Source organism: Streptomyces sp. NPDC001270 (assembly GCF_042896695.1).
Taxonomy (GTDB): Bacteria; Actinomycetota; Actinomycetes; order Streptomycetales; family Streptomycetaceae; genus Streptomyces.
Genome location: NZ_JBIAXM010000005.1, coordinates 288358 through 344891, shown reverse-complemented (window position 1 = coordinate 344891; position 56534 = coordinate 288358). Strand labels below are relative to the sequence as shown.

The 56534-nt window shown below is 72.5% G+C and carries 49 protein-coding genes and 1 pseudogene (1 of these 50 running past the window's edge); 28 read left to right on the top strand and 22 right to left on the bottom strand.

Going from position 1 to position 56534, the window contains the following annotated elements; all coding sequences use genetic code 11:
• Window positions 1-758, top strand: partial view of a class I SAM-dependent RNA methyltransferase gene (locus ACFY2B_RS11455; RefSeq protein WP_390762919.1) — the 3' portion only. The gene continues 583 nt to the left of window position 1, outside the view; the window shows 758 of its 1341 coding nt (coding positions 584-1341); its start codon lies beyond the left edge, outside the window; it ends in the stop codon at window positions 756-758.
• Window positions 759-1796: 1038 nt separating this feature from the next.
• Window positions 1797-2570, top strand: a complete 774-nt coding sequence (locus tag ACFY2B_RS11450; RefSeq protein ID WP_390762918.1) for an IS3 family transposase — start codon at window positions 1797-1799, stop codon at window positions 2568-2570.
• Window positions 2571-3045: 475 nt separating this feature from the next.
• On the opposite strand, the gene ACFY2B_RS11445 is transcribed toward ACFY2B_RS11450, so the two are convergent.
• Genes ACFY2B_RS11445 through ACFY2B_RS11425 form a run of 5 tightly spaced genes read right to left on the bottom strand, consistent with a single transcriptional unit; the run spans window position 3046 to window position 10565 of the window.
• The gene (locus tag ACFY2B_RS11445) at window positions 3046-4305 is read right to left on the bottom strand and encodes a cytochrome P450 (protein WP_390762917.1); all 1260 of its coding nucleotides are present in this window, start codon (window positions 4303-4305) and stop codon (window positions 3046-3048) included.
• The gene (locus ACFY2B_RS11440) at window positions 4302-6992 is read right to left on the bottom strand and encodes an SDR family NAD(P)-dependent oxidoreductase (protein ID WP_390762916.1); all 2691 of its coding nucleotides are present in this window, start codon (window positions 6990-6992) and stop codon (window positions 4302-4304) included. The genes ACFY2B_RS11445 and ACFY2B_RS11440 overlap by 4 nt, the downstream gene beginning before the upstream one ends.
• Before the next feature lie 16 nt (window positions 6993-7008).
• Window positions 7009-9282 (bottom strand): beta-ketoacyl synthase N-terminal-like domain-containing protein, encoded by a 2274-nt coding sequence (locus ACFY2B_RS11435; RefSeq protein ID WP_390762915.1) that lies wholly within the window; start codon window positions 9280-9282, stop codon window positions 7009-7011.
• Between the two features lie 6 nt (window positions 9283-9288).
• Window positions 9289-9633, bottom strand: coding sequence for an acyl carrier protein (locus ACFY2B_RS11430; RefSeq protein WP_376523433.1), 345 nt, complete (start codon window positions 9631-9633; stop codon window positions 9289-9291).
• A gap of 2 nt (window positions 9634-9635) precedes the next feature.
• Window positions 9636-10565 (bottom strand): ACP S-malonyltransferase, encoded by a 930-nt coding sequence (locus tag ACFY2B_RS11425; RefSeq protein ID WP_390762914.1) that lies wholly within the window; start codon window positions 10563-10565, stop codon window positions 9636-9638.
• A 390-nt stretch (window positions 10566-10955) separates the two neighbouring features.
• Between ACFY2B_RS11425 and ACFY2B_RS11420 the strand changes: the two genes are divergently transcribed.
• A complete protein-coding gene (locus ACFY2B_RS11420) occupies window positions 10956-11348 on the top strand; it encodes a hypothetical protein (protein ID WP_376523429.1) in 393 nt (130 codons plus the stop codon).
• Between the two features lie 216 nt (window positions 11349-11564).
• Here the strand turns inward: ACFY2B_RS11420 and ACFY2B_RS11415 are convergent, their stop codons facing one another.
• Both ACFY2B_RS11415 and ACFY2B_RS11410 read right to left on the bottom strand, forming a co-directional pair.
• On the bottom strand, window positions 11565-11993 hold the full coding sequence (locus ACFY2B_RS11415; RefSeq protein ID WP_390762913.1) for a hypothetical protein: 429 nt from the start codon (window positions 11991-11993) through the stop codon (window positions 11565-11567).
• Between the two features lie 846 nt (window positions 11994-12839).
• The gene (locus ACFY2B_RS11410; protein ID WP_390762912.1) at window positions 12840-14060 is read right to left on the bottom strand and encodes a metallophosphoesterase; all 1221 of its coding nucleotides are present in this window, start codon (window positions 14058-14060) and stop codon (window positions 12840-12842) included.
• A gap of 158 nt (window positions 14061-14218) precedes the next feature.
• Between ACFY2B_RS11410 and ACFY2B_RS11405 the strand changes: the two genes are divergently transcribed.
• The 3 genes from ACFY2B_RS11405 (at window position 14219) to ACFY2B_RS11395 (ending at window position 17979) form a co-directional block, all read left to right on the top strand.
• On the top strand, window positions 14219-14485 hold the full coding sequence (locus ACFY2B_RS11405) for a DUF2399 domain-containing protein (RefSeq protein ID WP_390762973.1): 267 nt from the start codon (window positions 14219-14221) through the stop codon (window positions 14483-14485).
• A gap of 459 nt (window positions 14486-14944) precedes the next feature.
• Window positions 14945-16597 (top strand): SDR family oxidoreductase, encoded by a 1653-nt coding sequence (locus ACFY2B_RS11400; protein ID WP_390762972.1) that lies wholly within the window; start codon window positions 14945-14947, stop codon window positions 16595-16597.
• 5 nt (window positions 16598-16602) lie between these two features.
• On the top strand, window positions 16603-17979 hold the full coding sequence (locus ACFY2B_RS11395; protein ID WP_390762911.1) for a cryptochrome/photolyase family protein: 1377 nt from the start codon (window positions 16603-16605) through the stop codon (window positions 17977-17979).
• 136 nt (window positions 17980-18115) lie between these two features.
• Here ACFY2B_RS11395 and ACFY2B_RS11390 read toward each other — a convergent pair whose 3' ends face one another.
• Window positions 18116-19222 carry a MerR family DNA-binding transcriptional regulator gene (locus ACFY2B_RS11390; RefSeq protein WP_390762910.1) on the bottom strand — a complete coding sequence of 369 codons (1107 nt, stop codon included), beginning with the start codon at window positions 19220-19222 and terminating at the stop codon, window positions 18116-18118.
• A 237-nt stretch (window positions 19223-19459) separates the two neighbouring features.
• On the opposite strand from ACFY2B_RS11390, the gene ACFY2B_RS11385 reads away from it, so the two are divergent.
• Entirely contained in the window at window positions 19460-20089 is a 630-nt protein-coding gene (locus ACFY2B_RS11385; protein ID WP_390762909.1) for an RNA polymerase sigma factor, read from the top strand.
• A 432-nt stretch (window positions 20090-20521) separates the two neighbouring features.
• Entirely contained in the window at window positions 20522-21781 is a 1260-nt protein-coding gene (locus tag ACFY2B_RS11380; RefSeq protein ID WP_390762908.1) for an FAD-dependent monooxygenase, read from the top strand.
• A gap of 54 nt (window positions 21782-21835) precedes the next feature.
• On the opposite strand, the gene ACFY2B_RS11375 is transcribed toward ACFY2B_RS11380, so the two are convergent.
• On the bottom strand, window positions 21836-23182 hold the full coding sequence (locus tag ACFY2B_RS11375) for a carboxypeptidase regulatory-like domain-containing protein (protein WP_390762907.1): 1347 nt from the start codon (window positions 23180-23182) through the stop codon (window positions 21836-21838).
• 118 nt (window positions 23183-23300) lie between these two features.
• Here ACFY2B_RS11375 and ACFY2B_RS11370 point away from each other — a divergent pair, with 118 nt between their 5' ends.
• The 3 genes from ACFY2B_RS11370 (at window position 23301) to ACFY2B_RS11360 (ending at window position 25620) form a co-directional block, all read left to right on the top strand.
• A complete protein-coding gene (locus tag ACFY2B_RS11370) occupies window positions 23301-23963 on the top strand; it encodes a TetR/AcrR family transcriptional regulator (protein ID WP_390762906.1) in 663 nt (220 codons plus the stop codon).
• Between the two features lie 65 nt (window positions 23964-24028).
• Complete coding sequence (locus ACFY2B_RS11365) at window positions 24029-24436, top strand: YciI family protein (protein ID WP_390762905.1); 408 nt, start codon at window positions 24029-24031, stop codon at window positions 24434-24436.
• A gap of 8 nt (window positions 24437-24444) precedes the next feature.
• Window positions 24445-25620 (top strand): RNA polymerase sigma factor, encoded by a 1176-nt coding sequence (locus ACFY2B_RS11360; RefSeq protein WP_390762971.1) that lies wholly within the window; start codon window positions 24445-24447, stop codon window positions 25618-25620.
• A 147-nt stretch (window positions 25621-25767) separates the two neighbouring features.
• Here the strand turns inward: ACFY2B_RS11360 and ACFY2B_RS11355 are convergent, their stop codons facing one another.
• Window positions 25768-26709 (bottom strand): alpha/beta hydrolase family protein, encoded by a 942-nt coding sequence (locus ACFY2B_RS11355; protein ID WP_390762904.1) that lies wholly within the window; start codon window positions 26707-26709, stop codon window positions 25768-25770.
• A gap of 320 nt (window positions 26710-27029) precedes the next feature.
• Between ACFY2B_RS11355 and ACFY2B_RS11350 the strand changes: the two genes are divergently transcribed.
• Window positions 27030-27410 (top strand): YciI family protein, encoded by a 381-nt coding sequence (locus ACFY2B_RS11350; RefSeq protein WP_390762903.1) that lies wholly within the window; start codon window positions 27030-27032, stop codon window positions 27408-27410.
• A 111-nt stretch (window positions 27411-27521) separates the two neighbouring features.
• Here ACFY2B_RS11350 and ACFY2B_RS11345 read toward each other — a convergent pair whose 3' ends face one another.
• On the bottom strand, window positions 27522-27872 hold the full coding sequence (locus tag ACFY2B_RS11345; RefSeq protein ID WP_390762902.1) for an antibiotic biosynthesis monooxygenase family protein: 351 nt from the start codon (window positions 27870-27872) through the stop codon (window positions 27522-27524).
• Window positions 27873-28283: 411 nt separating this feature from the next.
• Between ACFY2B_RS11345 and ACFY2B_RS11340 the strand changes: the two genes are divergently transcribed.
• Together ACFY2B_RS11340 and ACFY2B_RS11335 are read left to right on the top strand one after the other, a co-directional pair.
• Window positions 28284-28748 (top strand): DoxX family protein, encoded by a 465-nt coding sequence (locus tag ACFY2B_RS11340; RefSeq protein WP_390762970.1) that lies wholly within the window; start codon window positions 28284-28286, stop codon window positions 28746-28748.
• A 389-nt stretch (window positions 28749-29137) separates the two neighbouring features.
• A complete protein-coding gene (locus tag ACFY2B_RS11335) occupies window positions 29138-29863 on the top strand; it encodes an FAD binding domain-containing protein (protein WP_390762901.1) in 726 nt (241 codons plus the stop codon).
• Between the two features lie 22 nt (window positions 29864-29885).
• On the opposite strand, the gene ACFY2B_RS11330 is transcribed toward ACFY2B_RS11335, so the two are convergent.
• Genes ACFY2B_RS11330 through ACFY2B_RS11320 form a run of 3 tightly spaced genes read right to left on the bottom strand, consistent with a single transcriptional unit; the run spans window position 29886 to window position 31101 of the window.
• Window positions 29886-30071, bottom strand: a complete 186-nt coding sequence (locus ACFY2B_RS11330) for a DUF397 domain-containing protein (RefSeq protein ID WP_390762900.1) — start codon at window positions 30069-30071, stop codon at window positions 29886-29888.
• Window positions 30071-30277 (bottom strand): DUF397 domain-containing protein, encoded by a 207-nt coding sequence (locus ACFY2B_RS11325; RefSeq protein ID WP_390762899.1) that lies wholly within the window; start codon window positions 30275-30277, stop codon window positions 30071-30073. Before ACFY2B_RS11325 ends, ACFY2B_RS11330 begins: the two co-directional genes overlap by 1 nt.
• Window positions 30259-31101 (bottom strand): helix-turn-helix domain-containing protein, encoded by an 843-nt coding sequence (locus ACFY2B_RS11320; protein WP_390762898.1) that lies wholly within the window; start codon window positions 31099-31101, stop codon window positions 30259-30261. Before ACFY2B_RS11320 ends, ACFY2B_RS11325 begins: the two co-directional genes overlap by 19 nt.
• 195 nt (window positions 31102-31296) lie before the next feature.
• On the opposite strand from ACFY2B_RS11320, the gene ACFY2B_RS11315 reads away from it, so the two are divergent.
• Together ACFY2B_RS11315 and ACFY2B_RS11310 are read left to right on the top strand one after the other, a co-directional pair.
• Window positions 31297-31590: a hypothetical protein gene (locus ACFY2B_RS11315; RefSeq protein ID WP_390762897.1), complete on the top strand. Its 294-nt coding sequence runs from the start codon at window positions 31297-31299 to the stop codon at window positions 31588-31590.
• The gene (locus ACFY2B_RS11310; protein ID WP_390762896.1) at window positions 31587-31811 is read left to right on the top strand and encodes a hypothetical protein; all 225 of its coding nucleotides are present in this window, start codon (window positions 31587-31589) and stop codon (window positions 31809-31811) included. Before ACFY2B_RS11315 ends, ACFY2B_RS11310 begins: the two co-directional genes overlap by 4 nt.
• Window positions 31812-31835: 24 nt before the next feature.
• Here the strand turns inward: ACFY2B_RS11310 and ACFY2B_RS11305 are convergent, their stop codons facing one another.
• On the bottom strand, window positions 31836-32957 hold the full coding sequence (locus ACFY2B_RS11305; RefSeq protein ID WP_390762895.1) for a fatty acid desaturase family protein: 1122 nt from the start codon (window positions 32955-32957) through the stop codon (window positions 31836-31838).
• Window positions 32958-33350: 393 nt separating this feature from the next.
• Between ACFY2B_RS11305 and ACFY2B_RS11300 the strand changes: the two are divergent.
• From ACFY2B_RS11300 to ACFY2B_RS11285, 4 genes and pseudogenes are all read left to right on the top strand, one after another.
• Window positions 33351-33581 (top strand): annotated as a pseudogene (locus ACFY2B_RS11300) (cation:proton antiporter); the annotation flags it as partial.
• Between the two features lie 180 nt (window positions 33582-33761).
• Window positions 33762-34064, top strand: coding sequence for a DUF3040 domain-containing protein (locus ACFY2B_RS11295; RefSeq protein WP_390762894.1), 303 nt, complete (start codon window positions 33762-33764; stop codon window positions 34062-34064).
• A 752-nt stretch (window positions 34065-34816) separates the two neighbouring features.
• Window positions 34817-36031, top strand: a complete 1215-nt coding sequence (locus tag ACFY2B_RS11290; RefSeq protein ID WP_390762893.1) for a cation:proton antiporter — start codon at window positions 34817-34819, stop codon at window positions 36029-36031.
• A gap of 460 nt (window positions 36032-36491) precedes the next feature.
• Window positions 36492-37523, top strand: a complete 1032-nt coding sequence (locus ACFY2B_RS11285) for a PucR family transcriptional regulator (protein ID WP_390762969.1) — start codon at window positions 36492-36494, stop codon at window positions 37521-37523.
• Window positions 37524-37551: 28 nt separating this feature from the next.
• Here ACFY2B_RS11285 and ACFY2B_RS11280 read toward each other — a convergent pair whose 3' ends face one another.
• Entirely contained in the window at window positions 37552-38859 is a 1308-nt protein-coding gene (locus ACFY2B_RS11280) for a cation:proton antiporter (RefSeq protein ID WP_390762892.1), read from the bottom strand.
• 6 nt (window positions 38860-38865) lie between these two features.
• Complete coding sequence (locus ACFY2B_RS11275) at window positions 38866-39336, bottom strand: cation:proton antiporter regulatory subunit (protein ID WP_390762891.1); 471 nt, start codon at window positions 39334-39336, stop codon at window positions 38866-38868.
• Window positions 39337-39482: 146 nt separating this feature from the next.
• Between ACFY2B_RS11275 and ACFY2B_RS11270 the strand changes: the two genes are divergently transcribed.
• Window positions 39483-39938: a hypothetical protein gene (locus ACFY2B_RS11270; RefSeq protein WP_390762890.1), complete on the top strand. Its 456-nt coding sequence runs from the start codon at window positions 39483-39485 to the stop codon at window positions 39936-39938.
• 331 nt (window positions 39939-40269) lie between these two features.
• On the opposite strand, the gene meaB is transcribed toward ACFY2B_RS11270, so the two are convergent.
• The 4 genes from meaB to ACFY2B_RS11250 all read right to left on the bottom strand — a co-directional run bounded on the left by meaB (window position 40270) and on the right by ACFY2B_RS11250 (window position 47413).
• Window positions 40270-41259 (bottom strand): methylmalonyl Co-A mutase-associated GTPase MeaB, encoded by a 990-nt coding sequence (gene meaB, locus ACFY2B_RS11265; protein ID WP_390762889.1) that lies wholly within the window; start codon window positions 41257-41259, stop codon window positions 40270-40272.
• Between the two features lie 6 nt (window positions 41260-41265).
• A complete protein-coding gene (scpA, locus tag ACFY2B_RS11260) occupies window positions 41266-43449 on the bottom strand; it encodes a methylmalonyl-CoA mutase (protein ID WP_390762888.1) in 2184 nt (727 codons plus the stop codon).
• Window positions 43449-45257, bottom strand: a complete 1809-nt coding sequence (locus ACFY2B_RS11255) for a methylmalonyl-CoA mutase subunit beta (protein WP_390762887.1) — start codon at window positions 45255-45257, stop codon at window positions 43449-43451. The genes scpA and ACFY2B_RS11255 overlap by 1 nt, the downstream gene beginning before the upstream one ends.
• A 428-nt stretch (window positions 45258-45685) precedes the next feature.
• Window positions 45686-47413, bottom strand: coding sequence for a hypothetical protein (locus ACFY2B_RS11250; protein WP_390762968.1), 1728 nt, complete (start codon window positions 47411-47413; stop codon window positions 45686-45688).
• Window positions 47414-47632: 219 nt separating this feature from the next.
• On the opposite strand from ACFY2B_RS11250, the gene ACFY2B_RS11245 reads away from it, so the two are divergent.
• The 4 genes from ACFY2B_RS11245 to ACFY2B_RS11230 all read left to right on the top strand — a co-directional run bounded on the left by ACFY2B_RS11245 (window position 47633) and on the right by ACFY2B_RS11230 (window position 50788).
• Window positions 47633-48052, top strand: a complete 420-nt coding sequence (locus ACFY2B_RS11245; protein WP_390762886.1) for a cell division protein SepF — start codon at window positions 47633-47635, stop codon at window positions 48050-48052.
• A gap of 75 nt (window positions 48053-48127) precedes the next feature.
• Complete coding sequence (locus ACFY2B_RS11240) at window positions 48128-49480, top strand: ATP-binding protein (RefSeq protein ID WP_390762885.1); 1353 nt, start codon at window positions 48128-48130, stop codon at window positions 49478-49480.
• Window positions 49477-49845 (top strand): nucleotide pyrophosphohydrolase, encoded by a 369-nt coding sequence (locus tag ACFY2B_RS11235; protein ID WP_390762884.1) that lies wholly within the window; start codon window positions 49477-49479, stop codon window positions 49843-49845. Before ACFY2B_RS11240 ends, ACFY2B_RS11235 begins: the two co-directional genes overlap by 4 nt.
• 385 nt (window positions 49846-50230) lie before the next feature.
• Entirely contained in the window at window positions 50231-50788 is a 558-nt protein-coding gene (locus ACFY2B_RS11230) for a DUF6099 family protein (RefSeq protein WP_390762883.1), read from the top strand.
• Here the strand turns inward: ACFY2B_RS11230 and ACFY2B_RS11225 are convergent.
• Window positions 50734-50913, bottom strand: coding sequence for a hypothetical protein (locus tag ACFY2B_RS11225; protein ID WP_390762882.1), 180 nt, complete (start codon window positions 50911-50913; stop codon window positions 50734-50736). The genes ACFY2B_RS11230 and ACFY2B_RS11225 overlap by 55 nt on opposite strands.
• Window positions 50914-51094: 181 nt before the next feature.
• On the opposite strand from ACFY2B_RS11225, the gene ACFY2B_RS11220 reads away from it, so the two are divergent.
• The 3 genes from ACFY2B_RS11220 to ACFY2B_RS11210 all read left to right on the top strand — a co-directional run bounded on the left by ACFY2B_RS11220 (window position 51095) and on the right by ACFY2B_RS11210 (window position 56430).
• On the top strand, window positions 51095-52018 hold the full coding sequence (locus tag ACFY2B_RS11220; protein WP_390762881.1) for an LLM class F420-dependent oxidoreductase: 924 nt from the start codon (window positions 51095-51097) through the stop codon (window positions 52016-52018).
• Between the two features lie 225 nt (window positions 52019-52243).
• Window positions 52244-53842, top strand: coding sequence for a 3' terminal RNA ribose 2'-O-methyltransferase Hen1 (locus ACFY2B_RS11215; RefSeq protein WP_390762880.1), 1599 nt, complete (start codon window positions 52244-52246; stop codon window positions 53840-53842).
• Window positions 53839-56430, top strand: coding sequence for a polynucleotide kinase-phosphatase (locus ACFY2B_RS11210; RefSeq protein WP_390762879.1), 2592 nt, complete (start codon window positions 53839-53841; stop codon window positions 56428-56430). Before ACFY2B_RS11215 ends, ACFY2B_RS11210 begins: the two co-directional genes overlap by 4 nt.
• Window positions 56431-56534: the final 104 nt, after the last annotated feature.

Genomic DNA, 56534 nt, shown 5'->3' with positions numbered 1-56534 from the left:
AGCGCGAGTGGTCCGGCATGGACTCGGTCGAGGCCATCGCGGCGACGGGTTCGGGGGACCGGCAGGTGATCCTCACTCCGCGTCCCGGCGCCCGGCTGCCGCTGGTGGAGCTGGACAAGCCGGTCTCGGTCCTCAGGGTCGACGAGACGTCCGGCGGTGTGCACCGCGTGCACGGCCGCCCCTTCGTCCGCGAGCGCGCCGACGGCCGCACCCACCGGGTGGGGGCCGGCGGCTTCTGGCAGGTCCACCCGAAGGCGGCCGACACCCTGGTGACCGCGGTCATGCAGGGCCTGCTGCCGCGCAAGGGCGAGACGGCCCTCGACCTGTACTGCGGCGTCGGCCTCTTCGCCGGCGCCCTCGCCGACCGCCTCGGCGAGAAGGGCGCGGTGCTCGGCATCGAGTCCGGCAAGCAGGCGGTGGCGGACGCCCGCCACAACCTCGCCGAATTCCCGCGCGTGCGCATCGAACAGGGCAAGGTCGAGTCGGTCCTCCCGCGCACCGGGATCACCGAGGCCGACCTCATCGTCCTGGACCCGCCCCGCGCGGGCGCCGGCCGCCGAACGGTATCCCACCTGGCCTCACTCGGCCCCCGCAGGATCGCCTACGTCGCCTGCGATCCCGCTGCGCTGGCAAGGGACTTGGGGTATTTCCGCGAGGAGGGTTACCGGGTGCGGACGCTGCGGGCGTTCGATCTGTTTCCTATGACGCATCATGTGGAGTGCGTGGCGATTCTGGAGCCTGCGGCAAAGGGTGCCTGACCTGCAGGTTCGGGTGGTGTGCGTTATGTGCGGTGTGGGCGTTACGGGCGATATCTTGACGCTGAAATGACGCTCGCAGGGGTATCTTGACGCTCGTTTGACGCTCGTTCTGATGGGGTGTCAGGCACCTTTTTGGGCAGCTCAGGCCCTCTCAATATGGCGAGTGCCATGGGGGAGTCGAGGACTGGTGACGCTCTCGGTGGCACGGCCGGAAGCCCAGGGGGATGACGACAGCAAAAAGCCGCTCTTTCGGGTCTATACAGGGCGTGACTGTGCGGTGTGGGCCGGAGGCCGTGAAACGACGGCCCGCTCCGAACGAACGCCAGCGCGCGCGCTCCTTGAACGGATCGCGGCTGGCGAGGAACCGGGAGCCTGGGCGCCGGGGGATTGGCGCTCGGCGTATGCCCTGCGTGATCGTGGGCTTTTGATGGTGGACAAGGGCGGTGGTGCTGCCCGTGCGGAGGTCACTGGGGCCGGCCGGTTCTACCTCTGTCATGGCCGCCATCCTGACGATGCGGAGCCTGTCGACGGTGGCGAGCCGTCGGTGTCCGCCGAGTCTTGGCCGCCGTACAGTGAGCGACCTGTCGCCCGTGCGTGGCGGGCGAAAGCTTGCGAGTTGGTCCAACGGCTCCTCGTCGAAGGACACGTTCGGTTCGACCATGCCGATGATGAGGAGATGGCGGAGTGGCGGCGCGTCGTCAACTACGCGAAGCGGCACGGCATGGAGCCGGTGGGCAAGCGTATCGAGAGAGTGCCGTACGGTCGGCTCGGGCTGGAGTTCTTCCTCGCGGAGGGCCCGCATCCCAATGCCCGGAGCCAGCGACCGACCAGGGGCGCGTCGAGGGTCCGGGTTCCCACGCGGCTGGTGTCCCTTCATCCGGTTGTGGCTGCGCTCAAGGACGACACGAGGCAGTTGGTGATGCCGCCTGCGCTGCGCCGCAGGTCGCTTCTGATGCTGCAGGGGCTGGCTGCCGAGGCAGCGCGGCGAGGGCACGAGTCCGGAAGGTCGGGTCGTCCTACTTTCCGCGTGAGGGCGGGATGGACGTCGTTGTCGGCGGCTTCGGGTATCCGGTCACCATCAGGCAGGAGTTTCCCGAGTCCACGGATCCGGAGCGGTCCGCTCGTCTCGTTGTGGAGGTCTCCCACGGGCTGACCAAGCGCGTCGCCCGCCTGATGCGCGAGGCCGGGCTGACGGGTGTGCACCGTCGCACCGGCCGGACCTCGCTCACCCGCCAGGACCGGCAGGCCACGGCCGCCCCCGACCTGATGGGCCGCGACTTCACCGCGAGCGCACCGAACCTGCGCTGGACCGCGGACATCACCTACGTCCCCACCGGCGAGGGCTGGCTCTACCTCGCCGTCGTCATGGACCTGTTCTCCCGCCGCATCGTCGGCTGGGCGGTGGCCGACCACGTGCGAACCGAGCTGGTCACCGACGCGCTCGCCATGGCGGTCACGGCCCGCAGACCCCGCCCCGGCCTTGTGCATCACAGTGGCAAGGGATCTCAGTACACCAGTCTGACGTTCGGTCAGCGATGCGAAGAGGCAGGGATCCGGCCTTCTACCGGTCGCACCGGCTCGTGCTACGACAACGCCGTCACCGAGAGCTTCTTCGCCTCCCTGGAGACCGAACTCATCGACCGAACCGCCTTCCTCACCCGTCACCACGCCGAGCAAGCCCTCTTCGGCTACATCGAAGGCTTCTATAACCCCTGCCGCCGCCATTCGGCGAACGGGCAGCTCAGGCCGGCCGAGTACGAACGTCGCCACACTGCGAAGACACCACATAGCGTGGTCCACGCAGCTGCATAACTCGCAAGCCCATCGGTGTCTGTCAGACCGGGGCAACTCCACCCACTTCCTGCCCCGCGCCGGTGCACGGGGCAGCGCCGCCATCGACGCGATCTTCGCGTAGCCGCGGCCGGTCGGCAGGGTCCGTGGGGCGTGGCTCGTAGCCCGCCGCAGGCCCAAAGGCCCAGAGAAGTCCCACGGATGCCGCCTCGCCCCTCCCTGACCAGGAAGAGGCCGGCCGGCTCTGTGAGCTGCGATGCGAAACAGCTGCACCTTGTTCAAGCTCTTCGAGCAGGGGGGACCCTCAAGGGGGTGCCCCCACGCCCGTTCAGGGCAGTGGGGGACACGCTCCCCCAAGCTTTCGGCTGCGCTCAAGCAGGGGGCACCCCCATACGCCGCTCCTTCACGGGCAAACGTCACCTGCCGGGGCACTGGAAGCAGCGGCAGGACCTCCAAGGGCCGTCACGGCCGTTGCTGGGGCCACCCGCCCTTGACGTCAGAGGAGTTGACCGTCTTCGTCTTCCTTCCGTCTCGGGCACGCGTCGGACAGTTGAACCTCAAGTCTTCTGAACTTCCGCACCACCATGCGGTTCTGCCGCTGCGGCGGGCCGGCCAGGGCCAGCGTGTCGATTCGCTGGGCGAGTTGGCGGAAGGCTATCTCCGCGGTGACCAGGGCCAGTTCGGCGCCCGCGCAGCGGTGGGTTCCGAGGCCGAAGGACAGCACGTCCCTGGGGTTGGCGGCCGGTGCGGTGAATCGGTCCGCTACGAAGGTGTCTGGGTTCGGGAAGCGGCGGGGGTCTCGGCCGAGTGCGCCCAGGCACACGAGCACCAGGCTGTCGCGGGCGATGCGCAGTCCGCCCAGTTCGGTGTCCTCGACGGCGACCCTGGCGCCGTACTGGACCGGCGGGTCGTGGCGGAGGGTTTCGAGGACGAACGACGTCAGCAGGGCGTCGTCGTCACGCAGCCTGCGGAGCAGGGTGTTGTCCCGTGCGAGGTGGAGCAGTCCGCTGCCGAGCAGGGAACTCGTGGTCACCGTGCCGGCGCCGAGTACGAACACCAGGTTGCTGACCAGGTCTCGTTCGTCCAAAGCGCCGAGCTGGGCGAGCGAACCGACAAGGCTCGCGCCGTCCGCCGCCGGTGCGCAGAGCAGTTTCTCCCGGACGTAGGCGGCCAGGCGCAGCGCGGCGTCGTCGGCCTGCCGGAGCGGCTTGTCCGGCGAGTGCAGCTCGTTGCGTTCAAGGAACATGTCGAGCCATCCGGCCAACTGCTCCATGTCGTCGTGGGGGATGCCGAGCAGTTCGCCCATCACGGAGTTCGGGAGGGCGGTGAACGAGTACGCCGCGTCGGCACCGCTGCCGTCTGCGACGAGTGCGGCGACGTGTGCGGCGGCCTGCCGTTCGATCATCGGGCGCATCAGCGTGACGCGCCCGGGGTGGAAGGAGCGGGACAGCAGGCGGCGAACCGGCTGGTTGTCCGGCGGGTTGAGAAAGAGCAGGCTGCGGTAGAGCAACGCGGTCGACGGATGCTCCTGCCAACCGGGCCAGGAGCGGTCGGCGTAGTCACGGTCGGGCACCTTGAACAGTCGGGTGTTCAGCAGAACGTCGGCGCTCTCCCGGAATCCCATCACCACCGCGCGCTTACCCCCGACGGGCAGTACGGGGGCCCGCTCCAGCAGTTCGCCGTAGAAGGGATACGGGTCCCTCCGCCCCTCCGGGCCGAACAGCCGCAGCAGGACGACATCTTCAGGAACCGTCACCGCGCACCTCGCCGTGCCGACACGTCTTCCCGTCCGCTGACGACGAGGCCGCTCATCGTGAGGAGTCTGCCGCCGCCTCCTGCCGGATCTTCGGCGGTTCCCCGGGCTGTGCTCGGGAGCATTCCACCGGCGGCTCCGTCCGCGCTCCCGTCGGCATCGCCATCCGCATCGCCGGCCGCGGCGCCGCCGGTGTGGGTGACGCGCAGTCGCACGTCCCGCGTCTCCCGGCTCGACAACGTGAGGTCGTTGGCCGCGGTGTGCAGGGTGAGCTCCCCTATCGAGTGCGGTGTGGCGTACCGGTTCGGCGTACCGGTGGCACACGCGGTCTGCAGCAGGGCGTCCGCCAGTAGCCATGGGATGCGGTGCCGGGAGAAGAACTCCAGCTCCTGCGCCGGGACCTCCTGGCGGACCTGTGGCTCCCATCCTGCCGTTGCCGTCAGCTCGGTGAGCGTCACGTCCCGGACCTGGTCGAAGAGGCCGGACATCGACATCACCGCCGGTGTGCGCCGCACGCCCGCACCGGCCTGAGGCGCGGCGCGCCCGCCGGGCGCGGCGCTGTCGTCCTCACCGTCGCCGATGGGAACGAGCACGTCGAAGTGCTGGACGCGCCGATCGTGGTGTCCGGTGACAACCCGCGAGCGGATACCGACCCGGACGGTGCCGCGGGCGAAACCGGCCGGGTCGAACGAGGCGGTGAGCAGGTAACGGACCATCTGCGGGTCCACCGCGATCGGTGCCCGGAAGCGGATGTCCCGGAAGCTGTGTACGGGCGCTGCGCCGACGAGGAAGTCGGCTGCCTCCGCCGCGAGTTCCAGTGCCAGCGCACCCGGCAGCAGTGCCCGCGACTCCCTGCGGTGTCCGAAGAGGTGTCCGTACCGGGCGAGATCGAGTTCCCAGACGGCGCCGTCCTCGCCGACCCACGAGGGAGTCCCAAGATAGGGGCGCCGCTCGGGGGTGTCCACCAGGGCCGGGAACCGGGAGCGCAGCATGCGCCGTTCCGCGTCGCCCAAGGGCACGGGCACGGCCCGGCCCGGCCGATCGGCTTCGACCTCCGCGTTGAACAACCGCTGTCCCTCCGCGTCGGAGAGCAGGCCGAGAGTCCCGGCGTTCGCCGCGTACTCTGTGAAGCCGGCCCGCGGGCCGAGACCTGACGCGCCCCACAGGCTCCAGTTGATGACGTACTCGGCGGCCCCGGAGTCCGCCGATCCGTCGCACGCCGGCGCGTCCGGGTGTGCCGACGGCTCCCGGGACGCCGCCGACTCCGGGGGTGTCGACAACTCCCCGTGCGCCGACGACTCCCCACGCACCGACCTCGACCGCGCCTCCTCATAACGCGCCGCGGCGTTCAGAACGTCGTTGGCCGGCCCGTAGTCGGTCTCGCCCACCAGCCCGAACGCTCCGGCGACCGAGCCGAAGGTGCACCACAGGCGCGGTGCGGACGCCGCGAACGCGGACTTGAGGTGGTGGTGTCCTGCGACCTTGGTGTCCCGGACCTTGCGGAAGGTCGCCAGGTCCTTCGCCGTCAGCCGCCGGGCCCCGCTGATCCCGGCGCCGTTGACCAGCAGATCGATGCGGGGCGTCACACCGCGGATCACCGCGGCGGCGCGGTGCACGGCGCTCTCGTCCGTGACGTCGCATCCCAGGTAGTGGACCCGTTCCGCACCGAACCGCTGCCGCAGGGCGGCGAGGCCGGCCAGGGATTCGCGGGACCTGCGGCAGCGGTCGTAGGTACCGCGCAACTCGGCTATCGGTACGTGGGGTTCGGCGGCTCGGCGTCTTCGTACGTACTCCTCGGCCGTGGCCGTGCCTATCTCGCGGGAGTTCGCCGCCATCGTCGCGGAGTCGGTGCTGCCGAGCAGCCAGAGCATGGACGGAGGGGTCCGCATACCCTCCAGGCACCGCGCGGTGATCCCACGGGCGCCTCCCACCGCAAGGACGACAGGACCACTTCCCGGCCGTGCCGGAGGGGCGGTGGCACCTGCGGCGTAGGCGCCGTCCCCCGGGGACAGCCCTTCCACCGGCCCCGCGTCCGCCACCGGCGACAACCTTTCCTGCGAGCGCTCCACCGGCAGCAGCCGTTCCTCCCAACGCGCGCCGGTCGCGGGCTCCCCCCGGTAGTAGGCCACCGGCAGTCCTCTGACGCAGCCGGACTCGTGCCGCAGTCGCGCCAGCGCGGTCGGCAGGGTGGCCGCGTCGGTCACCACGGCGTACGCCTCGGTGTGCGGCAACTCCCAGGTGAGGGACTTGATGAGGCCGGTCAGCAGCGCGCCGTACGGGTGGGGTGCGCCGTCCGTGAAGGGGTCGAGGACGAGGGCCACCAGCGACGAGTCCGACGGGGCGGAACGCGCGAGCCGCTTCGCAGCCAGGAAGGCCGCCTCCTGCAGGGCCAGCAGACGCGGTTCGGGCGCGGCGGGCCACGTGGCCGGGTGCAGCGAGGCGATGACACGGATATGGCAGGGGAACGCGTCACCGGCGGGCAGGAGTGCGGTGATCGCGTCCTCGTCCCAGGCCGCCGCCTCCGGCGGCACGACGACGGTGGTGACGTCCGGCCGCGCCGTCCGGGAGAGGTGTACCGCGGTCTCCCGGTCGTCGGTGAGCACGAGCGCGCCGCGCGGCAGGGGGTCGCGTTCCGGCGAGACCGTCACGGCCGGCGCCGGCACGAGCCGCAGTGTGTACAGCGGGGTCATCGTGTTCCTCCGAAGTTCAGTCCCGCGCGGGCGGAAGGACGGTGACGGTCGGTCCCGCCGAGCCTGAGAACCGCCGGGGAAGTTCGCCCGCGAGGACGGCGCGCAGTACGGCGACGATGCCGTCCGCGGCGAGGAAGCGCGGGGGCTCCCGCCGGTCCGCCGCGCCGGGCTCGGTACGGAGCCCGGTCCGCACGCGCGCGAGCACCGGCCAGCCGCGTTCCCGTGCGGTCTCGGGGCGGGCGAGGGCCACCGCGTAGGCGCCTTCCGCGAGCTGGTCCGGGGCGAGGCCGAGCGATTCCGCGGCCTGCTCCAGCGCGCCCGCGCTCCAGGCCATCACCAGGGCGAGGTCGACGTCGCCGCGCCGCAGGTAGCAGCCCGCCGCGTGCAGCGCCGCAAGTGCGGAGTCCGGTCCCGCGTCCGCCATCATCGTGGGGCCGTGCAGATCCCTGCGGTTCGCCACCCAGCCGAGCGCGGCCGACGACATCCGGCTGATGAGGGTGTAGGCGCCGAGCGGCTCGCTGTTCGACCGGCGTTCGCGAAGGTAGTCGGCCGCCGCCCGTGCCTGCGCGCCCTCCAGCGAGCGGGCGGTAGCGGTACCCAGACACCGCAGTGTGGAGTCGACGGCGGAGCGGTTGAGGCCGTAGTGCGCGCCGAAAACGCCGGTGCGCTCCTCCAGCCCCGCCCAGAGCGGCTCGGGGCGGTGCTCCAACGCGCCGAGTCTGCCCGCGAGTTCGAGCACCAGCAGCTGGCCCGTGTCCAACTGGGCCGACACCTTCGGCGGGATCAGGGACTTCTCGAACGGCGGTACGGGATAGGGGGTTTCGAAGCGGGATGTCTCCGCGGGTGCCTCGCCCCGGGACAGCCGCGCCGCGACGGCGTTGTCGTCGGGCCGGCCAGGGAGCAGGGCGCTCCAGCGGACGAGGACCAGCTCGTTGCAGAGCGGGGGCGGTGCCGATCGCACCGTCTCCTGCCGGGCTCCCGGGGAGCGCAGGAGCTGGTAGCCGTTGATGCCTCCCAGTCCGCAGGCGAACACGCCCGCGAGCGGCGGATCGCCGCCCGTCGTCGACGCGTCGAGTGCCACCGGGGCCGAGGGGACGCGGAGCGGGAGTGCGCGAGCGTACTCGGGCAGTTCCGTGTGCTGGGGTTGCCGGGGGATGGTGGCGCGGTGCAGCCCCAGTGCGGCCTGGATGAGGGAGACCGCGCCGCAGGCCATTCCGGTGTGGCCGAGTGCGGGCTTGTTGCCGGTCACCCAGGGCGTGCCGCCGGAGTGCGCGGCGGCGATGGAACGCAGCTCGGTGGCATCGCCCGCGCGGGTGGCCGTGCCGTGGCCCACGACCCACGCGATCCCGCTGCCGGGCACGCCGTTGACGTTCATCGCCCGGGTCATCGCGCGAGTCTGGCCCTGCTGGCCGGGCGCGAAGATGGCCTTGCTCTTTCCGTCGGACGCTGCGCCGAAACCGGCCAGTACCGCGAGCACCGTGTCGTGGTCGCGGACGGCGTCGCCGAGCCGTTTGAGTACGACGAGCGCGGCGCCCTCCGAGAAGACGGTGCCGTCCGCGGCCGCGTCGAACGCCCGGAGCTCGCCGGACGGGGACAGCGTTCCCATCTCGGAGAAGTAGGACTGCCGCAGCGGCCCGTGCGAACTCACCCCGCCGCAGAAGGCGATGTCCACCTCCCCGTCCAGCAGGTGCCTGGCGCCGAGGTCCACGGCATACAGGGAGGACGGGCAGATATTGTCGATGACCAGGATCGCGGTGTCCTGCGGCAGGACGCCCTCGACCGCCCGCCTGGCCTGCTCGTACGGCAGGTACGCGCTGTGGTGGGAGGCCGCGCACGGATCGGCCCGTGCCAGCCGGCGTCGCATCCCGTCGGCCGGGGCGCCATCCTCCTCGGGCGGCAGGTGCGCCGCCGCGCCGGTGGCGATCAGGTCGGCGCTGAGGGCGGCGTCGAGCTCGTAGCTGGTGTCGGTGGACGCGGCGAGGAAGAGACCGGGTCTGGACAACTGCCCGGGTGCGGCCGTGAGGCACTGCCGCAGGGCTCGGCGCAGCCAGGAGACCTGGAGGTCGCCGGGCTGATCGTCGGCGGTGCCGGGCACTTCGCCGAAGCGCAGGTCATGTACTTGGCCGCCGTCCTCCCGGACGGCCGCGGTCAGTTCCTCGTGACCGTGGAACCGGTGCGGGAGTCCGAGCGGCAGCGGACCGTCCTGCGCACGGCGCCACAGATCCTCGATCCCCTCGCAGCCGGGTAGCACGGCCCCCGCCGCGACCAGGCAGACAGGCTCCTCGTACACCGCAGCTCACAATCTTTCGTGCGTGGGGTCGGGACGCCGCTCCGCGGGTCCGGAGTCGACGTGCAGCTCTTCGCGGACGGGGTTGCGGCGCTGTGCCGCCTGCCCGGTGTCATGGCTGCGCAGCAGGTCGGCCACCGTTGAGAGGGTGAGCGTCGCCGGAGACTCGGCATTGCCCAGTTCCACGTCCCACAGCTCCGCGGCGCGCCACAGCACGAGCCGGTGTTGCAGGGAGTCCAGGCCGAGTTCCGCTTCCAGGTCGACGTTCGGCGTCACCAGTTCCTCGGGGATCTCCAGCGCCGTGGCGTACATCGTCCGCAGGCTCGCCAGCAGGGCATCGGGTTCGGGCAGCATGGTCACTCCTTGAGGTGGCGCCGGACATCGTTGTCAGTCAGGCGTTTTCTGAACGGGGCCCACGTGTGGACGGTGTCCCCCGCGATCTCGGCGACGAACTGGGAGAGGGTGTCCTTGAGGCCGCATTCCACGAAGCGGTCGACACCCGCTGCAAGCAGTCGAGTGACGGCCTGCGCGAAATCCAGCGGATGGGTCAACTGGGCCGCGGTGACGGCGATCAGGTCGTCGCCCGCACGGAGCCGACGCCCGAGGACCGGTGAGTCCACAGGTATTCGCGGTGCTCCCTGCGGAACGGCGCGCACGGCGTCGAGGTAGCGGGTGCGGGCGGCGCCGAGGCACGGGTGATGCTGTGGATACGGGCCGGTGCGTAGCGTCGTCGCCAGTATTCCGCGGGAATCGGCGGCGCTCAGCAGTAACCGCAGCTGCTCGGCCGGTCCGGAGAGGATCATCTGTGACGGGCCGTTCACCGCGGCGACGACCACGTCCCGCGCCGACCTGGCGAAGTCCTCAGCCTCCGCCGCGGACAGCATGAACGCCGCGGTGGCGCCGGTCGGTCGGGCGTGCAGTCGCAGGGCGCGGGCCCGTTCGCACAGCAGCAGCGCCCCGTCCTCGACCGTGAGTCCTCCCGCGGCGACCAGAGCGGTGATCTCGCCGAGGCTGTGTCCGACGACCACGTCGGGACGCAGGCCGAACTCTTCGTCGAGGATGCGCAGGCAGCAGAGTTGGAAGTGGTAGGTCCGCAGTTCGCTCGCCTGATCCCATGAGGTCCGTGTCCGATCCGGCTCGGTGCGCACGGTCGGCCAGCCGTACGAGGCGCTGACCGCGTCGACGCGGTCAGCGAGCTCGGCGGCGATGCGCTGGCCGGGCGGGTAGTGCGCGTAGGGGTCCGCGTAGGAGGAGCCCGCGCCGGGGAACATGAAGGCTGTGACCATGGGAACCTTGCTCGGGCTCGATCGGTACGGTGAGTTGGCCCGGTCCGTCTGATGGGAGCGACGGACTGCGGTGTGCTGTGCTCGGCGGCGTCGGGGTGACGCGCTCTCGGGCAGGGGGTATCGCCGGTGCGGCGACGTCCTTTTCGGGGGCTGCGGGGCGTGCCGATCGGGCGCGACCGTCTGTCCTGGTAGGGCAGTGGACCGCACCGATCGACAACATCGATTGCGGATTGAACATAACTGCGCTTCGGCTGATTGGGAAGTCCTTACCTGGGAGCACGCAGGCAAGAACGGATTCGGCCATACTCGGGTCTCGCACCCGCCCGGCGCCCTCCCCCTCCCCACGCGAGGCCGCAGATCTGGCGTGAGCTGAACCGGCAGGGACAGGCGGTGGCCCGCTGTATCGTCGAGCGCCCCTTGCGCGAGTTCGGCACCACCGGCGCCGTCCGCCGCAGGAAGGTGATCACCATGCTCTCCGGCGGGCGGGTCGAACGGGCTCCCGACCGTCTGGAGCGCGCCTTCGTCGACGAGGCGGTGAACCGGTGCTGGGTGGCGGACTTCACCTACGTGAGGACCTGGGCTGCCACCGTCTACGTCGGGTTCGGCGGGACACCTTTTCCCGCTGGAGTGTCGGCTGCTCGGCCGCCACCGTCGAGGATGCCGTTTTCGTCCTGGACGCTCTGGAGATGGCCGTTCGGCAACGTGACTGCGATCAATATTCCATCCAGCCAGGAGAGTCGATTCATCACTTGTACTCCAGCCGGAGATCTTGAGGATCGATGATGGGTGGGATCGGCCGGTGGTGGGCCCAGGGGCGGAGGTGGTGCGGGAGCGGGTCTCCGCGGCGTCGGTAGTGGCTGACCATGGCGCGGGTCTGGTGAAGTCGGCGCCATAACTCGTAGGGCAGGAGGGTCTCCACGGGGTGGCGCGGGTTGAGGTGGGTGGCGGCCAGGCAGTGCCGGATGGTGTGGACCGAGGGCCGCAGGAGCGGGCCGGGGATCAGCCAGCGGCCTCGCTCTCCTCGATGCCCGGAGCTTTTCCCTGATCGGGGGCTTGCTCCGGGCCGGTGCCCGGCTCGGGTTCGGGGGTCTGGTCGGGTTCGGGGATGGCGGCGCGTTGAACGCTGAGGAACGCGGTGGCCAGCATGCAGGCGGTGACGTGACGGTGCCAGGGGGTCCACTTGCGGACCTGGTACTGGGCCAGGCCGACAAGCTGCTTGTTGATCTCGTTGTCCTCCTCGATCTGCCAGCGGCCACCGGCCCTGGCGATGACCTCCGAGACTGTGGTGCCGACGGGGGCGTGGACGAGGAAGTAGGCGATCTCGCGGTGGAGTTGTCCGTCTTTGCCACGCCGGTTGGGGTGCAGGGACCGTCGCAGCACCAGCCAGTGCGTGAAGCCCTCGGCCGGGTTCGCGTCTTTGACCTGCACGGCGAAGGCCGTCCAGTCATAGAGTCGCTCGCCCTTGGCGCCGTCGCCGCAGGAGCGGCGTTCTTACTGGTCACGGACTTTCGCGTAGTGGAGCAGGTCGTCGGCGCGCCGGACGGCCCCCTCTCTGTCAGCCTGTGGTGAGACGCCCTTCTGTGAACGTTTAACCTGAGAGGGCACGACAATGCCGCCCCACACCCCTTCGTGGCCGTCGCCTGCTTGGCGTGGCAGTTGCCAGCCTGCTCTCAGCTGCCGAGGAGCGATGCCTACCGCAGGGCATGAGGAGCGGTAGGTTCCTCACTCCACGGCCTTCAGTCGGTCGTAGTCATGGGGATGAGGGTCGGCGCAGGCGAGGCAGAGCGAGCGCTGACCACTGGCTGGGCCTCGTTGGGCGGAGGTCAGCTCATGCCTCGGCCGTGACGCTCGTTTGACGCTCCGAGCGTTCGAAGGGTCCTTCGGCGGGGCTATAAATGGCGTCTGACCTGCGAATACGTTACATCCTCCACATTCTGACGTTTCTTTCCGATGACGCATCATGTGGAGTGCGTGGCGATCCTCGAACCGGTCGCAAAGGGCTCCTGACCTGTGGGTTCGGGTGGTGGGCAGTATGTGCGGTGTGGGCGTTACGGGCGATGTCCTGACGCTGAAATGACGCTCTCGGAGGCATCCTGACGCTCATTTGGCGTTCCGTCGCTGACCTGCCTGGAACGTGGCCACGTAGGGCTCGTTGGAGCCGTCGGCCCGGGAGCGGTCCGGATCTTGTCCCCAGGGAGAAGGGCCCGGTCGTCTGTCGACGCCGTACCCCTGGGCTCGGGGCTGCTCCCAGTGGATGTGTCGGCCCGCGCGGTGCTACGGCGAGGTGGGCAGGTGCGGGGAGCGGAGCACGAGCAGGGTGATCTCGCTGGGGGCGAAGACGCGGAACGGTGGGCCCCAGAAGCCGGTGCCGCGGCTGGTGTAGAGGAGCGTGCGGGTGCCGTGGTGGCTGAGGCCGGCGAGGGCGGGCTGGTCGATGCGGACCAGGTGGTGGAAGGGCCAGATCTGGCCGCCGTGGGTGTGGCCGGAGAGCTGGAGGTCGATGCCGTCGGCCGCCGCCCGGTCGACGAACTTGGGCTGGTGTGCCAGGAGCAGGACGGGCAGGTCGGGGTCGGCGCCGTCCAAGGCTCCGGCCAGGTGGGCGCGGTGGCCTTCCAGCCCGGAGGACTCGGCGGTGACGTCGTCCACACCGGCGACCACGAGGGTGTCGCCCCCGCGTTCGAGCAGTAGATGGTGGTTGCGCAGCGGCTCCCAGCCCAGCTCGCCCATCAGGTCGACCCAGCCCTGTGCCTCGCTGTAGTACTCGTGGTTGCCGGTGACGTAGACCCGGGCCCGGGTGGCCCGCACGGTGCCGAGTGGGACGGCCTGGGCGCGGCGGCGTTCGGCCGTGCCGTCCGCGATGTCGCCGGTGTGGCAGACCAGGTCGGCTTCCAGAGTGTTGACCGTCTCGCACACCCGCGCCGACCAGCGAGCGCGATCGAGCGGGCCGTAGTGGGTGTCGGTGATGAGGACGACGCGGAGGCCGTCCAACCCGGCGCCCAGCCGGGGGAGTTGCACGTCGAGGCGGCGCACCCGTGGCACGCGACGGGCCTCGGCGTATCCCCAGCCGAGCAGTACGGCGGATATGCCGAGGACGGCCCAGGTGACGATTCGGGCCCGGTCCTGACTCTCGCCGACGTCGGCCACGGTCAGGGCGAGCCGCAACAGGACGCCGAGCAGAACGGACCAGGTGAACAGGACCCAGCTGGTGCCCAGCAAAGTGTCACCGACGATCGCCGCCCGGTCCTGCTGGCGCCGGCCGTGGCCGCGCACCATCGCGAGCGGCATACCGATGAGGCCGAGGACGAACAGGGCGGTGCCGGCCAGGGTGACGGGCAGCGGCCAGTGCTGGCCGGTGTGCAGGAGCACCCAGCAGGGCACGGCCCACAGCAGGACGGGGGCGATCAGGGGGATGGAGCGCATCAGGCGGCGCAGTCGGCTCTGCCGTGGAACTTGCGCTTCGCTGTCGGCGGGTCGGGTGTTGCTGGTGTCGGTCACGCTTCCCCTCTCTGATCGGGCTGCCGTCCCGCGCACTGTATCCGGTCGTCCTCGGGCCGACCGGACGGGCGTTCATGGGTTGCGGCCCCGTGGGCGGACGGGCGCGAAAGCCGTCCTCACCCGGGAGCGGCAACCGGCGCTGATGGACAAGTGGGCAACTGTCGTCGGCGCGCTTCTCGGTTCGCATCACTCCACTCCAACTTCTGCTGAGGAAACCTCGGTCCCCGGCCCGGCCTTGGCGCATGACAGCGGCGGACTACCGTGCCGCGACCGCCCGCACACCGCACGGACCTGAGCCCGGCCGCCTGACCGAGGCTCCCTGGGACCCCGAGCTGACCCGTGCCATGACCGACCACGGCACCGCCGTGGTCGAGGAACTGGTGGCCGACGTCCTGTTGGCAGACCTGGCCGAAGCGATCGGGTGAGGAAACCGCTCCGGCCGGACGTGACGCCCACGTGACGCACGCGTGACCCTCCGGGTGCCCGAAGGCCCCCCGGCGGACCGGAAAACCGGTACGGCGACGCACGAACTGATCGCGGCCGGCTGACCGTCTTCCGCTGCCCCCGGCGATCGAAACCTCAGGAGATCGTTCACATCCGCACTCGGCGGGGCGCGCGGCTCGGAAGGCGGGCCGGCGATGGGCCGCTGCCGCGCACGGGGACCGCCTGGGCACGCCCGTCCAGGGCAGTGGGGGCCACGCACCGAAAGCCGCTCCTCGACGGGCGGACGGTGCCTGCCGGGGGCACTGGACCGCAGCCGTCACCCGGTCGCACCGCCTCGGGGGTGCATCCGGGCGTGTGGCCAGCACCGTAGAGGTACGGAGGGCGCGGTGCGAGGCATCCGCGCGTGGGCGACGACTGGGACGGTACCTGTGGCGGACGAGGTGGCAGGGGCGGCGGCCGGGGGCCGGGCGTCGGCGGGTGCGGCGCTGACCTGTCTGGTGACCGGCGCGAGTGGTTACATCGGCGGTCGGCTGGTGCCCGAGTTGCTGGACGCGGGGCACCGGGTGCGCTGCCTGGTGCGTACTCCGGGCAAGTTGCGCGACCACCCGTGGGCGGATCGGGTGGAGATCGTGCAGGGCGATGTCACCGACGCGGAATCGGTGGCGCGGGCCATGGACGGCGTGCACGTCGCCCACTACCTGGTGCACGCGCTCGGCACCGGCCGCGACTTCGAGCGGACCGACCGCGACGCGGCCCGCGTCTTCGGGGAGCAGGCCCGTCGGGCCGGCGTCCGCCGCCTGGTCTACCTCGGCGGTCTCGCCCCGGAAGGCGTGCCCGAGTCACGGCTCTCCCCGCATCTGCGCTCCCGCGCCGAGGTCGGCCGGGTCCTGCTGGACTCGGGCGTGCCGACCGCCCACCTGCGTGCGGCCGTCATCATCGGCTCCGGGTCGGCCAGTTTCGAGATGCTGCGCTACCTCACCGAACGGCTGCCGGTGATGGTCACCCCGCGCTGGGTGCACACCCGCATCCAGCCGATCGCCGTACGGGACGTCCTGCGTGTCCTGGTGGGCTGCGCCGGTCTGCCGGCCGACGTCAGCCGTGCCTTCGACATCGGCGGCCCGGAGGTGCTCACCTACCTGGAGATGATGCAGCGGTACGCCGCCGTCGCCGGCCTGCCCCGGCGGCTCATCGTGCCGGTGCCCGTGCTCACGCCCGGTCTGTCCAGTCACTGGGTCGGCCTGGTCACCCCGGTGCCGGCCTCGGTCGCCCGCCCGCTCGCGGAGTCCCTGCGGCACGAAGTGGTCTGCCGGGAGCGGGACATCGAGCAGTACGTGCCCAGCCCGCCCGGCCATCCCCTCGGTTTCGACCGGGCCGTCGACCTGGCGCTGCGCCGCGTCCGGGAGGCGGAGGTCGCCACCCGCTGGTCCTCGGCGTCCGTGCCGGGCGCCCCCAGCGATCCGCTGCCCACCGACCCGGACTGGGCGGGCGGCAGCCTCTACACCGACCTGCGGGAACGCGAGGCGGACGTGGCGCCGGCGGCGCTGTGGGAGGTGATCGAGGGCATCGGCGGGGTGAACGGCTGGTACTCCTTCCCGTCGGCCTGGGCCCTGCGCGGCCGGCTCGACCGGTTCGTCGGCGGTGTGGGCCTGCGCCGGGGCCGCAGGGACGCGCGGCGGCTGCGGGTGGGGGACTCGCTGGACTTCTGGCGGGTCGAGGAGATCGAGCGCGGGCGGCTGCTGCGGCTGCGCGCCGAGATGCGGCTGCCGGGCCTGGCCTGGCTGGAGCTGCGGGTGGACGACACCGGCGCCGGGCCCGTGCGGTACCGGCAGCGGGCGCTGTTCCATCCGCGCGGGCTGCTGGGCCACCTGTACTGGTGGAGCGTCTCGCCCTTTCACGCGGTCGTCTTCGGCGGCATGGCCCGGGGCATCGTCCACGCTGCTGCCCGCGCACAGCAGGAGCGCCCGCACACCCCCGCACCGGCCGCGGCCGGGCGGCGTACCGCATCCGGACCCGCCGCGTCGGCGGAAGACGGTGCGGACAGCGAACACCGCGCTGTCCGCACCGACCGTCGCCGACCACCGGAAAGAAGCTGACCGCCATGCACGTCTCGGTCGTCCTGTTCACCTCCGACCTGCGCCTGCATGATCATCCGCCGCTGCGCGCGGCGTTGGAGGCCGCCGACGCGGTGGTCCCGCTCTTCGTGCGCGACCGGGCCGTCGAGGCGGCCGGGTTCGCCACCCCCAACCGCACTGCCTTCCTCGCCGACTGCCTCACCGACCTGGACGCCTCGCTGCGGGAGCGCGGCGGGCGGCTCGTGGTGCGCTCCGGGGACCTGGCGGAGGAGGTCTGCCGCGCGGTGGCGGAGGCGGACGCCGACGAGGTGCACATGGCGGCGGCGCACAGCGCTTTCGCCACCCGCCGGGAGGAGCGGCTGCGGCGGGCCCTGGAGTCCGACGGCCGCCGCCTGTTCGTCCATGACGCGGTCACCGTCGCCGTTCCGCCCGGCGAGGTGACCCCCTCGTCCTCCGACCACTTCGCCGTCTTCACGCCGTACTACCGGCAGTGGACACGGTTCTGCCTGCGCACGGCCGTGGCCGCCCCGCGCCGCGTGCACGTGCCCGACCAGGTGAAGAGCGAGCCGCTGCCCGCGCGCGCCGACGTCACCGGCGTCTCGCCCGCCCTGCCGCCCGGAGGGGAACGCGAGGGCCGCAGGCGGATGACCGCCTACTGGCGGCAGGGCCTGGACACGTACGAGGACCTGCGCGACGACCTGGCCGCGGACGCCACCTCCCGGCTCTCCGCCCACCTGCACTTCGGCACCCTGTCCCCGGTGGAACTGGTCCACCGGGCCCGCCGCCGGGGCGGGGCGGGCCCGCAGGCGCTGGTACGGCAGCTGGCCTGGCGCGACTTCCACCGCCAGGTCCTCGCCGCCCGCCCGGAGAGCGCCCACGCCGACTACCGCACCAAACGCGACCGCTGGCGCACCGAGCGCACGGCGAGGGCCGACATCGAGGCGTGGCGGGAGGGCCGTACCGGCTACCCGGTGATCGACGCGGCGATGCGGCAACTGCGCCACGAGGGCTGGATGCACAACCGCGCCCGCCTGCTGACCGCGAGCTTCCTCGCCAAGACCCTCTACGTCGACTGGCGGATCGGCGCCGCCCACTTCCTGCACTGGCTGGTCGACGGCGACATCGCCAACAACCAGCTCAACTGGCAGTGGATGGCCGGCACCGGCACCGACACCCGGCCCAACCGGATCCTCAACCCGGTCATCCAGGCCAAGCTCTACGACCCCGACGGCACCTACGTGCGCCGCTGGGTGCCCGAACTGGAGGGCGTGGACGTGCCCGCGGTGCACGAGCCGTGGCGGCTGCCCGGCGAGCGCCGCGCCGCACTCGACTACCCCGACCCGATCGTGGACCTGGCCGAAGGCCGGGACAGGTTCAGCCGGGCCCGCGAGCGGCAGGAATGACCATGGCGGGCCGGCGCTGCTCGTTCGGCGACCGACTCGGCCCGCACGGCCCGCACTTCCTCGCCCGCCCCCGCACACCACCGGGTACTGGTCCTTCACGCACCGCCTCCGCGCCCTGCCCGCCGGCGTCCCGGGCTCAGCGTGCCGGTGACGCGTGCCGTGCGCCGTCCTCGTCGCCGTACGGGCGGCTCAGGGTGGCCACGGCGTCCCGCAGACCGGTGCACCGCGGAAAACCCGTGGAGGTCCGCCGGTCCCAGCCCGGTCCGGCGGGCAGCACGAGGGGCCGCCCGCGAGCACCCGCCGCTCCCCACTCCAGTCCGGCGACGTGCCGGGCCAGCGGCACCGACGCCATCGAGCGGGTCTGCGCCCACAGCACGACCGCGGCCGGCCCGGTGCGCCGCACGCACGCCAGCAGTGCCTCCGAAGGCACCGCCGCGCCCAGCGTCCGGGTCGGCACGCCGCGCTCGCCCAGCGCGGCGGTCAGCGCCTCCAGGGCGAGGGAGTGCTGCTCACCGGGCGTGCAGGCCAGTACCACGGGTGGGGCCTTGGCGGCGGGCGGCGCGCTCGGCAGCAGCAGCGGCGCGCTGCGCAGGGTGGAGGAGATGTGCCAGGACAGCAGGTGCTCGACCTCGACGTAGCGGTCACCGGAGGACTCCCACTTGCGGCCCACCGCGCGCAGGGTCGGCACCATCACCTCCTCCCACGCCACCGTCAGACCGTGCCGCCGGACGGCGTCCAGCAACCGGTGCGTCAGTTCCGGCGCGTCCAGCCGGACCGCGGCACGGGCCAGGCCCCGGCACTCCTGCCGTACGTCCCCGAGCGGAAGCCCGCCGCCCGGGCCGCCGGGACGGGCGGCACCGGCCGACCCGGTGTCCGGCCCAGGCCCCGGTTGCGGGGCAGGAGAACCGGGCGGGACTTCGTCCGGCGCCGCCGGGCCGCGCGGGGCGAACCGCAGCAGGGCCACCCGAGCCGCCTCGGCCGGTGGGGCGCCCGTGGCGGTGAGCCGGCACATCTCCTCCGCCATCGCGATGTCCCCGGGCGCCCAGCGCCGGTGACCGCCTCGCGAGCGTCCCGCGGGGCCGAGCCCGTAACGGCGGTCCCAGGAGCGCAGGGTGGTCGGTGAGACGCCGAGCCTGCGGGCGAGCGCGCCCGTCGTCACGCCGACCGCCGAGGAGGGGTCCGGTCGGCCGGTGCCGGCCCGTGGGTGGGTGCCGTCCTCGGCGGTGAGGGGTTCGTCGTTCATGACTGTCGCGTTGCTCGGCGTCCTGGTGTCGTGGTCGGTCGGCGAAACGATCTGCCCTGCGTGCCGCACACGGGTCGGCGGGGCAGTCCGCCGGAACCTTCCTCCGGGGCATCCGGGCATCCGGACATCCGTTGCGATATCGATGCGAGTTGTTCCCATCCTGCTCCGGTGCGCAGTCTGGTGCAAGGCGGGGCCGGTGGCCCACCGGACCGCCACGTACGGCCCGGGAGGCTCGCGATGGACCGGTTGACGACGCCCCACGGCGCTGTGACGGCCCGTCCCGGCCTGGGGCGTCCCGCCGAGACGCCCGCCGCCGCAACCTCCGCCGCAGAGACGCCCGCCGCCGAGGCGTGCGGCCCGGGTGCCGACTGGTCGGAGCTGCACCGGCAGTGGTCCGGCTTCGTCCACGCGTTCGCCCGGCGGGCGCTGGGCGACGCCAGGGACGCCGAGGACGTGACCCAGCAGGTGTTCGCCGCCGCCTGGCGCGGCCGTGACGGCTACCGCGCCGACCGCGGCGCGTTCCCCGCCTGGCTCACGGGCATCACCCGGCGCAAGGTGGCCGACGCCCTCGCTGCCCGCTCCCGGCGCGCCGAACTGACCGCGCGGGCCGCCGAACGGCTCGCGACGGGCCCGCGCCCGGAGTCCGACCCGGAGGCGGCGCTCGACCGTGTGGTCGTCACCGCCGCGCTGGCCCGGCTCACGCCTCCCCAACGGCGCGTCCTGCGGCTGGCCTTCTACCAGGACCTCACCCAGAAGCAGATCGCACAGGTCACCGGCTGGCCGCTGGGCACGGTCAAGAGCCACACCCGGCGCGGCCTGGAGCAACTGCGCCGCTGCCTGCGGGACGACCGGATGCTCGCCGCGTGAGCCCGAGGTGAGCCGAGGTGAGCCGCGTGAGCCGAGGTGAGCGCCTGAACGTGTCGTCGTAGAGCGATGCACAGTCGATGCGTCCTGCCACCCGCGTGCCCTGGTCCGCCGCGGCTCCGCGGTGACTGCCGTGACCACGGTGCCTACAGTGCCTACAGGGAACAAGCCGTCGCCGTCCGTCCTCCGTGACGGGTGGGCACCTGACGAACTCGGACGTCGTCCAGGGAACGGATTCCGGCGGGATGCGACCGGCCGGCCCAGCCGGTCGCCGATCCGCGACCGTCGTGCCGTCGTGCCGTCGTGCCGTCGAGTGGACGCGGGCCAAGGCGTGGGAGGCGTCCGCTCCGGTTGGTCCTACGTCGTCGCCCCGACGAGATCGTCGCCGCCCGGGGCGCTCCCCCGGCTCGGGCCCGTGGCTGTGAGAGGTGAGTCATGTCCCACACTGATGCGATCGTCGTCGGCGGCGGCATCGGCGGCCTGGGCGCGGCGTTCTCGTTGACCCGGCAGGTGCTGAACGTCCGCCTGCTGGAACGCGCCGCCGCCCTCGGCGAGGTCGGCGCCGGCCTCCAGCTCGCGCCGAACTGCACCCGCATCCTCGACGACTACGGCCTGCTGGCGGAGGCCAGGCACCTCGGTGTCGTCCCGGGCGCGATGGTCATGCGGGACGCCGTCGACGGTGCCGAGCTGACCCGGCTCGACCTGCGGGACCTGGGACGGCGCTACGGCCACCCGTACCTGGTCATCCACCGCAGCGACCTGCACGACCTGCTGCTGCGCGGGTGCGAACGCGCCGGTGTCGAGCTGATCAACGACGCGCGGGTGACCGCGTACGAGAACACCGGCGACGGCGCCCGCGTGACCCTCGCCTCCGGCGAGATCCGGCAGGCGGCCGTCGTCCTGGCGGCCGACGGCCTGCACTCCCTCGCCCGCGGGCTGCTCGTCGACGACGAGCCCGTCGCCTCGGCCTACGTCGCCTACCGCGGCACCGTCCCCACGGGGCTGCCGCGGGCGCGGTCCGTGGACCTCGACGAGGTCGTGGTGCACGTCGGGCCCGCCTGTCACTTCGTCCACTACGGCCTGCGCGGCGGCGAACTGCTCAACCAGGTGGCGGTCTTCGAGTCGCCCAAGGCGCTGGCCGGGCAGGCGGACTGGGGCACGCCGGACGAGTTGGACACCGCCTTCGCCGGGGCCTGCGGCTTCGTCCGGGACGGCCTGCCGTTCATGTGGCGGGACAAGCGGTGGCGGATGTCCGACCGCGACCCGATCATGACCTGGACCCACGGCCGGATCGCGCTGCTCGGCGACTCCGCGCACCCGCCGCTGCAGTACCTCGGGCAGGGCGCGATCATGGCCATCGAGGACGGCTGGGTGCTGGGCGAGCACGTCGCCCGCAACCGCGCCGCGGACGGCACGGTCGGCTGGGACGCGGCCACCGCCGCGTACGAGGCCGTCCGCCCGGAGCACTGCCGCCGCGTGCTGACCACGTCCCGCACGTGGGGCGAGCTGCGGCACCTGGACGGGGCGGCCCGCGAGCAGCGCAACGAACTGCTGCGCGCCCGCGACACCGACGACTACGCGTTCGTGGACTGGCTGTACGGTCCGACCGCGCTGACGCCGGACCAGGAGCTGCCCATGTTCACGCCGGTCCCGCTGTCCTCGCGGCAGCCGCGGACCCGGAGGAGGAACCCGTGAGGTCGCGGCCCGACACGGCAGGGCTCCGTGCGCGGCCGTTTCCGTCGGCCGTTCCTAGACCGGCAGCAGCCCCTCCGGGGCGTACCGGGTGTCGAGGCTGAAGTCCTGGTAGTGGACGGGCCGGATCGAGTGGAGCCGGACGCGGGTGACGGAGGGGAGGTGCCCCGGGGCGGTGGCGAGCACGATGACCGAGCCGGGGTTGAGGTTGGCCGCCGTGTAGGAGCCGTCGGCCGTGGTGGTGGTGCGCAGGATTCCGCGGCCGTGCTCCGTGGTGACGGTGATCGTCGCACCGGCCAGCGGCAGGCCGCTGCGATCGGTGGCGCGGCCGGTGAGGGTGCACAGCGGCATCTCCATGGTGGGGTCGTCGACCGGTGCGGCCGGCGGCAGGGCCTGCGCGCGCTCCGCCGGCGTCCGGACCAGTTCCTTCACCCAGCCGAGCAGGATGAGCAGGGACCCGAGCGCGATCCACGCGGACAGCACCAGAGTGGGCCGCAGCAGGTTCTCGTGGTGGAAGTACCCGATGTCGCGCACCGCGTCCACCACGTTGCCCATCGGCAGCACCGGATGCAGGAATCTGAAGAACGCGGGCACCATGTCGGTCGCCACGGTTCCCCCGCTGCTGGGCATCCCCAGCATCATGAAGACGACGACCGCGACGGCCGGGAAGAACCGCCCGAAGAACGCGACGAGACCGAACGAGGTCAGCGTCACCGCCTCGGCCATCAGACAGAGGTAGAGCAGGATCAGCGGGTTCTTCGTCACGGCGTGGTAGCCGTAGGCCGGGACGACGTAGGTGAGCCCGGCGATGACCAGTGCGCCGCAGACGTAGGTCAGTACCTGTTTGCGGCGGCTGAAGCCGGCCCGTTGCAGGGAGACGACCATGAAGTAGCAGGGCAGCGTGCAGGCCAGCGCGAGGTAGAGGCCGGTGGTGCCGGAGGTGTCGCCGGGGAGGGTCGGTACCAGTTCGTGCACCTGCAACTGCGGTGCGGCCTCGGGGTGCTGAGCGGCGGTGGCCGCGCCGACGGCGTTCTCCACGAGGGTTTCCAGCGAGCTGCCGTCGGCCTTCGCGAGGTAGAGCTGCGGATGGTGGGTGTCGGGCTGCCACGCGGCGACCGTGTCCTGGTGGAGGACCGCCTCCCGGGCCGTCCGGACGCTGTCCGCCTGGCGCAGGTCGAAGGCGCCGGGCGCGGTCCGGTCGAACGCGGCCTGGAGGGTGGAGGTGGTGTGCGCGGGCGCGGCCACCGCGATGCGGACGCCGTGCGGTGCGGCGTGGTGGAAGGCCGGCAGGTAACAGAAGAGCAGGCCGGCGAGGAACACGGCCGGCAGCCAGAGATTCCCCATCAGCGCGCGAACGGTCGCGCCCACCTGTGTCGTGTGTTCCTGCTTCAACGCCTCGTCCATGCCCGCGAGCCTAACAAATCTTGCATTCGTGCAAACATGCACGCCTGCAGTTATGTATCGCGGCAGGTAGGCTGCGCTCGACGACGAGGTCGAGAGCGCGTGCGGAGGCCGGAGGACCATGGTGGCGGGCGAGCGGGAGCCGGGGCTCCGCGAGCGGAAGAAGGCCCGCACCCGGGCGGAGCTGCGCCGCGCGGCGATCGCCCTGGCCCTCGAACGCGGCCCCTCCGCCGTGACCGTGCCGGATATCTGCGCGGCCGCCGGAGTCTCGCCGCGCACCTTCTTCAACTACTTCGACAGCAAGGAGGAGCCGCTCTTCGCCTGGGACCCCTGGCTCAGCCGCGAGGCCACCGCCCGCCTGGCCCTGCGTCCGCCGGACGAGGACCCCCTGACCGCCCTGCGGCGCGCCATGCAGGAGACCCTCCCGGGCGTCGGTACCTCCGGCGACTGGCCCGCGCGCAGAAAGCTGCTGACCACCCACCCGGACCTGGTCGGCCGCCTGGCCCAGAACCTGCACCACATGGAGGACCTGCTCGCCGGGGTGCTCGCCGAACGCCTGGCCGTTCCGCCCAGCAGCCTCTACCCCCAGCTGGCCGCCGGTGCCGCGGTGACCGCCCTGCGCGCCTCCTTCGTCGCCTGGGACCCGGACACCGGCCAGTCCGGCCTGGCCGACCTCCTCGACCGGTCCTTCGACCTCTTCGCGGCAGGGCTGCCCGTCGACGCCGGACAGGCGGATCGAGGGGAAGCCGAAAAAATCTCGGACGGTGATGTCGAGAATCCGTGACCCGGCTCCGTCCCCGGGACGAACGCGAACCACAATGGGGCGCACCAGTACCGAGGAGAACCACGATGGCCAAGTACTTGCTGCTCAAGCACTACCGCGGCGCCCCGCCTCCGGTGAACAACGTGCCGATGGACCAGTGGACGCCCGAGGAGGTCTCGGCGCACGTGCGGTACATGCAGGACTTCGCGGCCCGGCTGGAAGGCACCGGCGAGTTCGTCGACGCTCAGGCCGTCGCGCCCGAGGGGACGTGGGTGCGGTACGACGGCGCGGGGCGCCCGCCGGTCACCGACGGCCCGTTCGCCGAGACCAAGGACGTCATCGCCGGCTGGATGGTGGTCGACGTCGACCGCCACGAGCGGGCCCTCGAACTGGCCGGGGAACTGTCGGCGGCCCCCGGGGCGGCCGGGAAACCGCTCCACGAGTGGATCGAGGTGCGCTCCTTCCTGGCCGCACCGCCCATGGTGACGGAGTGACCTCTGCCATGGACGAGGCACTGCTCCGCAGGCTCGTCCCGAGCGTGCTCGGGATCCTCGTCCGCGGCGGAGCCGACTTCGCGGCGGCCGAGGACGCCGTGCAGGGCGCGCTGGCCGAGGCGCTCCGCGTCTGGCCGAGCGGATCCTCCCCGAACTCCGCGAGCGGGCCGGACGCCGTGCGGGACATGAAGGGCTGGCTGGTCACCGTGGCCTGGCGGCGCTTCCTCGACGCGACCCGGGCGGACGCTGCCCGGCGCCGGCGTGGGGACCTCGTCGACGAGGAGCCGCCGCCCGGGCCGGTTCCGGCCGTCAACGACACGCTCCAGCTCTACTTCCTGTGCGCCCATCCCTCACTGACGCCGTCGTCGGCGGTCGCGCTCACGCTGCGCGCCGTCGGCGGGCTGACGACCCGCCAGATCGCCCGCGCCTACCTGGTGCCCGAGGCGACCATGGCGCAGCGGATCAGCCGGGCCAAGCGCAGGGTCTCCGGCGTGGGGTTCGACCAGCCCGGCGACGTCGCCACCGTGCTGCGCGTCCTCTACCTGATCTTCAACGAGGGCTACTCCGGCGACGTCGACCTCGCCGCCGAGGCCATCCGGCTCACCCGGCAGCTCGCCGCGGCGACCGACCACCCCGAGGTGGCGGCGCTGCTCGCCCTCATGCTGCTCCAGTACGCCCGGCGTGAGGAACGGACCGAGCCCGACGGCAGCATCGCGCCGTTCGCCGAGCAGGATCGTGGCCTGTGGGACACCGAGTTGATCGCCGAGGGCGTCAGGATCTTGCAGGGGGCCCTCGCCCGCGACCAGTTGGGCGAGTACCAGGCCCAGGCCGCCCGCGCGGCACTCCACGCCGACGCGCAGAGCGCCAAGGAGACCGACTGGGCGCAGATCGTCGAGCGGTACGACGAACTCGCCCGCCTGACCGGCAGCCCGGTCGTCCGGCTCAACCGCGCGGTCGCCGTCGGTCAGGCCGACGGACCGCCCGCCGGGCCGGCGGCGCTCGCGGAACTGGACACCGCACTGCCCCGCCACGCCGCGGTGGCCGCGTACCTCCACGAGCGTGACGGCGACCCGGCGACGGCGGCCCGGCCGCACACGGAGGCGGCCGGGAAGGCGGCCAACCTCGCCGAGCGCGACCACCTGCCCCGTCAGGCCGGCCGGCTCAACACCCGCCGCCATCGCTGACGGCTCGCGCGCACCGACCGGCATCGGCGCCCGAACGCCTCGGTGTGGGTGGGCCGTCGGCGACGGTGGCGGACATCGAGGACCCGGACCTCGTCACCCGGCTTCTGCTTCGCGGGTGGGTGCGCGAGCCGGGTCCGGCGCGGGTGGTTACTTCGATTCCAGTCGTCCCAGCGGGTGGGAGTCGCCGGCGAGGGCGGCCTGCGCCGTTTCCCAGTCGGCGTGGTCGGTGCCGGTGACGTGGCGCAGGTAGGCGAGGGTGACCTGCTGGACGAGGGCGACGCGGCCGGGATCCTCGTCGGTGGTCTCCGCTGCCTCGTAGCCGGAGATGCCGCCGAGGGAGTGCCGGCCGCCGTAGACCGTCAGCAGGCTCTTGCCGCTGCGGCTGAGGGTGTACGGGTCGGTCGTCCAGGACGGGCCCCGGGTGGAGAGCGGGAGTTCGTCCTTGTCGCCGGCGACGACGAGTCCAGGTGCGGTGACCTGGGAGAAGTCCTGGTCGCGCAGCCAGGGAGCGTTCTCGACGGCGAAGGGGGTCAGTTCCTCGCCGCCCTTGCCGGCTGTGGCCAGCTGGATGCTGGCCATGACCCGGGAGTCGGACATGTCCTCCACGATGCCGGTCTGCGGATCCCTGACGCGCAGACCGACGAGGATGCCCGCGGTCTGGCCGCCGAAGGAGTGTCCGGCCGCGACGATGCGACTGTGGTCCGTCCGGCCGGCCAGGCCGGGCACGGACGCCTCCAGGGTGTCGAGTGCGTCGAGGATCCGCTTCATGTCCTGCACGCGGTAGCGCCACAGGTGGGGCTTGCGGGGATCGTCCGCGGCCACGGTGAAGCGCCTGGAGTCGAGGTGGGTGGCCTGGATCACCACGAAGCCGTGGGAGGCCCAGTGGTCGACCAGCGGTGCGTAGCCGTCCAGGTGCGAGCCGAATCCGTGCGCGAACAGCACGATCGGCAGGTTGCTGCCGGTGACCGGTGCCGAGACACGTATGTGCAGGTCCTCGCCGCGCTGCGGTGCGGGCAGCACGACCGGCTTGACCGACACGGTCGGGGTGGACGGGGGGCCGGTGAGACCGGTCGTCTTGTACGTGGTCATGCGTGTGCTTCTTCCAGGTGTGGTGCGGTGCGTGGGGTGGCGGGTCAGGCTGTCTTGGGACAGGGGATGCGTTTCGCGCGCGCCCGTCGTTCGAGCCCTTGTGGGTCAGGAGGCGAACCGGGAGAAAGCCCCCGGTGAGGCGCACGTCAGTCACGCTAAAACCTGACGTTGACGTAAGAGGCAAGTAGCGCGAGCCGGGCCGGTCGGCTCGCCCCTGGCGGCGGCACCCGGCGCTCACGCAGCCCCGAGATCGACTTCCGGGACATACGCCACTTCTTGCAGCACACTGAATGTGATCGCTTGCGACGGAGGGCAATGCCATGGCCGGGTCCCAGCACGACGTCGAACAGCTTCTCGCCCCCATGATCAAGAAGCGGCTGTACGCGGCCGTCAACCGTCGGGTCGCCGCACCGGAAGTCATCACGCCTTACGTCGCGGACCACCTGCGCTATATGACGGACCTGGAGGAGCGCGGACTGCTGTGGGCCTCCGGGCCCTTCGTCGAACCCGGCGTGCAGGTCGGCGACGGCCTCACCATCCTGAACACCGCGACCGCCGACGAAGCCGTGACCCTGCTCAGGAACGAGCCCCTGGCCAGACGCGGGCTGCGTACCTTCGACGGGCCCTTCCTGTGGGAGTTGCGGGAAGGGCGCATCCCGGTCCGTCTGAACGCCTCGACGTCCATGTTCCGGCTGGAGTGAGGGGCGGGGCCGGGTCCGTGTTCCGGTCGGGGTGAGGGCGGGTCCGGACATGGCCGCCGGGTGCCGGGGTGTCCGGTCGCCCGCCCCGTGCCCGTCGGCCGGTCGCGGGTGTCACGAGCCGGTCGGCGTGTCCGTGCCGTGTGTCGAGCGCACCTGGAACAGACGTGGCTGTACGTCGGTGGCGATCTTCGCTGCCTGGTCCATGTGGACGCGGGCCTCGGGGTTGGCGAGCATCGCGCGGTAGTGCTCCTCGGACTCCCACTGGGCGTAGTTGATGACGCGCAGGCCGTCCTTGGAGGCGTGGAAGTTGGCGCGGATGAAGCCGGGTTGGTGCTTCATCGTCTCCTCGGTGGCGCGGGCGAGCAGCGCGACCAGTTCGTCCTGGCGTTCGGGGGACACGGTGAAGATGTTGATGAGCGTCGCCACCGGGCGGGTGCTGTCGATCTGTGCGGTAACGGCCATGCTCCCTTTCCTCCCCTTACGGGGGGTGGGTGGGACGCGTGCGGGTCCGCTTTCGCCCGATCGGATGAGGCCACCGGCCCCGGGCCGGATCTCGCACACATCATCTCAGTCAGAGATGAAATCTATCGAAGATTGCCGCTGGACAAGATGAGGTGGCCGAGTGATGCTCGGTGATGTGGGGGGACCCGCCACCGGCGGGCGGACAAATCCATCCCCCATGAGAAAGGTGCCGTCATGCGTGCACTGCGTATCCACCCCTTCGGCGATCCCCGTGCCCTGTCCCTCGCCGAGATGCCCGCCCCCGTGACGAGGGTCCGGGAGGCCGCCGTTGTCGCCGGGAGCGGCCCGGTGCACCCTCCGCGTGCGCGGCACGTCACCGGCGGGGTGGCGCGGCTGTGCACCAGGGACTGGATGCTGCTGCTGGTCAGGCTGACCTTCGGGCTGCTGATGGCCGGCCATGGCGCGCAGAAGGTGTTCGGCATCTTCGGGGGTCCGGGACTCGCGGCCACCGGCAAGACCTTCGACGCCCTCGGCTACCACCCCGGTGAGGTCTTCGCCGCCATCGGCGGTCTGTCCGAACTCGTCGGCGGTCTCGGCCTGGCGGTCGGACTGTTCACCCCGCTCGCGACCGCCGCCGTCATCGGCGTGATGATCAACGCCATGGCCACCGTCAGCGGTGCCCACGGCCTGTGGATCCAGAACGGCGGCGTCGAGTACAGCGTCTCCATCTGCGTCGTCGCCCTCGCCATCACCGCCGCCGGCCCCGGCCGGCTGGCCCTGGACCGGATCTTCCCGTGGCGGGCCGGCGGGTGGGCCGCAGCCGCTCTCGCCCTCGGTCTCGGAGGCGTCGGTGCCGCGGTCGCACTGAGCGTGTGAACCGTTTGGCCGACCCGAACGGCACGGGAACGCCGGGGGTGGTACCCGGAAGGGCACCACCCCCGGCGTTCCGGCGTGCGCCGACGCGTCCGGCGCGCGCAGGTCTGTCGGCCGTTCGGCCGACACCGCCGCCGGACTCGACCACCCACGGGCGCATCTCGCGCCCGCCCCCGGAACGCACGCAGAGCCGCTGGTCACGTGCCATGGTGCTACGGCGGCGGGAAGGCGCGGGTGGCAGGGCGACGCGGCGCCGGAGCATTCCTTCGCATGCTTGTGTGAGCCCTGTACGCGCCCCCTTCCGTGCGGAGAAACTGCGCCGTGTCGGCGGACGATGGTCGATCTCTCGCCCGCCCAGCTCCCAACTCGCCCCGGAAGGAAGGTCGTTTGCGGTGCAGCTGCGGTTTCCCACCTCCGTGTCCGAAGCCCAGGAATGCCTGGCCGAGGAGTCCGTCCCGATCGGCGGAGCGACGCTGGTGTGGGCCACCTGGCAACGCGACGGCTTCCCCCAACACGCCATGTCACTAAGGGACTTGCCGGAAGCCAACGTCATCGGACGGGAGACGCTGGGCGGCGCCGTGGTGCTGAACCGGATCGACGACCGGCTGCCCGACGTGCTGCGCCTGGCCGCCGCCACGATCGGCACCGGCGCCGTACGCCGCACCGCCACGGTCGGCGGCAACATCGTCGGCAGCGCCCTGCGGTGTCTACTGCCCGCGGCCCTCGTCCTGGACGCCCGCGCCCGGATCCTGGGAGCCGACGGCGTCCACGAGACCGACCTGGCCGAGGTCACCGCCAAGCGCCCGCTGCTGCTCAGCCTGCACTGGCGCGAACCGGTCGCCAGCGCGTACCGCAAACTGCCGGGCGAGCCGGGCGGCCCGCCGCCGCTGGTCGTCGCCACGGCACTGCACGCCGACACCGGTACCGGAAGGCGGCTCCGGGTCGCCGTCCGTGACGGTTACGACGTACTCGGCGGCAGCGCGGCGTGCGCCACCGACACCGACACGGCGGAGGTGCTGCGTGCCCTGCGGAGGCAGCACTTCGGCGACCTCCCGGCCGACGCCTGGACGGCGATCGGCGACCAGGTCTCCGACCTCCTGAGCCGCCCGGCCGACTGAGCCCGCGTCGCCGCTCAGTCGCTCAGCCGCTCAACTTGCCACTTTTCACTGCCGTGATGAAGGCGGACCAACTGTCGTTGGGGATGACGAGCGCCGGGCTGTGGGGGGTTTTGCTGTCGCGTACGGGGACGGCGGTGGCGTGGGCGTCGGAGATCTCGACGCACTCGCCGCCGTCCTGGTTGCTGTAGCTGCTCTTGCGCCAGGGCATCAGCTCAGATTCCCGTCCTTCAGGGCGGTGATGAAGGCGGACCAACTGGTGTTGGGGATGATGAGGGCCGGCCTGTGGGGGACTTTGCTGTCGCGTATCGGGACGACGGCGTCGAGGCCACCACAGATCTCGACGCATGCGCCGCCGTCAGAGTTGCTGTAGCTGCTCTTGCGCCATGCCAACTTGGTCAGTTCGGTGGTTCGCACGGTGTTTCCTCCAACATGCGCAGGACGAATTTCCGCGAATCGGCCGGGGACAATGCCAGGTCGCGCACTGCATCGTAGGCGCCTTGCAGTCGTTCGACGGCGGCGTTCTCCTCGATCAGTTCGCCTCTGTATGCGTTCTCCGTGTACGCCACCGTACGACCTTCGGGCATCCGCAGGAACCACAGGTCAGTGCTGTCCAGTCCATACGGACCCGCGCTGAACGGCAGTACTTGGATGGTGATGTTCGGTCGCTCCGCCACCTTGACCAGGTAGTCCAACTGGCCTCGCCACTCGGGCGTGTTCAGCAAGGCCACGCGCAGAACTGCCTCGGAGAGGATCGTGCGGAACTTCGGGGCACCTTGGCCTTCCAGCAGTTCCCGCCGCCCCATCCGCGCGTCGACCTGCTGCTCAAGTTCCTTGCCCAGCAGTCCGCCCGCCGCCAGTACCTCTCGCGCGTAGCCCGGTGTCTGCAACAACCCCGGCAGCACGCTCACCGCGAAGTGCCACAGGCTCACCGCCTCCGCCTCCAGCGTCATGTACCGCCGATACCGCTCCCGGAACTGCGTATGGTCCCCGGCGGCCAGTTCCCACAGGGCCAGTAGCAGGCCCGGTGTTCCGTAGTGCTGGTCGAGGGCCTGGGCGACCTCGGGACTGCCCAGCGTCTCGCCCTTCTCCATCTTGCCGAACAGGGACCAGTCCCAGCCGAGCCGTTCGCCGAGTTGCCGCAGACTCATCCCGCCGGCCGCCCGGAGGGTGCGCAGTTCCTCCGCGAACCGTTGGCGTGGTTCCTGACTGCGTCCGGTGATGGCGCGTCGCTGCGGCATACCGCGTCCTCCGAGATGTGCGTTCGGCCCTGTGGAAGATGTGGCACCTGCTCCGGGGGGCCGGGAAAGAGGGCCCGGCCACGGCGTGAGCCGGTCCTGTTCGGGCGCATTCTCGTAACACCCGGACTACGCAGCGTAATCCAGGCCGCGTAGCCGCTTCAGGGATTCGCCGGAACCGTACCGACAAGGACGCTCATGCCCCCCACACCTCGACGCACCGACGCAGCGACCACCCCGGAGCACACCACCATCGTCACCGGGCCCCCGGAACCTCGTGTGCCCAAGGTCCAGGAAGCCCTCGACGCCCGGGACACCCTCGCCTCGGCCCTGAGCCGGGCCGGTATCCAACTGCCCGCCATGGACATCCGTACCCCGTGGGCCGACGACCGCGAGGGCGAGGCCCGGTACGCGCTCGTCCACCTCGGGGTCTGCTCCGCCCCCGTGGCGCTGATGATCGCGGACGTGATCCTCAGGGGGGTCGCCTCATGACGGAGGAGGAGGTGCCCGGCGTCGGGGAGGCGGTTCACGACAAGGGGCAGGGTCGTTCCGGGAGGGTCACGGGGCGGGTGGGGCCGTATCTCCGGGTGTCCCCGTTCGGTGGTGGCCGGGCCTGGGACGCCGACCCGGAGCTGATCCGGCGGCTGACTCAGGACGAACTGCTGCGGGAGCTGGTCGCCGAGGCCAACGCCCGGAGCAGGCAGGCCACTTGACGGTCAGGGGCCAGGGCAGCGTCGTCAGGACGTCCGGCGCTGCCGCCTGATCGGTTCCCCGATGCGGTGCATGTGGGTGAGCGCTTCGCGGTAGGACCGGAACAGCCCGGTCTCGTGGTACGGGACGCCGATCTCCGCGCAGTACTCGCGCACGACGACCTGGGCCCGCCGCAGGTGGGGCGTGGGCATGCTGGGGAAGAGGTGGTGCTCGATCTGGTAGTTGAGGCCGCCGAGCATCACATCCGTGAACAGGCCGCCGCGCACGTTGCGGGAGGTGAGCACCTGGCGGCGCAGGAAGTCGGGCCGTTCGTCACCCGTGAACGTGGGCATGCCCTTGTGGTTGGGGGCGAAGGTGCAGCCGAGGTAGACACCGAAGAGGCACTGGTGCACCGCGAGGAACGCCACCGCCTTGCCGGGCGAGAGCACCAGGAACAGCGCGGACAGGTAGGCCGCGAGGTGCAGGAAGAACAGGACGCCCTCCAGCAGCCGGTTCTTCATGGACGGCGAGCGCAGCGCCCGCGCGCTCGCCACATGCAGGTTGAAGCCCTCGAGCGTCAGCAACGGGAAGAACAGGAACGCCTGGTGGCCGCCGATGATCCGGGCGATGCCCCGGCTGTTGCGGGCCTGCTCGGTGGACCACACCAGGATGTCCGGGGCCACGTCGGGGTCCAGTTCCTCGTGGTTGGGGTTGGCATGGTGGCGGGTGTGCTTGTTCATCCACCAGCCGTAGCTCATGCCGATGCCGAGGTTGCCGAAGAGGCGGCCCCAGGTCTCGCTCGGCCGGCGCCGCCGGAACACCTGCCGGTGCGCCAGGTCGTGGGCGACCAGCGCGACCTGGCCGAATATCAGGGCCAGGAAGGCGGCGACCGCCAGTTGCCACCAGGTGTCACCGAGTGCGAAGAAGGTTCCCCAGCCCGTCGCGAGCAGCGCGATCACCAGGCCGAGCCGTGCCGTGTAGTAGCCGGGGCGCCGCTTCAGCAGGCCCGCGTCGGTGATGCGCTGGGAGAGCCTGGCGAAGTCGCTGCCCGGCCCGGCGGCGGAGCCGGAGGCAGCCGTGCGGGGGCGGGCCACGGAAGCCGGCGCCGCGGACGCCGCGGGTGCTGCGGATCCTGCGGGTGCGACGGAGGAATCGGTCGAGATCGTCATGCTGTCGAGTCTCGGGACGGCGGTCCGGCCGAGACAGCCTGCCAGGCACCCGAAGCGGCCGGGGGCTGTCCCCAGCAACCCCAGGGGGCTGCCACCACCCTGGGCCTCTGACCTGGGCTTTCCCTGCTTGTAGGGGTACGGTGCGGGTACGGGATGGGGGTCGGCCCGCGGGAGAAATGGGGGTCGGCACCGATGGCGGTCCGGGGCATGGGCGGGTGAGGGTGGGGGGGGTGTGCCGTGGGACGCGTGCGGGGATGGCGAAAGACCGCCGCGGCAGTCCGTTTCCGGTCGGCGTTCCGGTCGGCGTTCTCGTCGTCTCCGCCGTCGTTTCCGTCGCCGTCTCCGTCGTCGCCTCCAGTCGTCCCGAGCCCGTGGTGCGGAAGGCGGTGGCCTGTGGGACATGCCGACACGCTGCTCGCCATGGGCGGTGCCTTCGTGGCCGCCGCACTGCTCGCCCGGCTCGGCGGCCGGATCGGGCTTCCGACGATTCCGCTGTTCATGCTCGCCGGCCTGCTGCTCGGCCCGCACACTCCCGGCCCGGTCCTCGTCGAGGACGCCCATGACTTCGAGATGCTGTCCGCGCTCGGGCTGGTGCTGCTGCTGTTCTGCCTGGGCGCCAACTTCCGGTCCGGACGCCCGGTATGCGTGAGGGCTCCTGTGCGGGGCAACCACCAGGAAGATGAGGGCCGAACCTGATGGCGGCAGGCCGCGGGCGGGGGAGAGCCTGGAGGTCCGGACGGGCCGGTCGGGTCAGGAGTGACGGGCCGGCTCGCCGACCGTGTCGGGTTCGGGAGGGATGGAGCCGTGACCCAGTTCGACGAGGAACGTCTGCTCGACCTCGCCGCACGGCTGGAGCGTGATGACCCCCGCTTCGCCCGCGGGCTCGGGGCCGGGCGCCCCGCGCGGCCCCGCGAGTACCGGCGCACCGGCGCCTGGTGGGGGCTCGCGACCGGCGGCGCCGCGCTCGCCGCGGGCGTCTTCCTGCCCCACGGGCTGCTGATCGCCGCCGGGCTCGTGGTCATGGGCATCGCCGTGCAACTGCTCGACCCCGACCGGGCCCGCAGCGCGGACCGCGCCCGGGGCGGACACCGAGGGCCGCCGCAGTGAGGCCGTGCGCCTCACCGGTGACGTTCTCGGGTGGTCGACGGCTTCGTGCGGCCGATGCCTCTGCGCGGTGTCCGGTGGCTTCGTGCGGCTGGCGTTTCCGTGTGGTGGTCGGTGGCTTCGTGTGGTTGACGTCTCCGTGCGGTCGACGACGTCTCCGCGCGCGGGGGTCGGTGCCTTCGGGTGCCGACGCCGGAGTTCCCCTGAGGGCTCGTTCTGCCGTGCGATAGACTTCTTTACCGAGCCCTTACATTCCGTTGGGTGTTTGTGTGCTCAGTCGTTGGTGGTCGCCGGTTTCCGGCCGACGTGATGGGGGCGTGAGATGGACCGAGTCGTCCGTGCGCGTACCGCCGTCCCGGTCCGCGTCGACAACACCGCCCGCGACAGCGTTCCTGATACCGACAGCGCCGCCCTCAGCGACCACCGCTCGCGCTGACGTCCCGTATCCGCAGCCCACCCGGTTCCCCTTCCGCCGCGACGGGCCGCCCCGCGGCTCGCACACCGCACCGCCCCGCACCGGCCCGCCCGCCTCCGGCCCTCGCCACGAGACGGCACCAGGCCGCGGGGCCGGCCGACGGACATGAGCACGCGCCACGGCACCCGAAGTGAGCACGAGCAACGGCACCGGACACGAGAACGCGCAACGCAACCCCGGACACGCGCACGTGCGACGGAACCGGCGCCCGCGACCGGCGCCCGGTACCCGCGAAGGGACAGACGCCGCCACCGAACCGATCGACGGAGGTCAGACGCCCGTGCACGACACCACCGCCATGCTCATCGAACTCGGGGCGATCATCCTGGTCCTGGGCGTGCTGGGCCGTATCGCCGGGCGGGTGGGCTTCTCGCCCATACCCCTCTACCTGCTCGCCGGACTCGCCTTCGGGCAGGGCGGCATCCTGCCCCTGACGGCCAGTGAGGAGTTCGTCGCCACCGGCGCCGAGATCGGTGTGATCCTGCTGCTGCTCCTGCTCGGCCTGGAGTACAGCGCCTCCGAACTGGTCACCACCCTCCAGACCCAATTCCCCTCCGGGGCGGTCGACTTCGTCCTCAACGCGCTGCCCGGCGCGGCGATGGCGCTGCTGCTGGGCTGGGGCCCGGTCGCCGCCGTGGCGCTCGCCGGGGTCACCTGGATCTCCTCCTCCGGAGTGATCGCCAAGGTCCTCGGCGACCTGCGCAGGATCGGCAACCGGGAGACCCCCGTCATCCTCGGAGTACTCGTCCTGGAGGACCTGGCCATGGCGGTCTACCTGCCGATCCTCACCGCCCTGCTCGCCGGGGTGAGCCTGGCCCGCGGCACCCTCACCCTGCTGATCTCGCTGGGCACGGTCGGCGCCGTGCTGTACGTCGCGCTGCGGCACGGCCGTACGGTCAGCCGCGCGGTCTCCTCCGACAACGCCGAGATGCTGCTGCTGGTGGTGTTGGGTCTGACGTTGCTGGTGGCCGGTCTCGCCCAGCAGCTCCAGGTCTCGGCGGCGGTCGGTGCGTTCCTGGTCGGGATCGCCCTGTCCGGGGAGGTCGCCGAGGGCGCGCACAACCTCCTGGCGCCGTTGCGGGATCTGTTCGCGGCGGTGTTCTTCGTGTTCTTCGGTCTGCACACCAATCCGGCGGACATCCCGCCGGTTCTGCTGCCCGCGCTCGCGCTGGCCGTGGTGACCTCGCTCACGAAGATCGCCACGGGGTACTGGGCCGCACGGCGGGCCGGGATCTCCGTGAAGGGCCGCTGGCGGGCCGGCGGCACCCTCGTCGCCCGCGGCGAGTTCTCCATCGTCATCGCCGGACTCGCCGTCGCCGCCGAGCCACGCGTGGGTCCCCTCGCCACCGCTTACGTGTTGATCCTGGTCGTCCTGGGACCGCTCGCGGCCCGCTGGACCGAACCCCTCCGCCGCCGGGTGTCCCCAGGATCACGGCGTGCGGTCGCCGGTGCCGCGGCGGCCGAGCAGGCGGAGGTGGCCCGTGCGAACGGCTGACCACGGCGGGCCCGGCGGGCATGGCGGGCACGTGGGCGCCAAGGGGAACGGTGCGCTTGGCTGGGGCGGGGACGCCTACGGGAACGGCGCGCCCGGTTGGGGCGAGGACGACGCCGGTGGCGCCGGAGCACGAGGCGGGGACAGAGGCACCGGAGCGGTCGGTATCCGGGCCGGGGCCAGGAACGGTGGTGTGGCCGGTGTACCGGCCGGGGACGGGAGCGGTGGAGTGGTCGGTACCCCGGCTGGGCGCGAGGGCTTCGGCGGGATCGGCGCGTGGGCCGGGGACGAGGGCGCCGGTGGGGCCGGTGCGTGGGGCGCGGGGGACGGACCGCCGGTCGAGTCCGGGTGGACGGGGGAGGCGGGGGACGACGGCGGGTTCCCGGTGGACGAGGAGGCGCAGTCGGACGGGCCCGGCCCCGGAGCACCGCGGCCCGCGCCGGTCGGCGGCGCCACCCCGGACGTGTTCCTCGACGGTTTCGCGCGGATCCTGGCGGACGCCGCCGTCACCGGGCGCCGGCTGACCCGCGACGAGATCGAGTCCCGGCGGGCCCTGGGCGCCCGCGCGGCTCAGGCCGGACACGGGTGGCGGGCGCTGGTGCGCGCACACCTCGCGGCGAGCCGCGCCGGGCGGCCCGCCGGGGCCGACCCGGACAGTGTCCTCGCCGTGGTGGAGCAGGCGGTCGACGCCTTCGCCGACGGGTACGAGCGCGCGCAGCGGCACGTCGTGCGCAGGGAGGAAGCCGCCCGCCGCGAGTTCATCGACGACCTGCTGCACGGACGCGGCGACCCGGGCCAACTCGCGTCGCGCTGCGAACGGTTCGGGCTGCGCCTGTCCCGTACCCACGCCGTCGCGGTGGCCGGCGGGCCCGAGGGCTACGACGAGTCCGACCCCGTGCCCCGGCAGGTCGCCGACGAGTTGTTCGCCCGCTTCGAGAACCGCCGCATCCTGTTCACCACCAAGGACGGGCGGATGGTGTGCATCGCCCCCGGCGACCAGGACGACGTACTGACCTGGTTCGGCAAGCTCGTCCACGCCCGGGTCGAGGGCAGCCAGATCTCTGTGGGCCGGCCACGGCCGGGCGCGGTCGGCATCGGGCACAGCTACGAGGAGGCGCTCAACGCCCTTGACGTCGCCCAGCGGATGGGCTTCGACGATCCGCTGCTGCGCGCCGCCGACCTGCTCGTCTTCCCCGTCCTGGCCCGGGACCGGCAGGCCCTGGTGGACCTGGTACGGCACACGCTGGGCCCGCTGGAGCACGCCCGGGGCGGCGCGCAGCCGCTGCTCGACACCCTCACGGCGTACTTCGACACCGGCTGTGTGGCCACCGCGGCGGCCCGTGAACTGTCGCTCAGCGTGCGCGCGCTGACCTACCGGCTGGCCCGGATCCACGACCTGACCGGCATCGATCCCGCCGATCCAGGCGACCGCTACACCCTCCAGACCGCGGTCCTGGGCGCCCGGCTGCTGGCCTGGCCGGGCCGGCCCCTGTGACCGGGGCCGGCCGCCCCGCCCCGACGGCTCACGGCCGGCCGAACGCGTCCTGATCCTCCGCGGCGTCCCGCGGTGTCACCACCGTGTCATCGGCCGGTGCCGCCGCTGTGCCCTCGGTCAGTGCCACCGCTGCGCCCTCGGCCGGTGCCTCCCCGGAAGCCGCGGGCGCCGGCTGGCCGAACCGCCGTACGAGGCCCCGGACGGCCGGCTCGGTCCAGCGGGCGGTGAGCGGCCCGGCGACGACCAGGATCAGCACGTAGGCCGTGGCGAGCGGGCCGAGGGAGGGCTCGATCCCGGAGGTCACGGCGAGTCCGGCGATGACGATGGAGAACTCGCCGCGGGCGACGAGGGTGCCGCCGGCCCGCCAGCGGCCCTTCACGGAGATCCCGGCCCGCCGTGCGGCCCAGTACCCCGTGGCGATCTTCGTGAGCGAGGTCACCACGGCCAGCGCGAGCGCGGGCAGCAGAACCGGCGGGATGTCCGCCGGATTGGTGTGCAGACCGAAGAACACGAAGAACACCGCCGCGAACAGATCCCGCAACGGCGCCAGGAGGTTGTGCGCGCCCTCGGCGACCTCCCCGGACAGGGCGATCCCGACCAGGAACGCACCGACCGCCGCCGAGACCTGGAGCTGCTGGGCGAGACCGGCCACCAGCAACGTCAGACCCAACACCACCAGCAGCAGTTTCTCCGGGTCGTCGCTGGAGACGAAGCGGGAGATGTGCCGGCCGTAGCGCAGCGCGACGAGCAGCACCAGACCGGCGACCCCGAGGGCGATGGCCAGCGTGACACTGCCCGCCGCCAGCCCGGTGCCGGCCAGCAGGGCGGTGAGGATCGGCAGGTAGACCGCCATGGAGAGGTCTTCGAGGACCAGGATGCTCAGGATCACCGGGGTCTCCCGGTTGCCGAGCCGTCCCAGGTCGCCGAGGACCTTGGCGATCACTCCGGAGGAGGAGATCCAGGTGACCCCGGCGAGCACCACGGCGGCGACCGGGCCCCAGCCCAGCAACAGCGCCATCGCCGCGCCGGGCAGCGCGTTCAGCGCCGCGTCCACGAGGCCGGCCGGGTACTGGGTCTTGAGGTTGGAGACCAGATCGCTCGCCGTGTACTCCAGGCCCAGCATGAGCAGCAGCAGGATCACGCCGATCTCGGCGCCGGTGGCGACGAACTCCTCACTGGCGTCCAGCGGCAGCAGCCCGCCCTCGCCGAAGGCCAGTCCGGCCAGCAGATAGAGGGGAATCGGCGAGAACCGCAGCCGCCCGGCGAAACGGCCCAGCAGCCCGAGGCCCAGCAGGACCGCGCCGAACTCGATCAGAAAGGTTGCGTAGGAGTGCACAGGCGGTCACTCCCGGCCGAGGATCTCGGCTGCCGCGTCCACGCCCTCATGCGTACCGATCACGATCAGGGTGTCGCCGCCGGCCAGCCGGAAATCCGGGCCGGGGGAAGGTATCGCCTCGGCCCGCCGCATCACGGCCACGATCGAGACGCCGGTCTCCGTCCGCATCCTGGTCTCGCCCAGCAGCCGCCCGTTCCAGTACGACGTGGCCGACAGCTCGACCCGCTCGGCCACCAGGCCCAGCTCGGTCGTCGACAGCAGGCTCGGACTGTGGTGCTTGGGCATCAGCGCGTCGATGAGCGCGTCCGCCTCCCCGGCGGCCAGCCGCACCGACAGCGCGCAGGCGTCCGGGTCGTCCGCTCGGTACGCGCTGAGCGTGCGGGAGCCGTCCCGGTGGGCCACCACCGAAAGACGGCGTTGCTCCCGCGTGGTCAAGTCGTAGCGCACCCCGATCCCCGGCAGCGGAGTCCTACTCATGCGTGCGGCGCCCACAGTGATCCCCTGTCTTGTTTGACTGTTCCTTTGCAAAAGGGTTGGTGACACTCTAACCAGCACCCCGGAATCGCCGACGGAGCCCGGTACCACCTCCCGGCGCCGGGCCGGACCGGAAGGAAACGTTCAGCATGATCGAGTGGGTGTCATTCCGCTCAGGGGCCCGACCGGTGCCCCAGCCCGTCGCGACGCCGTTCGTGTGGGCCGGCGCCTTCGGCGGGGCGTTGGTGCTGGTGACCCTCCTCAACCACGTCGTGGGCCCCTACCGGCCCACGCTCGCGCTGACCGTGCTGTCCCTGCTCGCCGCCCTGCTGGGGCTCTGCGCCCGCTTCACGGCGGCACCCGGTACGGCCCTGCTGTGCTGGCTGCTCCTCAACGGCTTCGGGATACCGCCGGAGGGGACCCTCACCTGGGCCGCTCCGCGTGACGCGTTCTGGCTGTCCTGTCTGTTCGGCGCCACGCTCGTCGGCACGGTGCTCGCCCGCCTGGTGAACGCCCACGCCGCCTACCGACGGTTGACCGCGCCGGGCCCCGTACCGCCCCGGCACGACGACGGCCGCTACGACGGTCCCTACGGCGGCGGCTGAGGACGGCGGCTGAGACCGACCGCCGCTACGGCCACCGGCCCTCCCGGCGCGGCCCTGGCGCGAGGCGGTCCTGCTGCTGTGGTGAGTGATTCTTGTCACACATGGCTGGTTCCCGGCCCGCCACGGCCCCGTGGGTTGAGGGAGGGGGTGGGTGATGTGTCGTTGTCGGGTGCGGCTGCGTCGTGGCTGGTCGCGCAGTTCCCCGCGCCCCTTTGGGGGCGTTGCGGAGACGGTGTTGTCGGGGCGCTGTGGGGGTGGGTGGGGTGCGTTGCCGGGTGCGGCCTGTGTTGTGGCTGGTCGCGCAGTTCCCCGCGCCCCTTTGGGGGCGTTGTCAGGGGGCCGGGTTTCCGAAGGTCCTCAGGATTTCTTCCGCGGCCAGCGTTGCCGTCAGGGAGCCGTCCCTGACCCGCTGTTCCAGGGCGGGGGCCGCGGCGCGGACGGACGGGTCGGCGTGCAGGCGGCCGAGGAGTTCGTCGCGGACCATGGACCAGGTCCAGCCGACCTGCTGGTCGCGCCGCTTGGCGGTGAGCCGCCCGGTGGACTCCAACAGCGTCCGGTGCTGTTCGAGCCGTTCCCACACCGTGTCGAGCCCGGTCGAGTCGCGGGCACTGCAACTGAGCACGGGCGGCGTCCAGAACGCGTCCCTGCCGTGCATCAGCCGCAGCGCGCCCGCCAGTTCCCGCGCCGCCGTCCGCGCGTCCCGCTCGTGCGGGCCGTCCGCCTTGTTCACGGCGATCACGTCGGCCAGCTCCAGGACGCCCTTCTTGATGCCCTGCAACTGGTCGCCGGTGCGGGCCAGGGTGAGCAGCAGGAAGGAGTCGACCATGTCGGCCACCGCGGTCTCCGACTGGCCGACACCCACCGTCTCCACGAGGACCACGTCGTAGCCCGCCGCCTCCATCACCACGATCGACTCGCGGGTCGCCTTCGCGACCCCGCCCAGCGTGCCCGCGCTGGGGGAGGGCCGTACGAACGCCGCCGGGTCCACCGCCAGCCGTTCCATCCGGGTCTTGTCACCCAGGATGGAACCGCCGGTACGGGTCGAGGACGGGTCGACGGCGAGCACCGCCACCCGGTGCCCGAGGGAGGTCAGCAGCGTGCCGAACGCGTCGATGAACGTCGACTTGCCGACGCCCGGCACCCCGCTCACCCCGATCCGCCGGGCCCGGCCGCTGTGCGGGAGCAGCTCGGTGAGCACCTCCTGCGCCAGCGCCCGGTGCTGCGGCCGGGTGGACTCGACGAGCGTGATGGCGCGGGCCACGACGGCCCGCTTCCCGTCGAGCACACCCTTCACATACGTGTCGAGATCGATAGCCGCCATGGGGCCCTACAGGTCGTGGCCGAGGCCGGCCGAAAGCCGCCGCACCAGGTCGTACGCCGCGTCCGGGATCACCGTCCCCGGCGGGAAGACGGCCGTGGCGCCCATCTCCAGCAGGGTCGGCACGTCCTGCGGCGGGATCACCCCGCCGACCACGACCATGATGTCCTCCCGGCCCTCCGCGGCCAGCTGTTCGCGCAGCGCCGGTACGAGGGTGAGGTGCCCCGCGGCCAGCGAGGACACCCCGACCACGTGCACGTCGGCCTCGACGGCCTGCCGGGCGACCTCGTCCGGGGTCTGGAACAGGGGGCCGACGTCGACGTCGAAGCCGAGGTCGGCGAAGGCGGTGGCGATCACCTTCTGGCCGCGGTCGTGGCCGTCCTGGCCCATCTTGGCGACCAGGATGCGCGGCCGGCGCCCCTCGGCCTCCTCGAACGCGTCCACCAGGGCGCGCGTGCGGTCCACGGACGGGGACTCGCCGGTCTCGTTGCGGTACACGCCGGAGATCGTACGGATCTGGCCCGCGTGCCGGCCGTAGACCTTCTCCAGGGCGTCGGAGATCTCGCCGACGGTGGCCTTCGCGCGGGCCGCCCGCACGGCCAGCTCCAGCAGGTTGCCGTCGCCGTCCGCGGCCCGGGTGAGCGCGTCCAGCGCGTCCCGGCAGGCGGTCTCGTCCCGCTCCTCCCGCAGCCTGCGCAGCTTCTCGATCTGCTGGGCGCGCACGGCGGAGTTGTCGACCTTCAGGACCTCGATCTGCTCGTCGCCATTGTCGTTGTACGCCCGGTACTTGTTCACGCCGATCACCGGCTGGCGGCCGGAGTCGATCCGGGCCTGGGTGCGGGCCGCGGCCTCCTCCACCCGCAGCTTCGGGATACCGGCGTCGATGGCCTGCGCCATGCCGCCCGCCCGCTCGACCTCCTCGATGTGCTGCCAGGTCCTGCGGGCGAGGTCGTACGTCAGCCGCTCGACATAGGCGCTGCCGCCCCACGGGTCGATGACCCGGGTGGTGCCGGACTCCTGCTGGATGAGCAACTGGGTGTTGCGGGCGATGCGCGCCGAGAAGTCGGTGGGCAGCGCCAGCGCCTCGTCGAGGGCGTTGGTGTGCAGGGACTGGGTGTGGCCCTGGGTGGCCGCCATCGCCTCCACACAGGTCCGGGTCACGTTGTTGAACACGTCCTGCGCGGTCAGTGACCAGCCGGAGGTCTGCGAATGCGTCCGCAGGGAGAGCGACTTGGCGTTCTCCGGCTCGAACTGCGCGACCAGCTTCGCCCACAGCAGACGCGCGGCGCGCAGCTTGGCGATCTCCATGAAGAAGTTCATGCCGATCGCCCAGAAGAAGGACAGCCGGGGCGCGAACGCGTCCACGTCCAGGCCCGCCTCCCGCCCGGCCCTGATGTACTCCACGCCGTCCGCGAGCGTGTACGCCAGCTCCAGGTCGGCCGTGGCACCCGCCTCCTGGATGTGGTAGCCGGAGATCGAGATGGAGTTGTAGCGGGGCATCCGCTGCGAGGTGTACGCGAAGATGTCGGAGATGATCCGCATCGACGGCTTCGGCGGATAGATGTACGTGTTGCGGACCATGAACTCCTTGAGGATGTCGTTCTGGATGGTCCCGGCCAGCTTCTCGGGCGGCACGCCCTGTTCCTCGGCCGCCACGATGTACAGCGCGAGCACCGGCAGCACGGCCCCGTTCATCGTCATCGACACCGTCATCCGGTCCAGCGGGATGCCGTCGAACAGCTGCCGCATGTCGTAGAGCGAGTCGATGGCCACGCCCGCCATGCCGACGTCACCGGTCACCCGCGGGTGGTCGCTGTCGTAGCCGCGGTGCGTCGGCAGGTCGAAGGCGACCGACAGGCCCTTCTGGCCGGCCGCCAGATTGCGCCGGTAGAACGCGTTGGACTCCTCGGCGGTGGAGAAGCCGGCGTACTGGCGGATCGTCCAGGGCTGGTTGACGTACATCGTCGGGTACGGGCCGCGCAGATACGGCGCGATGCCCGGGTAGGTGTCCAGGAAGTCCAGGCCCTCCAGGTCACGGCCGGTGTACAGCGGTCTGACGCCGATGCCCTCGGGCGTCTCCCACACCGGTGCCTCGCCGCCGGTGGCCCACCGCACGGCCGTACCCCACTCCGCGGCGGTGCCCGCCGGGTCCGGGGTGCCCAGTTCGATGCCGGAGAAGTCGGGGATTCCCATCAGGCCACTCCCATGCGGTCGAGGGTCGCGGACAGCACGGCGACGGCGTCGCAGCCCGCGAAGACGTACGAGTCGACGCCCGGATGGTCGGCCGGGCGGCCCGCCAGGGACACATGCCGGGCGCCGGCCGCCCGCAGGTCCGCCGCGGCCTGTCCGGCCTGTTCGGCGTAGAGCGCGTCGCTGGAACACAGCACGGCCTCCGGTGCGCCGCTGTCCGCGAAGCGGCCCTCGGTGACCGGCTCGACGCCGCCCGCCTGGAAGAGGTTGGCGGCGAACGCGGCGCGTGCGCTGTGCGCGGCGGCCGGGCCGAGCACGGCCAGGAAGATCCGCGGCCGGGCGCCGGTCGCCGCGAGGTGGGCGTCGGAACGGGCGCGCAGTGCCTCGAACGCCTCGTCGCGGCGGACCCGGGGCAGCCCGCCGGAGCGCGGCTCGGGCGCGGGCTCGCGCTCCAGGGGCCGCTCGGCCAGATCCGGGAACTCGCTGACCCCGGTGACGGGTTCGCGCCGGGTGGCGAGCCGCGCCGAGCGCTGCTGCCAGGTCCGCGCCAGGTCGTCGCGGATCCGGCCCGAGCGCAGCACCGCCGCCTGGCCGCCGTCCCGCTCGATCGACCGGAAGAACTCCCAGCCCGCGTGGGCGAGTTCGTCGGTCAGCCGTTCCACGTACCAGGAGCCGCCCGCCGGGTCGATCACCCGGGCCAGCTGCGACTCCTCCAGCAGGATCGTGGACGTGTTGCGGGCGATGCGGCGGGCGAACGCGTCCGGCTGGCCGAGCGCGTGGTCGAACGGCAGCACGGTCACCGCGTCGGCGCCGCCGACCCCGGCGGCCAGCGTCGCCACCGTCGCCCGCAGCATGTTCACCCAGGGGTCGCGGCGGGTCGTCATCACCGGTGAGGTCACGGCGTGCTGGACCTGCCCGCCCGCGTCGGGCGCCCCGCACACCTCGGCGACCCGCGCCCACAGCCGGCGCGCCGCGCGCAGCTTGGCGACGGTCAGGAACTGGTCGGCGGTGGCCGCGTAGCGGAACTCCAACTGCGCACAGCCCTGCTCGACCGTCAGTCCGGCCTCGGTCAGCTCCCGCAGGTAGGCGACGCCGGTGGCGAGGGAGGCGCCGAGTTCCTGCCCTGCGCTGCCGCCGGCCTCGTGGTACGGCAGCGCGTCCACGGTCAGCGCCCGCAGCGCCGGATACCCGCCGGCGCAGCGTTCGGCGAGCGCCGCGACCGGGGCGAAGTCCTGCCGTTCACCGGTGCGGGCCTCGTACCCGAGCGGGTCCGCGCCGAGGTTGCCGTGCGTCGCCTCAGGTGCGACGCCCCGCTCGGCGTACAGCCCCAGCAACTCCTGTGCGGCGGCCGTCACGTCCCGGCCCGCGTCCAGGACCACCGGTGCCAGGTCGAGGTACACGCCGTCGAGCGCACGGCGCAGCTCCGGCACCGGGATCCCGCCCTCGCCCACGAGCAGCCAGAGCGAGGTCGCGCCGTTCTCCAGGTCGGTGAGGACCGCGCCGTCGGCGAGCGCCGCGTGCCGCTGCCGTACGTCCCAGCCGCCCACGGTGTTGCCCTGCGGGCGGCTGCCACGGACGAAGGGGGCGAAGCCGGGCAGGCCGGGCTCGGGCGCGGTGTCGCGCGCGGTGTAGAGAGGACGGGTGCGCAGCCCGTCCTCCAGCGTCGTGGACAGGGCGTCCTCAGCTGCGGCGCCCGAGACTTCCTTGCCCGACTTGCGCAGCACGCCCTCGACCAGGCGTTGCCACTGCTCGTGCGTCGCGTCAGGGAACTCGGCGGCCAGTGAGAGCCCGTCGTCAGGCAGGACCGTCATGGTCGGATGCTAGGACAGCCCGCTCACCCGACAGCAGAGCACGCGCTGTGACGTTGCCCTCGCAGAGATTGTGACCTGCGCCTCTTCGGGGCGGCCCAGGTTCCTTCAGGGGTTCTTCAGGGGTTTCTCCCGGGCAAGTCGGGGTTCCGCAGGGGCTGCTGCGGGCGCGTCGGGCCCCTGCGGAGGGACGGCCCGGCGGCCGGCCGCCCGGCGCCCGCGACCGCCGGGCACACCCCGGTTCACCCGCACGGCGGTGCGCGCCGGCCACGACCCCGCACCGGCCGCGAGACCGTGCCGGGACGGTGCGCTTCGCGACACCGTGCCGTGCGGGCGGGGCGCCCGCGGGCCGTGTCCTCCGGGAGACCGTGTCGCCCTGAGGGCGGCCCCTCGACGGCAAGTGCGCGTCGACGGTAACACCGCGCCGGCGGTCAGCCGGTGCCTCCGGGGACCTGCCGCAGATGGACGTCCTGACTCGACAGCGTCTGCGGAGTGGCCGTGAACGCGCGCAGCCGCACCCGCGCCTTCGCCTTGGGAAGACCGTAGTGGCCGTCCGGCGGCCGTAGCTCCAGGGTCGTCGTGCTGTGCGCGGGCAGCGTCGCCGGACCCCGCACCAGGGACCAGTACTTGCTCATGCCCTGGCCCTGGGTGAGCGTGAAGTGCGGGGTGAGCGCGTCGCCCGCGGTGTTCGTCACCCGCAGGGTGAGCGCCGAGACGACGTTCGCCGAGGCGTGCCGCACCGCGGTGACCCGCATCCGCAGCGGCGGCGAGCCGGTCACCGCCAGGACCGCGCTCAGCAGCGCGGGGAGGACGAGCAGCGCGCTCACGGCGGCCAGCGCGGGCCGGCGGCGCACCCCGGCCAGCGGTCCGGGCCGCGGCTGCCAGGCGTGCTCGAACTCCGCCGCCGGAGCGGTGATCGCGCCCACCAGCCACAGCGGCGTCATCAGCAGGTAGTAGCCGTCCTGGGAACGGGTCGCCAGGTAGAAGGCGCACCAGGGCAGCACCGTCGCCGCCGGGCCCAGCCGCCGCACGAACAGCACGAACAGTGCGAGCAGTCCTGCCGCCAGGAGCATGCTCGCGTGCCCGTACCAGTCGAGCCGGTCGCTGCCGTCGGTGAAGTACAGCGAGATGTCGTCCAGGCCCTGGCCGTGCAGCACCGCCCCTTGGGTGAGCGGCAGCGCGACCCCGTCCAGCCACGGTCCCGGTTCCTGCACCACGAAATAGGTGTTGATCAGCAGCCAGGTGGTGACCGCGATCCCGACCAGCCGCAGTACCACCAGCCCGGCCGCCCGGCCGCCCAGCTCACCACGGCGTACGGCGTAGACGCCGGCCAGCAGGAACGGTGCCACGAACCACGGCAGTTGCTGCGCCGCGCAGGCCGCCCCCAGGCAGACGGCCCGGGCGATCCCCGCGGCGCCCAGCCGTCCGCCGAGCCCGATCCGCGGCCAGCACACCACCACCGGCATCAGCAGGGCCAGGCTGAGGACGGCCGGATAGCCGAGCCGCGCGTACGTCGGCAGGAAGCCGAAGCCCAGGCAGGCCATGGTGACCGCCGGCCGCCAGGGCGCGGGCAGCATCCGCCACAGCACGACCGTGCCGACGACCAGCGCGCCGGTGGTCACCGCCGTGGCGGGTGCGGCGCCGTGACCGAGCCACAGCAGCGCCGCGGTCAGCATCGGGGCGAGCGGCGGATAGCCGTACGTCAGGTCGTAGCCGCCGTTCGTCGTCGGGGTGAGGGCCACGCCCTTGCTGTGGAACAGCCAGGGCCAGGGCTGCCCGTAGACGGTGTGTCCGGCGGCGAGTTCCCGGGCGGCCTGGGCGGTGAGGGCCCCCTCGTCGCCGCCGCCGTGGTTCATCGCCCAGTTGCACAGGACCAGCGTCACGGCCGTCACCAGGACCACCAGATCGAGGCGGGCCAGCGATCCGGCCCGGTGGACCGTCAGGGCCAGCACGCCGGTGACCAGGATGGCGGCGTAGCACAGGGAGATGACGGCCGCGAGGACCAGGTGGTGCGTGGCCGCCTGGGTCCAGACCGACCGGGTGCCGATGAAGAGGCTCACATCGGCGAGGACCGTGAGAACGCGATGCCACTGCGTGGGGGAGCCGGGGTTTCCCCGGGCGGCGGACACCACCGACTGTGTCCGCCACCGGGGTGCCACCAGCTGTGTGTCTGCCAAGTGCACGATTCGGCACGGTAATAGCGGCCGGTGAGCGGGGTGTCGCAGGAGGTGAAGAGTCCGGTGTGAGGGCAGTAAGAAGGGGGCGTATTCGGACAAGTGCCTAGAGATCCGCCCGGGGGTGTGCGGCCGTAGCGGTGGCGCTTCGTGTCGCTGTTGGGCCGAACGGGTGACTTGGCGTAAGAATTGGCCGGTGAAGGCATGGAGAGCGAGTCAGATCGGGGGGAGCCGGTGAACCGTTACGACGCCACCGACGAACAGTGGGAGGGGCTCGCCCAGGTCGTGCCGTTGCGGGGCCGGGACGCCTGGCCGTCCGCGGTGGACCACCGCGCGCTGCCGGAGGCCGCGACCGAGGCGCGGCGCAGGTTGGTCGTCCTGCGGGTCAACGTGTTCGCGGACGCCCGCGAGGTCGCCGAGACCCTGATGGCCGGCATCCCCGTGCTGCTCGACCTCACCGGAGCCGAGACCGACGTGGCCAAGCGCGTGCTCGACTTCAGCACGGGCGTGGTCTTCGGCCTGGCCAGCGGAATGCACCGCGTCGACCGCAATGTGTTCCTGCTCACGCCGCCCGGCATAGAGGTCAGCGAGCTGATGGCCCAGGCGGGGGCGTCCGGCGGCTGAGGACGGTCCCCCGATCGTAGGAAAGCACCGGGGGCGGAACGGTTCGCCTCGGCACCGCGGTCCTACGGTCCCGACATGGCCGAGTCCCGCGCGTCCACCGCGCCCGTCCCGTCCCCCGCGAGCCCCGCAGCCGACCGGCCGCCGTCGGTTCCACCGGCGGCATTCCTGCCGGCGGCGCGGTCGGCCCCACTGCCGCCCCAGGCCCCACCGACGCCGTCGGCATCCCGGGACCGGTCGGACCCGCCGGACTCGCCCGGCCGATCGGACCGGCCTGGCCGATCGGACCGGCCTGGCCGATCGGACCGGCCTGAGGGGGTGGTGCGGCCGGGCCTCACCGAGTTACGGCTGTCCGCCTTCGCCGGGCACCGCCGGACCGGGTTCCCGCTGGGCCCGGTCACCCTCTTCGCGGGGCCCAGCGGGTCCGGGAAGACGACCGCGCTGCGGGCCTACGAGGCACTGGCCCGGCTCGCCGCCGGCGCCCCGCTCGCCGAGGTCTTCCCGGACCCCGCCGCCTGCGTGCCCGAGCGGGCCAGGCCCGACGCCCAGCGCCGCCGCGGTTTCCGCATCGGCTGTACGGCGGACGGCCCCGAGGGCCCGGTCCGGCTCGACGTCGCCGTCCAGGCCGAGCCCGAACTGCGCATCGTGGGCGAGCGGTTGACCGCGGGCGGCCGGGCCCTCCTTCAGACCGCGCTGCGCGATCCGGGCCGGCGCACCGTACAGGCCGTCTGGCACACGGCCGGGTCGGCGCCGGTGACCCGCGCCCCGCTTCCGGACGACCGGCTCGGCACCGCGCTCCTGCCGCTGCGGGTGGCCGGCAAGACGGACGGACAGCGCCGGGTGCTCGCCGCCGCCGAGCAGACCGTGCTCGCCCTGCGCTCCGTCTTCGCCTGCGACCCGCGGCCCGACCGGATGCGGGCGCCGGTCCGCAGGGGCTCCGGACGGCTGCTGTCCGGCTGCGACAACCTCGCCGACGTCCTGTTGCGCACCAGGTCGGAGTGCGGACGCCGGTACGCGCACCTGGTCGCCGCGGTGCGCGACGGATGCCGCGGTCCGGTGGCCGACGTGCTCGCCGAACCGCTGGGCGACGGCACTGTCCGCTCGGTGCTCGACCGGGGCGACGGCATCCGCACCGACGCCGGCCGGCTCGGCGACGGCGAACTGCGCTACCTCGCGCTGGCCCTGGTGCTGCTCACCGGGCCGGGCGTGCTCGACGTCGACGCGCCCGGGGAGGTGCCCGACGCCATGCGGGGCCTGACCGTCCTCGCCGACGGCTTCGACCGCGCCCTGGACCCCCGCCAGCGCGGCGGACTGCTGCGGCTCGCGGCGCGGATGTGCGCGCTCGGGCACATCCGGTTCGTCGGGGCGGTCGCCGACGCCTCATGGGCCGCCGGGGCGGCCGGAGTCACCGTGGTAGACCTGGACCCGTGACGGAACACCTGGACGTGGCGAGACTTCAGCGCCGACTGGCCGACTTCGCGGCCGCCCGGAACTGGCAGCCCTACCACACCCCGAAGAACCTGGCGACCGCCCTCAGCGTGGAGGCGTCGGAACTGGTCGAGATCTTCCAGTGGTTGACGCCCGAGGAGTCGGCCCGCGTCATGGACGCGCCGGACTCGGCGCACCGGGTCGAGGACGAGATCGCCGACGTCCTCGCCTATCTGCTCCAGTTGTGCGAGGTGCTGGGGGTCGACCCGCTGGCCGCACTGGACGCGAAGATCGACCGGAACGAACGGCGGTTCCCGGCGCCGGAGGCCGCGCCGGGGGAGGACACCGGGGATCCGGCCGGGAGATGACGCCGCCGCGGGCACGGGGGAGCGCGCGGGGCGGAGCGCGGGACGGAGCGGCACGGCCGGTGCATGGCACGGCACGGGCGGTGCATGCGGCGGAGCACTGCGGAGAGAGCCGCAGGTGAAGGCGTGGGAGAGGGCGTGTGGTGGCCCGCGGCGGCGCGTCGGAGGCGGTGCGGCGCGGGGCAGCGCGGACGGCGCGCGGGGCGGAGCCACGAAACCTCACGCTCCATTTTTACTCTCCGTAGTCAAAATAGCTGTCGAATCCGAATTGTTGTCCGCAGATTTCCGTCTTCCTCTGGCTTTTCGTCCCACGGACCTTCACTCTGGGTAGTGGACAGTGGAGTCAGGCCGGACGTGCGGAGAGCACGTCGGAGGGACGGGGCAGCGCATGGATGCGGTGCGGCTCATCGTGACGAGCAGACACGCCCTCGCCGCGAGCGGGGACGCGCCTGGGACCCTGACCGAGGTGTGGCAGGCCCAGGCCCTGGCCCAGGCGATCGGCAGCCGTCTGGCGGTCTCCGGACCACCGGAGCTGCGAGGCGAGGCGCTGGGCCTGACCGAGTTGGCCGGCCGGGGCTGCGGTGTCCTGGACGCCCCGAACCTCGACACCGGAGACCTGCGCGCGGCCCAGCTCACCGAACTGGACGACGCCCGCCACACCCTCCTCTGCCTGGGCAGCCTGCTCGCCGAGGTCGGTATCGCCCTGATCGGCATGGCCAGCGCCGCCGACGAGACGACGTACTGGCAGTGCATGGAGGCGATCGACGCGGCGGACGAGTCCCGTGACCGGGTGCGGGAGATGCTGCGCAAGCTGGCCGCCAGAGAGGAGGCGGCGATGCCGGAGACGGAGGTGGGACAGCCCCACCCGGTCAGGCTTCCGGCGGCCTGGCCTCAGGCGGCTTCGCCCCCGTCGGCGGGCCCGCTCCCCAGCCCCCCGGCCGACTGAAGATCCGCGTCCAGAGCGGACAGGTCCGCGTTCAGCGCGGCCATCAACTCCTCCATCTGCTCCAGCAGCCCCTTCGGCTGCCCGGTCCCCGCTGGGAGCGGCACGGAATCTTCTTCTTCGGACACGACGGCCTCCTCGCGGACGCCGGACGGTCCGGCCCCGCCCGCCCAACGATCACCACAGGGACCGGTCACTGCTCCGGCGGCATCCCGTGTGCGCGGTTGACGTGATTTCACCCGACCGGGGACGGCTGTGACAGGGGGTGCCGGTGGGGTCGAAGGGGCACGCGGCGTGCAGGATGGATGTATGGACCTGCGCATCTTCACCGAGCCCCAGCAAGGGGCGACCTATGACACCCTGCTCGCCGTGGCGAAGGCCACGGAGGACCTCGGCTTCGACGCCTTCTTCCGTTCGGACCATTACCTTCACATGGGCAACGTGGACGGGCTGCCCGGCCCCACCGACGCCTGGATCACCCTCGCCGGCCTGGCCCGCGAGACCAAGCGCATCCGGCTCGGCACGTTGATGACCGCGGCCACCTTCCGCCTGCCCGGCGTCCTCGCCATCCAGGTCGCCCAGGTCGACCAGATGTCCGGCGGCCGGATCGAACTGGGCCTGGGTTCGGGCTGGTTCGAGGAGGAGCACAAGGCGTACGGGATTCCGTTCCCGAAGGAGAAGTTCGGCCGCCTGGAGGAACAGCTGGCCATCGTCACCGGCCTGTGGCGGACCAAGATCGGTGACACCTTCGACTTCCACGGCACCTACTACGACCTGACCGGCTCGCCCGCGCTGCCCAAGCCCGCCCAGGCGAAGATCCCGGTGCTGATCGGCGGCCACGGCGCGACCCGCACGCCTCGACTGACCGCGCGCTACGCCGACGAGTTCAACATGCCGTTCGCCTCGGTCGAGGACAGCGAGCGGCAGTTCGGCCGGGTCCGCGCCGCGGCCGAGGCGGTGGGCCGCCCCGCGGACGAGATCACGTACTCCAACGCCCTCGTCGTCTGCGTCGGCAGCGACGACCAGGAGGTCGCCCGCCGGGCCGCCGCGATCGGCCGCGACGTCGACGACCTGAAGGCCAACGGCCTGGCCGGCTCCCCGGCGGAGGTCGTCGACAAGATCGGCAAGTACGCGGAGGCCGGCTCCGAGCGGATCTACCTCCAGGTCCTCGACCTCTCCGACCTGGACCACCTGGAACTCATCTCCTCCCAGGTCCAGACCCAGCTGTCGTAACACCCCGGCCCCGCCGCGCCCGGACCCTGCCGAACCCGCCCCGGCCGCTCACGCCGCCCGCTCGCGCCCCGCGCTCCCGCTCCGCCGGCCGGTACCCGCCGGAGCAGGACGGCCGGTCTCCGCCCGTGGCCGCCGGGCGGGCGCGGCGGCGCACCGGACCCGGAGCCGCCGGGCCCGCGGGAAAACCGCTGGTCGTCGTGGGGTGTCGACGGGGAGACTCGGGGCATGTTCCTGACCCTCACGACCACCGGCACCCCGGAGCGCCCGGCCACCGATCTCGGGTTCCTGCTGCACAAGCATCCCGACCGGGCACAGGCGTTCTCCACCTCCTACGGCACCGCCCACGTCCTCTACCCCGAGGCGGACGTCCTGCGCTGCACGGCGGCGCTGCTGTTCGAGGTGGATACGGTGGCGCTGGTGCGGCGCGGAAAGGGGAAGGGCCGCGGGGGCGCGCCGGACGCGGCGCTCGCGCAGTACGTCAACGACCGCCCGTACGCGGCCTCCTCGCTGCTCGCCGTGGCACTGGGCAACGTCTTCTCCAGCGCCATGCGGGGCGTCTGCAACGCCCGGCCGGAGCGGGCCGCCGAGCCGCTGCCGCTGTGCGTCGAGGTGCCCGCGCTGCCCGCCCGCGGCGGCGCGCGCAGCGGCCCCGACCTGGTCCGGGACCTGTTCGAACCGCTCGGCTGGACGGTGACCGCCGAACCCGTACCGCTCGACGCCGAGTTCCCCGAGTGGGGCGACTCGCGCTACGTGCGGCTCGTCCTGGAGTCCGAGCGGCTCACCCTCGCGCAGGCGCTGCGGCACCTGTACGTACTGCTGCCGGTCCTCGACGACGCCAAGCACTACTGGGTGGCGCCCGACGAGGTCGACAAACTGCTGCGGGTCGGCGAGGGCTGGCTGGCCGATCACCCCGAGCAGCGGCTCATCACCAGCCGGTACCTGTCCCGCCGCTGGTCCCTGACCCGGCAGGCGAGCGAGCGACTGGAACTGGTGCGGCTCGCCGAGACCGACGACAGCGAGGTCGAGGAGATCGACAACGCCGTCGAGGACGAGACCGAGGCCGGGAGCGAGGACGGGACCGGGAACGGGAGCGAGGGCGAGAAGGGGGCCGCGGCCGAGACCGGGAGCGAGGGGGAGCCGGAGGCAGGGAACCAGGCAGGGGCCGCTACCGGGGCCGAGGAGAAGCCGACGCCGCTCGCCGTGCGGCGCCGTGACGCGCTCGTCGACGCGCTCAAGCGGGCCGGCGCCGGCCGGGTGCTCGACCTCGGCTGCGGCCAGGGACCGCTGGTGCAGACCCTCCTGAAGGACCCCGCGTTCACCGAGATCGTCGGCGTCGACGTGTCCGTGCGGGCGCTCGCCGTCGCCGCCCGGCGGCTCAGGCTGGACCGCATGGGCGAGCGGCAGGCCGCGCGCGTCAAGCTCCTCCAGGGCTCGCTCGCCTACACCGACGACCGGTTGCGGGGCTACGACGCCGCCGTGCTCTGCGAGGTCGTCGAGCACATCGATCCACCGCGGCTGCCCGCCCTGGAGTACGCGGTGTTCGGCGCCGCCCGCCCGCGCACCGTCCTGGTGACGACACCGAACGCCGAGTACAACGTCCGCTGGGAGACCCTGCCGGCCGGACGGCTGCGCCACCGCGACCACCGGTTCGAGTGGACGCGGGAGGAGTTTTGGGCCTGGGCCCGGACGGTGGCCGAACGGCACGGGTACGACGTGCAGTTCGTGCCCGTCGGACCGGACGACCCCGAGGTGGGGCCGCCCACGCAGATGGCCGTGTTCGGCCTCGGACCCACTGACGAGAAGAAGGAGGCGAAGGCCGCATGACCGCGATACCGGGACAGGCACAGGAACCGGGCACGGCACCGGCGCAGGCACGGACACCGCGCGCGGAGCGGGTGCTGCCGGTCACCGATCTCTCCCTCGTGGTGCTGGTCGGCGCCTCCGGCTCCGGCAAGTCGACCTTCGCCCGCAGGCACTTCAGGCCCACCGAGATCATCTCCTCGGACTTCTGCCGCGGCCTGGTCAGCGACGACGAGAACGACCAGAGCGCCACCCGGGACGCCTTCGACGTCCTGCACTACATCGCCGGGAAGCGGCTGGCCGCCGGCCGCCGCACCGTCGTCGACGCCACCAGCGTGCAGGAGGACAGCAGACGGCAGCTGATCGAGCTGGCCAGGAAGCATGACGTACTGCCGATCGCCATCGTGCTCGACGTGCCCGAGGAGGTGTGCGCCGAACGCAACGCCGCCCGCCCCGACCGGGCCGACATGCCGCGCCGGGTGATCCGCCGGCACACCCGCGAACTCCGCCGCTCCCTCCGGCACCTGGAGCGCGAGGGCTTCCGCAAGGTGCACGTCCTGCGCGGGACCGACGAGATCGAGCGGGCGAGCGTTGTCACGGAGAAGCGGTTCAACGACCTCACCCACCTCACCGGCCCGTTCGACATCATCGGTGACGTGCACGGCTGCTCGGCCGAACTCGAAGCGCTGCTCGTCGAGTTGGGGTACGAGGACGGGGTGCACCCGGACGGCCGTACCGCCGTCTTCGTCGGCGACCTGGTCGACCGCGGGCCGGACAGCCCCGGTGTGCTGCGCCGGGTGATGTCGATGGCCGCCGCGGGCCACGCGCTGTGCGTGCCCGGCAACCACGAGAACAAGTACGGGCGGTACCTCAAGGGCCGCAAGGTCCAGCTCACCCATGGGCTCGCCGAGACCGTCGAGCAGATGGCGAAGGAGAGCGAGGAGTTCAGGGAGCGGGTGGGGGAGTTCATCGACGGACTCGTCAGCCACTACGTGCTGGACGGCGGCCGGCTCGTCGTCTGCCACGCGGGACTGCCCGAGAAGTACCACGGGCGGACGTCGGGGCGGGTCCGCTCGCACGCGCTGTACGGCGACACCACCGGCGAGACCGACGAGTTCGGCCTGCCGGTGCGCTACCCGTGGGCGGAGGACTACCGGGGCCGGGCGGCCGTGGTCTACGGGCACACGCCGGTCCCCGAGGCGAGCTGGCTGAACAACACCCTCTGCCTGGACACCGGCGCTGTCTTCGGCGGCAGGCTGACCGCGCTGCGCTGGCCGGAGCGCGAACTGGTCGACGTACCGGCCGAGCGGATGTGGTACGAGCCGGTGAAACCGCTGCGCGGCGAGGCGCCCGGCGGCCGGGAGGGACGGCCGCTCGACCTCGGCGACGTGCACGGCCGCCGGGTCGTCGAGACCCGGCACGCGGGCCGTGTCGCGGTGCGCGAGGCGAACGCCGCGGCGGCGCTGGAGGTCATGAGCCGGTTCGCGATCGACCCGCGGCTGCTGCCGTACCTCCCGCCGACCATGGCGCCGACGGCCACGAGCCGGGTCGAGGGCTATCTGGAGCACCCGGCCGAAGCCTTCGCGCAGTACGCCGAGGACGGTGTCGCGCGGGTCGTGTGCGAGGAGAAGCACATGGGCTCGCGGGCCGTGGCGCTGGTGTGCCGGGACGCGGCGGCGGCCCGCGGGCGGTTCGGGGCGGACCGGGTGACCGGGGCGCTGTACACCCGCACCGGGCGGCCGTTCTTCGACGACGAGGCCGTGACCGAGGAGATCCTCGGGCGGCTGCGGTCGGCGGCCGGCGCGGCCGGGCTGTGGGACGAGCTGGACACCGACTGGCTGCTGCTGGACGCGGAGCTGATGCCGTGGTCGCTGAAGGCGTCGGGGCTGCTGCGCAGCCAGTACGCGGCCGTGGGCGCCGCGGCCGGGGCGGTGTTCCCGGACGTGCTGACGGCGGTGCAGGGCGCGGCGGCGCGCGGGGCCGACGTGGCCGGGCTCCTCGCCCGCCAGCGCGAACGGTCCGCCGACGCCGCCGCGTTCACGGACGCGTACCGGCGCTACTGCTGGCCCACCGAGGGCCTGACCGGGGTGCGGCTGGCCCCGTTCCAGCTGCTCGCCGTGGGCGGGCGCAGCCTGGCCGGGTTGCCGCAGGACGAGCAGCTGGCCCTGATCGACCGGCTCGTCGAGCACGACGAGAGCGGGCTGCTGCAGACCACGCGCCGGCTGTACGTCGACACCGGGGACCCGGAGTCGGTTCAGTCGGGTGTCCAGTGGTGGCTGGAGCTGACCGGGCGGGGCGGTGAGGGCATGGTCGTCAAGCCGCTGACCGCGCCGGCCCGCGACCCGCAGGGCCGGCTGGTCCAGCCAGGCATCAAGTGCCGGGGCCGCGAGTACCTGCGGATCATCTACGGCCCCGAGTACACCCGCCCGGACAACCTCGCCCGGCTGCGGCAGCGGTTCCTGAACCACAAGCGGTCGCTGGCGCTGCGCGAGTACGCGCTCGGTCTGGAGGCCCTGGACCGGCTGGCGGAGTCGGAGCCGCTGTGGCGGGTGCACGAGGCGGTGTTCGCGGTGCTGGCCCTGGAGTCGGAGCCGGTCGACCCTCGCCTGTGATCTGCGTCACGAGCGCCACGGTCACTGCCCCTGCCCCGTCCTGCCCCGCCCCGCCCCGCCCCGAGCCGCGGGGCGGGGCGCTGCCACCCGGGTGGCCGGGGTCC

Bases quoted from the DNA above. Each gene is read 5' to 3' on its own strand.
- ACFY2B_RS11385 (WP_390762909.1), top strand. From the start codon at position 19,460: ATGGACCGGTTGACGACGCCCCACGGCGCTGTGACGGCCCGTCCCGGC.
- ACFY2B_RS11245 (WP_390762886.1), top strand. From the start codon at position 47,633: ATGGAGAGCGAGTCAGATCGGGGGGAGCCGGTGAACCGTTACGACGCC.
- ACFY2B_RS11210 (WP_390762879.1), top strand. From the start codon at position 53,839: ATGACCGCGATACCGGGACAGGCACAGGAACCGGGCACGGCACCGGCG.
- ACFY2B_RS11215 (WP_390762880.1), top strand. From the start codon at position 52,244: ATGTTCCTGACCCTCACGACCACCGGCACCCCGGAGCGCCCGGCCACC.
- ACFY2B_RS11370 (WP_390762906.1), top strand. From the start codon at position 23,301: ATGGTGGCGGGCGAGCGGGAGCCGGGGCTCCGCGAGCGGAAGAAGGCC.
- ACFY2B_RS11380 (WP_390762908.1), top strand. From the start codon at position 20,522: ATGTCCCACACTGATGCGATCGTCGTCGGCGGCGGCATCGGCGGCCTG.
- ACFY2B_RS11345 (WP_390762902.1), bottom strand. From the start codon at position 27,872: ATGGCCGTTACCGCACAGATCGACAGCACCCGCCCGGTGGCGACGCTC.
- meaB (WP_390762889.1), bottom strand. From the start codon at position 41,259: ATGGCGGCTATCGATCTCGACACGTATGTGAAGGGTGTGCTCGACGGG.
- ACFY2B_RS11315 (WP_390762897.1), top strand. From the start codon at position 31,297: ATGCCCCCCACACCTCGACGCACCGACGCAGCGACCACCCCGGAGCAC.
- ACFY2B_RS11320 (WP_390762898.1), bottom strand. From the start codon at position 31,101: ATGCCGCAGCGACGCGCCATCACCGGACGCAGTCAGGAACCACGCCAA.
- ACFY2B_RS11340 (WP_390762970.1), top strand. From the start codon at position 28,284: ATGCTGCTGCTGGTCAGGCTGACCTTCGGGCTGCTGATGGCCGGCCAT.
- ACFY2B_RS11330 (WP_390762900.1), bottom strand. From the start codon at position 30,071: ATGCCCTGGCGCAAGAGCAGCTACAGCAACCAGGACGGCGGCGAGTGC.
- ACFY2B_RS11270 (WP_390762890.1), top strand. From the start codon at position 39,483: ATGATCGAGTGGGTGTCATTCCGCTCAGGGGCCCGACCGGTGCCCCAG.
- ACFY2B_RS11305 (WP_390762895.1), bottom strand. From the start codon at position 32,957: ATGACGATCTCGACCGATTCCTCCGTCGCACCCGCAGGATCCGCAGCA.
- ACFY2B_RS11395 (WP_390762911.1), top strand. From the start codon at position 16,603: ATGCACGTCTCGGTCGTCCTGTTCACCTCCGACCTGCGCCTGCATGAT.
- ACFY2B_RS11240 (WP_390762885.1), top strand. From the start codon at position 48,128: ATGGCCGAGTCCCGCGCGTCCACCGCGCCCGTCCCGTCCCCCGCGAGC.
- ACFY2B_RS11220 (WP_390762881.1), top strand. From the start codon at position 51,095: ATGGACCTGCGCATCTTCACCGAGCCCCAGCAAGGGGCGACCTATGAC.
- ACFY2B_RS11360 (WP_390762971.1), top strand. From the start codon at position 24,445: ATGGACGAGGCACTGCTCCGCAGGCTCGTCCCGAGCGTGCTCGGGATC.
- ACFY2B_RS11365 (WP_390762905.1), top strand. From the start codon at position 24,029: ATGGCCAAGTACTTGCTGCTCAAGCACTACCGCGGCGCCCCGCCTCCG.
- ACFY2B_RS11425 (WP_390762914.1), bottom strand. From the start codon at position 10,565: ATGGTCACAGCCTTCATGTTCCCCGGCGCGGGCTCCTCCTACGCGGAC.
- ACFY2B_RS11310 (WP_390762896.1), top strand. From the start codon at position 31,587: ATGACGGAGGAGGAGGTGCCCGGCGTCGGGGAGGCGGTTCACGACAAG.
- ACFY2B_RS11440 (WP_390762916.1), bottom strand. From the start codon at position 6,992: ATGACCCCGCTGTACACACTGCGGCTCGTGCCGGCGCCGGCCGTGACG.
- ACFY2B_RS11275 (WP_390762891.1), bottom strand. From the start codon at position 39,336: ATGAGTAGGACTCCGCTGCCGGGGATCGGGGTGCGCTACGACTTGACC.
- ACFY2B_RS11390 (WP_390762910.1), bottom strand. From the start codon at position 19,222: ATGAACGACGAACCCCTCACCGCCGAGGACGGCACCCACCCACGGGCC.
- ACFY2B_RS11230 (WP_390762883.1), top strand. From the start codon at position 50,231: ATGGATGCGGTGCGGCTCATCGTGACGAGCAGACACGCCCTCGCCGCG.
- scpA (WP_390762888.1), bottom strand. From the start codon at position 43,449: ATGGGAATCCCCGACTTCTCCGGCATCGAACTGGGCACCCCGGACCCG.
- ACFY2B_RS11355 (WP_390762904.1), bottom strand. From the start codon at position 26,709: ATGACCACGTACAAGACGACCGGTCTCACCGGCCCCCCGTCCACCCCG.
- ACFY2B_RS11450 (WP_390762918.1), top strand. From the start codon at position 1,797: ATGGACGTCGTTGTCGGCGGCTTCGGGTATCCGGTCACCATCAGGCAG.
- ACFY2B_RS11375 (WP_390762907.1), bottom strand. From the start codon at position 23,182: ATGGACGAGGCGTTGAAGCAGGAACACACGACACAGGTGGGCGCGACC.
- ACFY2B_RS11255 (WP_390762887.1), bottom strand. From the start codon at position 45,257: ATGACGGTCCTGCCTGACGACGGGCTCTCACTGGCCGCCGAGTTCCCT.
- ACFY2B_RS11430 (WP_376523433.1), bottom strand. From the start codon at position 9,633: ATGCTGCCCGAACCCGATGCCCTGCTGGCGAGCCTGCGGACGATGTAC.
- ACFY2B_RS11350 (WP_390762903.1), top strand. From the start codon at position 27,030: ATGGCCGGGTCCCAGCACGACGTCGAACAGCTTCTCGCCCCCATGATC.